Origin of the sequence: Dyadobacter sp. CY356, from assembly GCF_021440195.1 — a bacterium.
Lineage (GTDB): Bacteria > Bacteroidota > Bacteroidia > Cytophagales > Spirosomataceae > Dyadobacter.
In genome coordinates this window covers 1-57,671 of the sequence record NZ_JAJTSZ010000013.1, presented here as the reverse complement: position 1 = coordinate 57,671, position 57,671 = coordinate 1, and the positions used below count along the sequence as shown (strand labels likewise).

At 40.1% G+C, this 57,671-nt stretch carries 52 protein-coding genes (1 of these 52 running past the window's edge); 23 read left to right on the top strand and 29 right to left on the bottom strand.

The annotated features are described in order from the left end of the window. The 10 genes from LXL81_RS28080 to nagA all read left to right on the top strand — a co-directional run. Positions 1 to 278 carry the final stretch of a glycosyltransferase family 4 protein gene (locus LXL81_RS28080; RefSeq protein ID WP_234651265.1) on the top strand. 946 nt of this gene lie to the left of the window's left edge, so 278 of the gene's 1,224 nt are visible here — the last part of the coding sequence; its start codon lies off the left edge, out of view; the stop codon is at positions 276 to 278. Beyond that, entirely contained in the window at positions 275 to 1,258 is a 984-nt protein-coding gene (locus LXL81_RS28075) for a glycosyl transferase (protein WP_234651263.1), read from the top strand. Before LXL81_RS28080 ends, LXL81_RS28075 begins: the two co-directional genes overlap by 4 nt. Further along, the gene (locus LXL81_RS28070) at positions 1,258 to 2,019 is read left to right on the top strand and encodes a DUF5672 family protein (RefSeq protein WP_234651261.1); all 762 of its coding nucleotides are present in this window, start codon (positions 1,258 to 1,260) and stop codon (positions 2,017 to 2,019) included. Before LXL81_RS28075 ends, LXL81_RS28070 begins: the two co-directional genes overlap by 1 nt. A gap of 16 nt (positions 2,020 to 2,035) precedes the next feature. Next, positions 2,036 to 2,986: a hypothetical protein gene (locus LXL81_RS28065; RefSeq protein WP_234651259.1), complete on the top strand. Its 951-nt coding sequence runs from the start codon at positions 2,036 to 2,038 to the stop codon at positions 2,984 to 2,986. A gap of 24 nt (positions 2,987 to 3,010) precedes the next feature. Further along, positions 3,011 to 3,895, top strand: a complete 885-nt coding sequence (locus LXL81_RS28060) for a glycosyltransferase family 2 protein (protein WP_234651257.1) — start codon at positions 3,011 to 3,013, stop codon at positions 3,893 to 3,895. Further along, the gene (locus LXL81_RS28055; protein ID WP_234651245.1) at positions 3,892 to 5,223 is read left to right on the top strand and encodes a hypothetical protein; all 1,332 of its coding nucleotides are present in this window, start codon (positions 3,892 to 3,894) and stop codon (positions 5,221 to 5,223) included. Before LXL81_RS28060 ends, LXL81_RS28055 begins: the two co-directional genes overlap by 4 nt. A 61-nt stretch (positions 5,224 to 5,284) precedes the next feature. Further along, entirely contained in the window at positions 5,285 to 6,337 is a 1,053-nt protein-coding gene (locus LXL81_RS28050; RefSeq protein ID WP_234651242.1) for an acyltransferase, read from the top strand. A gap of 104 nt (positions 6,338 to 6,441) precedes the next feature. Beyond that, a complete protein-coding gene (trxA, locus tag LXL81_RS28045) occupies positions 6,442 to 6,738 on the top strand; it encodes a thioredoxin (protein ID WP_234651240.1) in 297 nt (98 codons plus the stop codon). 21 nt (positions 6,739 to 6,759) lie between these two features. Continuing rightward, on the top strand, positions 6,760 to 7,323 hold the full coding sequence (locus LXL81_RS28040; protein WP_234651238.1) for a pentapeptide repeat-containing protein: 564 nt from the start codon (positions 6,760 to 6,762) through the stop codon (positions 7,321 to 7,323). Positions 7,324 to 7,375: 52 nt separating this feature from the next. Continuing rightward, positions 7,376 to 8,485 carry an N-acetylglucosamine-6-phosphate deacetylase gene (gene nagA, locus LXL81_RS28035; protein ID WP_234651236.1) on the top strand — a complete coding sequence of 370 codons (1,110 nt, stop codon included), beginning with the start codon at positions 7,376 to 7,378 and terminating at the stop codon, positions 8,483 to 8,485. A gap of 88 nt (positions 8,486 to 8,573) precedes the next feature. Here the strand turns inward: nagA and LXL81_RS28030 are convergent, their stop codons facing one another. After that, on the bottom strand, positions 8,574 to 10,772 hold the full coding sequence (locus LXL81_RS28030; RefSeq protein ID WP_234651446.1) for a radical SAM protein: 2,199 nt from the start codon (positions 10,770 to 10,772) through the stop codon (positions 8,574 to 8,576). A gap of 188 nt (positions 10,773 to 10,960) precedes the next feature. On the opposite strand from LXL81_RS28030, the gene LXL81_RS28025 reads away from it, so the two are divergent. Then, a complete protein-coding gene (locus LXL81_RS28025) occupies positions 10,961 to 12,364 on the top strand; it encodes a metallophosphoesterase family protein (protein ID WP_234651234.1) in 1,404 nt (467 codons plus the stop codon). Positions 12,365 to 12,760: 396 nt separating this feature from the next. Here the strand turns inward: LXL81_RS28025 and LXL81_RS28020 are convergent, their stop codons facing one another. Both LXL81_RS28020 and LXL81_RS28015 read right to left on the bottom strand, forming a co-directional pair. After that, a complete protein-coding gene (locus tag LXL81_RS28020) occupies positions 12,761 to 13,219 on the bottom strand; it encodes a DUF1569 domain-containing protein (protein WP_234651232.1) in 459 nt (152 codons plus the stop codon). A gap of 84 nt (positions 13,220 to 13,303) precedes the next feature. Continuing rightward, positions 13,304 to 14,215: a DUF3891 family protein gene (locus LXL81_RS28015; protein ID WP_234651230.1), complete on the bottom strand. Its 912-nt coding sequence runs from the start codon at positions 14,213 to 14,215 to the stop codon at positions 13,304 to 13,306. 27 nt (positions 14,216 to 14,242) lie between these two features. Between LXL81_RS28015 and LXL81_RS28010 the strand changes: the two genes are divergently transcribed. Next, the gene (locus tag LXL81_RS28010; protein ID WP_234651228.1) at positions 14,243 to 15,424 is read left to right on the top strand and encodes a glycosyltransferase; all 1,182 of its coding nucleotides are present in this window, start codon (positions 14,243 to 14,245) and stop codon (positions 15,422 to 15,424) included. A gap of 10 nt (positions 15,425 to 15,434) precedes the next feature. On the opposite strand, the gene LXL81_RS28005 is transcribed toward LXL81_RS28010, so the two are convergent. The 4 genes from LXL81_RS28005 to LXL81_RS27990 are packed head-to-tail and all read right to left on the bottom strand — an operon-like array spanning position 15,435 to position 19,231. Then, positions 15,435 to 16,043, bottom strand: a complete 609-nt coding sequence (locus tag LXL81_RS28005) for a class I SAM-dependent methyltransferase (protein WP_234651227.1) — start codon at positions 16,041 to 16,043, stop codon at positions 15,435 to 15,437. 4 nt (positions 16,044 to 16,047) lie between these two features. Further along, positions 16,048 to 16,794 carry a PIG-L deacetylase family protein gene (locus LXL81_RS28000; RefSeq protein ID WP_234651225.1) on the bottom strand — a complete coding sequence of 249 codons (747 nt, stop codon included), beginning with the start codon at positions 16,792 to 16,794 and terminating at the stop codon, positions 16,048 to 16,050. A gap of 44 nt (positions 16,795 to 16,838) precedes the next feature. Then, positions 16,839 to 18,056 carry an amine oxidase gene (locus LXL81_RS27995; protein WP_234651223.1) on the bottom strand — a complete coding sequence of 406 codons (1,218 nt, stop codon included), beginning with the start codon at positions 18,054 to 18,056 and terminating at the stop codon, positions 16,839 to 16,841. A 32-nt stretch (positions 18,057 to 18,088) separates the two neighbouring features. Next, complete coding sequence (locus LXL81_RS27990) at positions 18,089 to 19,231, bottom strand: glycosyltransferase family 1 protein (RefSeq protein WP_234651221.1); 1,143 nt, start codon at positions 19,229 to 19,231, stop codon at positions 18,089 to 18,091. A 602-nt stretch (positions 19,232 to 19,833) separates the two neighbouring features. Here LXL81_RS27990 and LXL81_RS27985 point away from each other — a divergent pair. From LXL81_RS27985 to LXL81_RS27975, 3 genes are all read left to right on the top strand, one after another. Beyond that, positions 19,834 to 20,469, top strand: a complete 636-nt coding sequence (locus LXL81_RS27985; RefSeq protein WP_234651219.1) for a response regulator transcription factor — start codon at positions 19,834 to 19,836, stop codon at positions 20,467 to 20,469. A gap of 533 nt (positions 20,470 to 21,002) precedes the next feature. Further along, positions 21,003 to 21,407, top strand: a complete 405-nt coding sequence (locus LXL81_RS27980; RefSeq protein WP_234651216.1) for a hypothetical protein — start codon at positions 21,003 to 21,005, stop codon at positions 21,405 to 21,407. A gap of 86 nt (positions 21,408 to 21,493) precedes the next feature. After that, positions 21,494 to 22,117 (top strand): response regulator transcription factor, encoded by a 624-nt coding sequence (locus LXL81_RS27975; RefSeq protein WP_234651214.1) that lies wholly within the window; start codon positions 21,494 to 21,496, stop codon positions 22,115 to 22,117. An 81-nt stretch (positions 22,118 to 22,198) separates the two neighbouring features. Here the strand turns inward: LXL81_RS27975 and LXL81_RS27970 are convergent, their stop codons facing one another. From LXL81_RS27970 to LXL81_RS29365, 4 genes are all read right to left on the bottom strand, one after another. After that, positions 22,199 to 22,816 carry a hypothetical protein gene (locus LXL81_RS27970; protein ID WP_234651212.1) on the bottom strand — a complete coding sequence of 206 codons (618 nt, stop codon included), beginning with the start codon at positions 22,814 to 22,816 and terminating at the stop codon, positions 22,199 to 22,201. Positions 22,817 to 22,855: 39 nt separating this feature from the next. Next, entirely contained in the window at positions 22,856 to 24,079 is a 1,224-nt protein-coding gene (locus LXL81_RS27965; protein ID WP_234651210.1) for an efflux RND transporter periplasmic adaptor subunit, read from the bottom strand. Positions 24,080 to 24,087: 8 nt separating this feature from the next. Then, entirely contained in the window at positions 24,088 to 28,428 is a 4,341-nt protein-coding gene (locus LXL81_RS27960) for a CusA/CzcA family heavy metal efflux RND transporter (RefSeq protein WP_234651208.1), read from the bottom strand. 96 nt (positions 28,429 to 28,524) lie between these two features. After that, a complete protein-coding gene (locus LXL81_RS29365; protein WP_409013983.1) occupies positions 28,525 to 28,845 on the bottom strand; it encodes a DUF6660 family protein in 321 nt (106 codons plus the stop codon). A 135-nt stretch (positions 28,846 to 28,980) separates the two neighbouring features. On the opposite strand from LXL81_RS29365, the gene LXL81_RS27950 reads away from it, so the two are divergent. Both LXL81_RS27950 and LXL81_RS27945 read left to right on the top strand, forming a co-directional pair. After that, positions 28,981 to 29,208, top strand: a complete 228-nt coding sequence (locus LXL81_RS27950; RefSeq protein WP_234651203.1) for a type II toxin-antitoxin system RelE/ParE family toxin — start codon at positions 28,981 to 28,983, stop codon at positions 29,206 to 29,208. Between the two features lie 93 nt (positions 29,209 to 29,301). Next, on the top strand, positions 29,302 to 29,628 hold the full coding sequence (locus LXL81_RS27945) for a helix-turn-helix domain-containing protein (RefSeq protein WP_234651201.1): 327 nt from the start codon (positions 29,302 to 29,304) through the stop codon (positions 29,626 to 29,628). A 16-nt stretch (positions 29,629 to 29,644) separates the two neighbouring features. Here LXL81_RS27945 and LXL81_RS27940 read toward each other — a convergent pair whose 3' ends face one another. The 5 genes from LXL81_RS27940 to LXL81_RS27920 form a co-directional block, all read right to left on the bottom strand. Next, the gene (locus tag LXL81_RS27940; RefSeq protein ID WP_234651200.1) at positions 29,645 to 31,225 is read right to left on the bottom strand and encodes a glycoside hydrolase; all 1,581 of its coding nucleotides are present in this window, start codon (positions 31,223 to 31,225) and stop codon (positions 29,645 to 29,647) included. A 16-nt stretch (positions 31,226 to 31,241) separates the two neighbouring features. After that, positions 31,242 to 32,414: a glutathionylspermidine synthase family protein gene (locus tag LXL81_RS27935; RefSeq protein WP_234651196.1), complete on the bottom strand. Its 1,173-nt coding sequence runs from the start codon at positions 32,412 to 32,414 to the stop codon at positions 31,242 to 31,244. A gap of 42 nt (positions 32,415 to 32,456) precedes the next feature. Continuing rightward, complete coding sequence (locus LXL81_RS27930; RefSeq protein ID WP_234651195.1) at positions 32,457 to 33,068, bottom strand: hypothetical protein; 612 nt, start codon at positions 33,066 to 33,068, stop codon at positions 32,457 to 32,459. A 239-nt stretch (positions 33,069 to 33,307) separates the two neighbouring features. Then, positions 33,308 to 34,594: an aminotransferase class V-fold PLP-dependent enzyme gene (locus LXL81_RS27925; RefSeq protein WP_234651193.1), complete on the bottom strand. Its 1,287-nt coding sequence runs from the start codon at positions 34,592 to 34,594 to the stop codon at positions 33,308 to 33,310. A 103-nt stretch (positions 34,595 to 34,697) separates the two neighbouring features. Further along, entirely contained in the window at positions 34,698 to 35,480 is a 783-nt protein-coding gene (locus tag LXL81_RS27920; RefSeq protein ID WP_234651191.1) for a M23 family metallopeptidase, read from the bottom strand. Positions 35,481 to 35,600: 120 nt separating this feature from the next. Here LXL81_RS27920 and LXL81_RS27915 point away from each other — a divergent pair, with 120 nt between their 5' ends. Further along, positions 35,601 to 36,572: an aldo/keto reductase gene (locus tag LXL81_RS27915; RefSeq protein ID WP_234651188.1), complete on the top strand. Its 972-nt coding sequence runs from the start codon at positions 35,601 to 35,603 to the stop codon at positions 36,570 to 36,572. Between the two features lie 309 nt (positions 36,573 to 36,881). Continuing rightward, positions 36,882 to 37,193: an isoamylase early set domain-containing protein gene (locus LXL81_RS27910; RefSeq protein WP_234651186.1), complete on the top strand. Its 312-nt coding sequence runs from the start codon at positions 36,882 to 36,884 to the stop codon at positions 37,191 to 37,193. Positions 37,194 to 37,330: 137 nt separating this feature from the next. Here the strand turns inward: LXL81_RS27910 and LXL81_RS27905 are convergent, their stop codons facing one another. From LXL81_RS27905 to LXL81_RS27895, 3 genes are all read right to left on the bottom strand, one after another. Then, entirely contained in the window at positions 37,331 to 38,257 is a 927-nt protein-coding gene (locus tag LXL81_RS27905) for a hydroxypyruvate isomerase family protein (RefSeq protein WP_234651185.1), read from the bottom strand. A gap of 169 nt (positions 38,258 to 38,426) precedes the next feature. Next, a complete protein-coding gene (locus tag LXL81_RS27900) occupies positions 38,427 to 41,126 on the bottom strand; it encodes a PVC-type heme-binding CxxCH protein (RefSeq protein WP_234651183.1) in 2,700 nt (899 codons plus the stop codon). A gap of 170 nt (positions 41,127 to 41,296) precedes the next feature. Further along, positions 41,297 to 44,380, bottom strand: a complete 3,084-nt coding sequence (locus LXL81_RS27895) for a PVC-type heme-binding CxxCH protein (protein WP_234651181.1) — start codon at positions 44,378 to 44,380, stop codon at positions 41,297 to 41,299. Between the two features lie 121 nt (positions 44,381 to 44,501). On the opposite strand from LXL81_RS27895, the gene LXL81_RS27890 reads away from it, so the two are divergent. Continuing rightward, positions 44,502 to 45,092 (top strand): hypothetical protein, encoded by a 591-nt coding sequence (locus tag LXL81_RS27890; RefSeq protein WP_234651179.1) that lies wholly within the window; start codon positions 44,502 to 44,504, stop codon positions 45,090 to 45,092. A gap of 19 nt (positions 45,093 to 45,111) precedes the next feature. Here the strand turns inward: LXL81_RS27890 and LXL81_RS27885 are convergent, their stop codons facing one another. Continuing rightward, a complete protein-coding gene (locus LXL81_RS27885; RefSeq protein ID WP_255713978.1) occupies positions 45,112 to 45,402 on the bottom strand; it encodes a putative quinol monooxygenase in 291 nt (96 codons plus the stop codon). Between the two features lie 246 nt (positions 45,403 to 45,648). Between LXL81_RS27885 and LXL81_RS27880 the strand changes: the two genes are divergently transcribed. Then, positions 45,649 to 46,575: an alpha/beta hydrolase gene (locus LXL81_RS27880; RefSeq protein ID WP_234651177.1), complete on the top strand. Its 927-nt coding sequence runs from the start codon at positions 45,649 to 45,651 to the stop codon at positions 46,573 to 46,575. A gap of 46 nt (positions 46,576 to 46,621) precedes the next feature. Here the strand turns inward: LXL81_RS27880 and LXL81_RS27875 are convergent, their stop codons facing one another. The 6 genes from LXL81_RS27875 to glp form a co-directional block, all read right to left on the bottom strand. Continuing rightward, positions 46,622 to 47,029: a hypothetical protein gene (locus LXL81_RS27875; RefSeq protein WP_234651176.1), complete on the bottom strand. Its 408-nt coding sequence runs from the start codon at positions 47,027 to 47,029 to the stop codon at positions 46,622 to 46,624. A gap of 201 nt (positions 47,030 to 47,230) precedes the next feature. Then, entirely contained in the window at positions 47,231 to 48,223 is a 993-nt protein-coding gene (gene moaA / locus LXL81_RS27870) for a GTP 3',8-cyclase MoaA (RefSeq protein WP_234651173.1), read from the bottom strand. Positions 48,224 to 48,234: 11 nt separating this feature from the next. Continuing rightward, positions 48,235 to 49,140: a bifunctional molybdenum cofactor biosynthesis protein MoaC/MoaB gene (gene moaCB, locus LXL81_RS27865; protein WP_234651170.1), complete on the bottom strand. Its 906-nt coding sequence runs from the start codon at positions 49,138 to 49,140 to the stop codon at positions 48,235 to 48,237. A 9-nt stretch (positions 49,141 to 49,149) separates the two neighbouring features. Further along, positions 49,150 to 49,599, bottom strand: coding sequence for a molybdenum cofactor biosynthesis protein MoaE (locus tag LXL81_RS27860; protein WP_234651159.1), 450 nt, complete (start codon positions 49,597 to 49,599; stop codon positions 49,150 to 49,152). A 50-nt stretch (positions 49,600 to 49,649) separates the two neighbouring features. Then, entirely contained in the window at positions 49,650 to 49,889 is a 240-nt protein-coding gene (locus LXL81_RS27855; protein WP_234651157.1) for a MoaD/ThiS family protein, read from the bottom strand. A gap of 18 nt (positions 49,890 to 49,907) precedes the next feature. After that, positions 49,908 to 51,098, bottom strand: a complete 1,191-nt coding sequence (glp, locus tag LXL81_RS27850) for a gephyrin-like molybdotransferase Glp (RefSeq protein ID WP_234651155.1) — start codon at positions 51,096 to 51,098, stop codon at positions 49,908 to 49,910. 458 nt (positions 51,099 to 51,556) lie between these two features. On the opposite strand from glp, the gene LXL81_RS27845 reads away from it, so the two are divergent. Continuing rightward, the gene (locus tag LXL81_RS27845) at positions 51,557 to 52,342 is read left to right on the top strand and encodes a lytic transglycosylase domain-containing protein (protein ID WP_234651153.1); all 786 of its coding nucleotides are present in this window, start codon (positions 51,557 to 51,559) and stop codon (positions 52,340 to 52,342) included. 128 nt (positions 52,343 to 52,470) lie between these two features. Then, positions 52,471 to 52,914, top strand: a complete 444-nt coding sequence (locus tag LXL81_RS27840; protein WP_234651151.1) for a peptidylprolyl isomerase — start codon at positions 52,471 to 52,473, stop codon at positions 52,912 to 52,914. Between the two features lie 73 nt (positions 52,915 to 52,987). Here the strand turns inward: LXL81_RS27840 and LXL81_RS27835 are convergent, their stop codons facing one another. From LXL81_RS27835 to purH, 3 genes are all read right to left on the bottom strand, one after another. Continuing rightward, positions 52,988 to 54,607, bottom strand: a complete 1,620-nt coding sequence (locus LXL81_RS27835) for a sodium:solute symporter family transporter (RefSeq protein ID WP_234651148.1) — start codon at positions 54,605 to 54,607, stop codon at positions 52,988 to 52,990. 168 nt (positions 54,608 to 54,775) lie between these two features. Continuing rightward, positions 54,776 to 55,651, bottom strand: a complete 876-nt coding sequence (locus LXL81_RS27830) for a hypothetical protein (RefSeq protein WP_234651146.1) — start codon at positions 55,649 to 55,651, stop codon at positions 54,776 to 54,778. Positions 55,652 to 55,725: 74 nt separating this feature from the next. Next, on the bottom strand, positions 55,726 to 57,261 hold the full coding sequence (gene purH / locus LXL81_RS27825) for a bifunctional phosphoribosylaminoimidazolecarboxamide formyltransferase/IMP cyclohydrolase (RefSeq protein ID WP_234651144.1): 1,536 nt from the start codon (positions 57,259 to 57,261) through the stop codon (positions 55,726 to 55,728). Positions 57,262 to 57,671 lie beyond the last annotated feature (410 nt).

Sequence of the window (57,671 nt, the reverse complement as noted above, 5' to 3'; positions counted from 1 at the left end):
CATTAAATGAAACACCCGTGGTGTGTTTTGACGGAGCGGGCGGAGCTCCGGAGCTGATAGAATCAGATGCCGGATTTGTGGTTCCCTATATGGATATTTCCGCTGCTTCGGAAGCTATAATCAAGTTAGTCCTGGATCCAAACATGAGGGAAACCATGGGTCGTAAAGGACGTGAAAAAGTATTGGAACGCCATAATACTGACAAGAGCGTTTCAAAAATTGAAACCATAATTCAAAAGTACTTACCTTTGCAGGTCTCTGAAAAACACAATCAATGACCATTGCTTTTACAATTTGTTCAATAAATTACCTTGCACAGGCCCGAACACTCGGAGATTCCCTTGCCAGCACCAATCCTGAAATTCTTTTTGTGATCGGTCTGGTTGACAATCAGGAAGGCGTAGCTTTTGAAGAATCTTATCAGCCAAAATACCCAATGGTTGAAATAGATAAAATAGGCATTGATGGATTAGACGAAATCGCTGCCAGATATAATATTACCGAGCTTAACACAGCCGTTAAACCTTTTTACTTCACATATTTTTTCAAACAATACCCACAGGCTCAAAATGTTATCTATTTTGATCCCGACATTATTGTTTATCAGCCGTTAACCGGCTTACTGACTTCGTTAAAAAATCACGAAGCGGTTTTAACACCACATATCAATTCACCGATTGAAGACAGGCTGACGCCCAACGAATTGCATCACTTAAATACCGGAATTTATAATCTGGGATTTGTTGCCTTCCGAAGGAGTACTGTCAATACTGAATTTATCAGATGGTGGGAAGAAAAGTTGCGTTATGAATGTTTGATTGATCTTTGTAACGGATTATTTGTGGATCAAAACTGGATGAACTTTCTTCCCGTTTTTGTTCCTGATACACATATTGAAAGAAATCCTGGTTATAACGCCGCATACTGGAATCTGCATGAACGTATATTTTCACATAAAGAAAATGTGTTTTATGTCAATGAAACCAATCCATTGATTTTTTTGCATTATAGCGGCTACGACCCTGAAAAACCTGCTGTTTTATCAAAATACCAGGATCGTTTCCAACTTTCCGAGCGTCCGGATGCTGTTCCGCTATTTGAAATTTATAGAGAAAGTCTGATTAAAAACGGGAATGCCTATTATCGCAAATTCCCTTGCTTCTATATTAAACCGCCAAAAGTTTTCAGATATCAACGTGTCAGGAAACTCCTGAAAAGGCCATTTAATTATTTAAAAGATCAGCTTGATACAATGTAATGAAAGAACTTGTATCCATTCTGATCCCGATATTAAATCCTGAACTTACCGTTCTGGAAGAGTTAATTTTAAGACACAGCCTTGAAGCGCTGAAAAAATATCCGGTCATTTTATTTACTTATGAGGGTGCAGATTTATCCAAAATAGAAAAAAATCATGATCGTCTTGAAATTTTAACTTTCAGACCAAAATATTTCGAAAACAGACAGACGCTGGCCAATCTCTTCCTGATGGAAGATTTTTATAACAGATTTACATGGAGCGATTTTGTTTTGATTCACGAATTAAATAGCTGGATAGTCAAGGACGAAATTCACTATTGGTGCAAACAAGGTTATGACTATTTGCATACAAATCCGGTTTTAGATAATTCTGTTTTCAAAAACGGTCAGGTTAATGACTTTTCACGAGTTTTAGGTCTTAATGAAGATCAGAAAAAAGCACTGGGAAAAGGATTTGAAAATGACGGATTAAAACTTTGTCACGTAAGACGGATGATGAGTACTTTATCCGCAAAGAAAAAGGAAGCGCATCTTTACAGAGATCAATATAACTTTGAGAATAAAGATTCATTATTTTGGGAACTGGAAGCCAACCGGCTTTGGCCATATCTGAGAAAACCGACAGCAATTGTACAAACCCGTTTTTCTCAAAATATTGAAAACCGGCCGGCATTATTTCCCGATAACCGTGACGCGTGGCCAACAGGGATTACCGGCGTAACCACCAAAAATATTGATCATCTTCCCTTTTATAAATAGAAGAAAGCACACCACAATGAACATCGTTTTTACCGTTTGCAACAGAACTCAATTACCCAACGCCCTGGCGCTGGGTGTTTCCGTGTTGCGCCATCATCCCGACTATCTTTTTTATATAGGCTGGGCAGATAAATCACCAATTTCAAACCTGCCTAAAAATATAAAAGCGATTTCTGTTGAAAAACTGGGGATTCAGGAATGGGGGGAAATGTGCGCACGGTATTATGACTTTGAACTCGTCGCAGCTTCGCGTCCGTGGTTTGCCAAGGGAATTCTGAAGGCAAATCCTGATTGTAGTTCATTAACATTTTTGTCGCCAACAACCATACTTTATGACGCTATGCAGGAAATTAATGATCCTGCTGCTGATTTATTTTTAACACCCAATATTACAAAACCGCTCGCCGCTTCAAAAAATCTGGATGATAAGAGAATTTTGAATATTGGTATGTTTCATTCCGGAGGCTGGGCTTTAAAACCAAATCCGGTCACGTTAAAAATGCTTGAATGGTGGGCGCATCGTACAATAGACAGGGCGAAATTTGACCTTTGCAATGGAATGTGTATGGATCAGCTTTGGTTAAATTATGCGCCGGTGTGGGTCGAAAAAACGACAAAAATCACGCATCCCGGATGGCATTACGGTTTACAAAGTATATTGAATAAAACGTTGACCGAAAAGAACGGAAGTTTTTCGGTTGAAAATGAAAAACTAATTTCAGCAGATTTTGCAGGAATGACGCATTTTGATCCGGTTTGGTCTAATCATCAAATGCTTGCCCATCAAAGTCCGGCATTCAAAAAGTTATTCAAAGAATATTCAGAAACGGTTAAGACTTTTGATAAGGGATTACCGGACAGAGAGCCAGGTTATGGTAAAATTCCTGAAATAAGTGATCAAAGATTACTTCGGAAAAATTTAACCGGCAAATTAAAAGCTATCACAACATTCATTGATCAGTTTTAGGATCAGGAAACAGAAATAAAAAGTATGAAGCCTTTACAGGAAAGTACAACGGAACTCCGCAATTTTATAAGTGCACTAAAAGTAAAAACTTTCAGTGGTGAGGAAACTGCACGTTTTCCAAAGCTTACCATCATTACGCCATCTTATAACCAGGCAGATTTCCTCGAACGGACTATTTTGAGCGTTTTAAATCAAAATTACCCCAATCTGGAATATATAATTATTGACGGCGGCTCCACTGATAAAAGCGTTGAGGTTATAAAAAAATATGAATCTTATCTGACCTACTGGGTTTCGGAAAAAGACCGGGGACAGGTTCATGCCATTAATAAGGCGCTGGAAATGGCAACGGGTGAATGGATCAGTTTCCAAAATTCCGACGATGTATATTTTGAAGGCACATTTAAGAGTTTTGGTAAAGCAGCTTTGGAACAGCCGGCGGATATTTTATATGGCGATTTGTTTATGATCACGACGGATGACGAAGTGACGGAAATCTTGAAAACCACGTCATACAGTTTGACCTGCCAGATTCTGGAGGGAATGCAGATTCACAATCAGTCATTATTTTTCAAAAGATCACTGGTTCAAAGATTCGGGAAGTTCGATGAATCCTATCGCTTTGCGTTTGATTATGAATTTATCACACGTTATACCATGCATGATTCTACCCTGATCAGGAAAGTGGAAGGACTGGGTGGAGCGCTTCGTGTACATGCAGATGCCAAGTCCTCGACCATTGCATCTGTAGGCTCGGAGGAACATTTGAGGATACAAAAATTGTACAATTCTGCGTTAACATTCCCGGCTCTGAACAAAATCAGGTATCTTTGGTGCAAGGTTAGAAAAATAGCCTATTTTACTTTTCGATTCGATTTCAAATACATACGTTTCAGACTATCAAGATGAATTTGAGTCTAGGCAATTTATTGAAGAACTTTAACTATCTGAGGTATTCCGTGGGTATAGCAATGCTATTCAACGGGTTCCCTCTTATATTCTTTTTCCGTGATACATTAGGAATAGGGCCGGCAAGCAGCACTTTTACGGCTATTTTCTTTGCCCTGGCGCTTTTGTTGATGGTCCCAACGAATCTGTTTCTTAGATTTTACAATCCTAATCCTGTTTTGTTCAATCTGGGAGTGGGGTTTTTGCTTTTGTCAGTATACTATTTCCTGTTTTTTAACAACATGGGAATGGGCGTTACCGATATTGGTAACTATGCCTATATTTTTGCATTTCTGCTGCTGTTAATGAGTATTCCCAGCGATGTAAAAGATACGCTGGTACCTGTTCTTTTCCTTTTTTCCCTGTTTTCAAATCTTACGCTGGTATATTCGCTGATGACCGATCCGAGTTGGACATTAGGTATGCGGGCTGCGGTAAGTTTCTCAAACGAAGGTGCTCAGGCAGGTGGAAATCCCCACATTACAGCCAGAAATGGTATTATTTGCCTTTTAACTGCAATGGTTCTTATTCCGCAGTACAAGAGTATTTTCCCCAGATTGTTCCTTTATTTTTCTGTATTATTTAGTCTTGCGGTTATCGTACTTTCACTTGCAAAATCTAGTTATCTGGGTGTTGGTATGATGTTGGGTTTATATGTTTTTTACAATTTCAAAGTCACCAAAATATTTTCAGCCATTGGAAGCTTTTTCAGCTTCAAAAATATAATGCTTGTCGTGCTCGTCATACTCGGGATCAGTTACTTCCTTAGCAAGTATGGCAGTGTATTAGATAGCCTTCTCAACTACTGGGATATATTTGAAGGCCGTATCATGGATGTAATTTTCACATCTTTCGGGGTTAAATTATCTGATACTGCTGATATTGATGCCTCGGCAATGGGGCGGGTAAGTGGTTTTGGAACATTTCTGGATACGATTTATTCATGGGATGTGTTTTTAGGACGAGGCTACAAAAGCGGTTTCCTCGACGTTCCAATTCTCGAAGCATGGGTTAATCACGGGATTTTGGGATTTCTTTTCTTTAACGGATTCAACTTTTTCCTTTTCATCTACTCCATTCAGGAAATTAGAAGAAACACGACTCCGCTTTCCACTTTTCTTGCCTATTTCTTTATTTCGCTGATAGTGCTTTTGATCTCCGGCGGACGGCCTTACGATATTGCTTACTGGTTTCCTTATGCTGTGATGATCCGCTTTCTGGGTATTGATTATTTTTACAAATTATCCCGTCAACCAGCAAGCGGCAGATTAGCCGCTGCCAGTTCCTAATTATCCATTTGACATAACCCTGATAAATGCAATATCAGGGTTGATGACATTGCATTTATCAATGAGAAACAGAGTAGAACAGCTTGATGGATTGAGAGGGATTTTTTCAATTCTGGTCATTGCCCATCATCATAATGCGTTCAGAGATTCCATTTTTTATAACAATTTCTTCGTAATCAATTCCAGCCTTTTTGTTGATTTCTTTTTTGTATTGAGTGGATTTGTCATCGCGATGAATTACATAGAAAAAATTCACACTGCTGAAGATTTCGTCACTTTTCTTAAAAAACGATTTGTACGCCTTTACCCGTTACTCTTCTACACAGAAGTCGTTTTCATCATTGCCAATCTTATCGGGGACCATAGCGCGTTTAAAAATATGACGGATATGAGGCTGTCATATTATTTAAAATCAGGACTTGACACCCTTACTTTTATGGGTTCAACGCCTATTCTCGGCGACTGGATGGGCATAAATTATCCTGCCTGGTCAATATCTTCCGAAATGATATCTTACGTTATTTTCGGTCTCGTTCTTTTATTTATACCGTCAAAAAAATATTTCATTTTCCTGCTTCTGAGTATTGCCTGTGTAGGATTTATCATTTCAAAAAACGAATATATGCTTGTTTATGATTACGGATTTGTCCGCGGTCTTTTATGCTTTTGCATGGGCATATTTACTTTTTCATTTTTAAAGAATAAATCATTTGAACTGACATTTCTGGAAATTCCTTTTCTTCTCTTGCTTGTGGCAGCGATGTATGCGACCCACCATTACGAATGGAATCTGATACGGCTTATCTTCCCGATTTTATTCTCTATTGGCATAATCATTTTTGCCAGTTCAAGCGGCATCGTTACGAAATTGCTTTCCAGTGCTCCTTTTCAATATCTTGGTAAGATTTCCTACTCTATTTATCTGAACCACGCCATTGTTCTGATCTTTATCAATATCTGTATTTTCAGGGTATTGAAAGCGGAACCGACAGAACCGATGATTGTATTTTCGTTGATCATTTCGATTTCTCTTACAATACTTTATTCACATTTTACATACGAACTGATCGAAAAAAGATTTGGAAAATACCTGAAATCAAAATTTGATTTATAGATCTGTATGTTATTTATTATTCCAAAATTGGGACAAGTTCAGGAATAATATTAAACCAATCACCTCTCAGATTGGTTATCATGATGAACTATCCAATGTAAATCATGTCAGCATTTTCGGATTTAATTAACAGCAATAAACCGGTTCTTGTCGACTTTTCAGCCGAATGGTGTGGACCTTGTAAAATGATGAAACCTATTCTGGAAGAATTAAAAGCAGATTTAGGTGATAAAGCAACGATTGTGAAAGTGGATGTGGACAAAAATCCATCCGCTGCAAAAGCATATAAAATTCAAGGCGTACCTACCCTGATTGTTTTTAAACATGGCAAAGTAATGTGGCGTCAGTCTGGTGTCGTGCAGGCCAATCAGTTGCAAAGTGTGATCAAAAAATATTTATAGTAATCTTATTTTTCAGGTTTAATGTTTAATAAAAGAAACGTCGAGGCAATCAGTAATATCGATTTCACAGTTCAGGATCTTCCGCAGCAAAGTTTTGAACAGTATGAATTTACAAACTGTATCTTTTCCAATATCGCGGGCACTGATTTCACCGACTGTTCTTTTATTGGCTGCAACATGAGTAATGCTGTGATGACAAACTGCAAAATGTTTGATGTTGAATTTGTTGTCTGCAAACTTATCGGTGTCAATTTTTCGGATACGAAGGACTTCGGTTTTTCAGTTCGTTTTGAAAAATGTCTTTTGGATTATACCAACTTCGACAATAAAAAACTGAATAAAAGTGCCTTTGTAAATTGCAAAATTAACGGTGCAGACTTTACTCAGGCCGATCTTTCCAAATCAAAATTTATTAATTGTGATTTAATGGGTTCTGTTTTTTCCTATACCAATCTTAGTGGTGTGGATTTCACAACAAGCCAGAACTTCACGATAGATCCGGCAATAAATAATGTCAAAAAAGCTAAATTCCTTTCTTCCGATTTAGCAGGTCTTTTGACTAAATTTGATATTATAATAAAATGACGTTTATCTGATTCGTCATTATTCCTAAACCTCATAAAAACGTCTTTAACTTATGTCTTCTTATCAGATATTTGCTGAGAAAGTTTATACCGGCAATTCCGTTCTGACCGGCCAACTTATTACTGTCGAAAATGGTATAATATCTTCTTTAACTTCTTCCAGCTTCGTTGAAGGAGCATTGAAAGTTCAAAATATTAGTGCCGGCCTTTTCGATGTGCATATCAACGGAGGAGAGCGTTTTCATTTTACTGAAAAAGCTGATGAAGAAACGATCGATGATATATATCAAGCCAGCAAAGCACTGGGCACTGCTTATGTTTTACCAACGCTGATTACTTCATCGCTTGAAAATATACTGAAAGGCATTGAAGCTACCCGGAATTATATCAGGAATAATCCAAGATCAGGAGTCCTTGGAATGCATCTGGAAGGTCCGTTTCTAAATCCGGTAAAACGTGGTGCACATCTTACTGAATATGTTAGAAAACCTTCGGATACGGAATTGGAAGCAATTATCAGTCATGGGAAAGATGTGATCAAGCTGATTACGATAGCTCCGGAAATGTTTACTTCAGAGCAGATTGATATGCTTTTAGCTTCGGGAATTACGGTTTCGGCCGGGCACTCCAATGCAACATATCAGGAAGCTAGCCAGGCATTTGATCAGGGAATTAAACTAGTAACCCATTTATATAATGCCATGTCAGCATTTGGTCACCGCCAACCCGGATTGGTCGGTGCTACATTTGACAATGATTCAGTTTACGCCCCGATCATTATCGATGGTGTTCATTGTGATTATGCAGCGGCTAGAATTGCTTACAAAGCCAAAAAAGATAAATTGTTTTTGATATCTGATGCGTTATTTGTTGGCGAAAAGGTAACGGAATTTAAGTGGGGCGAGTTTGACGCCTATCTGCAAGACGGTCAATATAATAATTCAGAAGGAAATCTGGCGGGAGCTACTATTTCTTTGGCTGATGCTGTGAGAAATGCTGTTCGTGAAGTCGGGATTCCTTTGCAGGAAGCTATTGAGATGGCTACGATTCGGCCGGCCATGGCGGTTGGGCTTGGGGATAAAATTGGAAGTCTGGCGGTTGGGTATCCTGCTGTGTTTACATCTTTTGATGATTTGTTGGAGAAGTTTGAGGTTTTGAACTAAGTTTTTGAACTGAATTTTTTTAACCGCAATAGACGCCATATGTTTCGCAATGGGCGCAATGCGATAAATGTTTATTGCGGTTAATTGTTTATACTACTAATAGTCCACCACTTTTTAGCTCATCCCAAACCTTTGAACGCATAAAAGTTTCGAATTCACCTAATCCTTGTGATTCAAAATTACTTTTCATTTTATCCAATGGATATGGTTCGTGTTTTCCAATAAGGAGTTCGGGCATTATTTCTGTCAGCCATTCTCCTACGGGAACGCTGGTTTCCAAAGCCCATTCCTGCTTTTTGTTATAAAAAACCAGTTCGGCAATTTCTGTAATATTTTTTCCTCTTTTTTCTTCAAAAACAGAAAGTGTCGGCAAGCTTCCCATCCAGACAACCATCGCATTGGTACGCGGAATGGCATCAGGAAACTGGCTGATGCTTTTTTCTATATATTTTGGCGAAATGGATGGTGAAGGAATTTTAAAATTAAACCATTTTGACAGTGGGAAATCAAAACATACGCCGTGCATATAATTGAATAACGATTTCCGCAAACCATCTCCGAATAAATCATGATTTGCACCCGACGGATCATCATGTTCCAGATCATTATTGGCAAATCCTCCGATCTCCGGACCAATGCGCATCACGTCAAACTCTTCCGGATGAAGTCCAACGGGACTGTGCGCGGTCATCGCAAACCTGTGCCAGAAACCTGACTGGACAATTCCCAAATGAAATAACTGACGCACCATTTCCAGGGAATCAATGGTTTCCTGCGCTGTTTGTGTAGGAAATCCATACATCAAATAAGCATGAACCATAATGCCTGCCTGCGTAAAAGCATCTGCCACTCTGGCAACCTGAGCGACGGTAACGCCTTTTTTCATACGTTCCAAAAGCCGGTCCGATGCAACTTCCAATCCACCGGAAATGGCGATACAGCCGGATGCTTTCAGTAACAGACAAAGGTCATGTGTGAAGTTTTTTTCGAAGCGAATGTTCGTCCACCAAACTACTGTTAATTTACGGCGGATGATTTCCAAAGCAAGATCGCGCAACAATGCCGGTGGTGCTGCTTCGTCAACAAAATGAAAACCGTTTTGCTGGGTTTGTTCTATGATTTCCTCTATCCGGTCACACAAAAGTGCGGCCGTCATTGGTTCATATCTTTTGATATAATCCAGAGAAATATCGCAAAATGAGCATTTCCCCCAATAACAGCCGTGTGCCAAAGTCAGTTTATTCCAGCGTCCATCACTCCATAACCGGTGCATCGGGTTAACTATTTCAATAACCGACAAATAATCATGTAATGGCAAATCACTGTAATCCGGCGTTCCGGTATCCCGCTGTGGTACATCCCGTTCCCTGGCTCCGTTATAATAAATTACTTTGCCATCGGTACGGGCATAAACCCGCTTTAATTTTTCTTTTTCCCTGCCGCCATCCAGATATTCCAGTAAGGATAAAAGCGGTGCTTCGCCATCGTCCAGACAAATAAAATCGATATAATCAAAAACCCGTGGTTCTTTCAATGAACGCAATTCGGTATTGGCGAAACCTCCGCCCATTACGACAGAAATATGTGGGTGATTTTTTTTGATATACTGGCCGCACTTCATCCCGCCATAAAGATTACCAGGAAATGGCACTGTTATACAAACAATATCTGGCTGATAGTTTTGAATTTTTTCTTCAAGTAAATTCACCAACAGGTTTGTCAGAAGCGTATCCGGCATTTCCAAAACCTCACACATTTCATCAAAATGCGAAGCTGAACGGCCAAGTCGCTCGGCGTAACGGCTGAAACCAAAGTGCGGGTCAATGGCTTCCTGGATCAGATCGCCAAGATCTTCCAGATATAAAGTGGCCAAATGCCTTGCTTTATCATGAATCCCCATTGTCCCAAAAGCCCAGTCCATATCTTCCAGTTGCTGAAAACGGTTCGCTTCGGGCAAATAACTTCTGTCACATATACTATGCGCCAAGGTAGGATTTCTATTTTTAAGAAAGCGGATGACAGGATCAATCGTACTGATGTATTCATCCCGGAGCGAATAGATCCTGAAACTATTATCGGTCAGTTCTGTGTCAGATTCTTCAAGCAAATTAAATAATTGACGCAGTCCTTTTGAAGAAAAAAGTGCCAGAATGACGTCAATACCCAAATCTGCCTGATGTGATTCTCTTCCCAACGTATTTAAAAAACCTTTCAGGTATGCAGTGGCTGGATACGGAGTATTCAGCTGGGTAAATGGCGGAGTTATAAATAAAGTTTTCTTTTTCAAAGCACTGCGTATCTCAATTTTCACAGTACAAAGGTACGGGAAGTTTTGTATGGATTTAAGTGAAAAATGTTGCAGTTATTTTTTAACAAAATGATTATTTACATTATCATAACATGGGTTGATAGCCTACTATTAAACATTAAAAGTACTATTGCAGCTTATACTATTTTACTTAATGCAAACTGTCAATGTCGTTTTCTTCAAAAAATAATCCATTTATTTTATTTATAATTTCATTGCTGGCCATTTTGCCGGCTACTGTTTTCGCTCAGGAAAACAAATCCTATCCTCCATCCAAATTTCCTGATCGGATTATCCTGGGTTGGAAAGGCGATGCCGCTCATTCTCAGGCAGTAAACTGGCGGACAGATTCTACCGTTGCAAAAGCTGTGGCGATGATCCACGAGGCAGATCCTTCACCTGATTTTCAATCTAATGCAAAAAGTGTCGAGGCAAAAACACAGGAAATAATTCTTGACGGGAAACAGGTAAAATACCATGAGGTTGATTTCACCGGACTAAAACCAGCGACCCAGTATATGTATCGTGTTGGCGATGGAAAATACTGGAGTGAATGGTTTCATTTTACAACGGCTTCCGATAAAAATGATCCTGTATCTTTCCTTTATTTTGGAGATGCACAAAATGATATCCGGTCGTTATGGTCCCGAGCGATCCGCGGTGCTTATTCAACTTTGCCAAAAGCGGATTTTATGATTCACGCCGGAGATCTTATTAATAGTTCTAATGCTGATTATCAGTGGGGTGAATGGTTTGAGGCAGGTGGCTGGGTGAACGGTATGGTGCCCAGTTTGTCAACTCCCGGAAACCATGAGTATTATATGGATAAGGCAAAAAAACCACACGTTTCCATGCACTGGCGACCGCAATTTGCTTTGCCGGAAAACGGCCCGGAAGGCTTAGCTGAAACTGCTTATTATTTTGATTACCAAGGCATACGATTTATTTCTTTAAATTCTCAGGAAGCAATTCTTGATTCAATGGTTTTGGAAAAACAGGCCGCCTGGTTTGAAAAAGTTGCTGCCGGACATCATATGCGTTGGACGATCGTGATGCACCACCATCCAATTTATTCTACTAAAAACGGGCGTGACAATGATGAATGGAGAGCAAAAATGGAGCCTCTCTACAAAAAACATAAAGTTGATCTGGTATTACAGGGACATGATCACACCTACGGTCGTGGAATTAATATGCCTTTGGGACAAAGCAGGAAAAAACCCGACGGACCGATTTACGTAGTCTCTGTCAGCGGACCAAAAATGTATGATATCGGGCTCCAAAACTGGATGGACCGGGCGGCGTCCAATACACAATTGTATCAGGTTATTACAGTAAATGACGCTTTGCTTTCTTTTAAAGCCTTCACAGTTAGCGGTGATTTGTATGACTCTTTCAATCTTGAAAAAGACAAAAAAGGTCAGAATACCTTGGTAGAATTGTCCACAACACTTAAAATGCAGGAACGCCTGGAATTGCCGGAAAATTTAAAAAAGAGCTTTAAGGCGGAACAATTAGAGGAATATAATAAAAGATTTAAGGAATATAAGGCGAGAAAGAATTTGAAATAGGTTTTTATAATGCGCTTAAAAGGACACTTTGATTTCCCCGAAGTGTCCTTTTTGCATTCTTCCCTAAACTTAAAGAGACATTTTAAGAATTTCCGGTCTTATTGCTTTAACCATAAAAGTGGGCTTTTACAGGATCGATTTGATTGGCAGAAGGTCGTACAGCCATTCTAAGGTTAACACTATTTACAAAAATATCCGGAACCAGGAGGAGCATCGTAAAAAACGAAGTTTTAGTGAGGAGTATCAGGAGTTAGTTATTGACCAAATTTGAGATCGGGCATAACAAGAAATATTGTTTGAATCTTGGGTGTAATTCGACAAATCGATCATGAACCACGAAATAATTCCGTGGGAAAAGAACGATGTGATACCAAATGATAATAAAAATTATATAACCTAAACCCCAAATTGTGTCAAGTGATGATCCAGATGTTTGTAAAACATATTATTCCACTCCTGCCCGGTCAGTTTCCCAAACGAATGCGATTCTTTTCCATCGAAAAAATCAAAACCTAAATCCTGTGTTCTTCTGATATATTCTGTTAATCTCCCTTTTTCTGTTTCAAAACTTCTATCTCCTTTTATAATAAAATCCGGAGCGGTGCCACTATTTCTCTTATACGGCTCTTCCGAAGTGACCTTATTTTTCACAAACATTTTCAAAATAAACTTCATGAATGTGCCGGGAGGTTTGTGATTATTGTCGTACACATACTCGTAGGAAATGCAGCAATGCGCCAGCATTTGCGCAACCGACATCTTTCCCCATAATGGCAAACTTGCGGCCGTGAGCTTATCAATGCGCTCAATTAGTTTTTCTGTAACAGGTTTGGTAAAAATATCAGGAAGGGCCATTTTTATAATGTTAGTGATGTGAGTTATTGATCAAAAGATAGATTAACAGTCTTATGGCACCAAATTAATATAAATCTCTGATATTTAATGTTTAGTCAACTGAAACCGATGGGTGACCGGCATTGTGCTGATCAGCAAGTTCCTGAATTCTTTTTCACTTTTAAATTCAAGTTTTGAAATAGTTTTAGACTCATAATGAATTTCAAAACTGTCCGTCTCAAAAGGCCATGGATCCACCGTAAGTACGTTTGGTTTAGGCGTATACAGCATATAACACAGATTTCCCGTACCTGTACTGATTTCTATTTTCCTGTTCTCAGGCTGAATCAATTGCTGACAAATCAATAATGAAAAGGCATCGCACCATTGCAGAATGGCATAAGCATCTGAGATTTCGTCCGCAGTGCATGCCGCAATTTTAATCCATTTTTTATCCGTTTTTTTTAAATTCTGACAATACTTCCGGGCAGTCTGATCTTCTGAATCGTCATGCAAAAACTGAATGTGGCGGGAAGTCAGCAATGCGATATACGTACTTTTTGAAAGTGCCATCTGAAGCAATTTTTCACACTTCTTTTCCTCAAATTCTCTCATTTTAAAGTTAATCGGTCCACCATTATTATTTAGAAGACTTTCATCGTTTTCATATTCATAAAAAACATCGTCATGTTCAATGGTTGCTACAATGGTTTCCATCCATATTTCCTGACGGAGTTTTGCCTTTAAATTAAAACAAATTTGACCCGCCAATAACCCATGTGCCCGCTGGGAAATGATATTCCAGCCACTTTCTGTATAATTAACAATCATAATAATGAAAATAAATTCCGACACGTAATTCAAAAAGTGTGCCGAAGGAATCCGGCGATAAACCCTTGTTATCCTGCTAATTTCTTTTACCCATACTGAAAATGCCTGGCAAAAGCTATTGGCATAGTTTTTACTAATTAGTGTCGAAATTATTTCCAAATGGTTATAATTTAAGTGAGCAGACATCTCTCAATTTAATTGTTCAAATCATTTATGGTGCAAACTTTTTCTGAGGAAACCGAAGAGGATGAGCCTGTTGTGGCTTCAACTTTATTTTATACCATACCACCTTCTCAACATCTGAAATTGTCGGTGATTTTGCCGGTAAGAAATGAGGAAGACAATCTCTTTAAAACTCTGGAAGCACTTCGTAATCAGAAAGATAATGAAGGGCTCCAACTCTCTTATTCTGAATACGAGGTATTGCTTTTAGCAAACAACTGCACGGATGAGTCCGCAGAATTTGCAAGGTCATATCAAAAAACATATCCGGAATTCAGTCTTCATGTTGAGGAAATTCAACTGACTCCCGATGTTGCCCATATTGGTACCGTTCGCAGACTTTTGATGGATGCGGCCTACAATCGTTTTGCCTCGCTGAATCGGCCGCAGGGAATTATCGCCAGCACCGACAGCGATAGCGAAGTGGATAAATACTGGGTTTTCAATACCATTGAAGAAATAAAAAAAGGAAATGATGTAGTAGGTGGACGGATTCTTACACGCCCTGAAAACAGCATTTCCAGGGTTTATTATCTTCGTGACATTACTTACAAACACTTGGTTTCCAAAGTTGAAGCACTGCTGGATCCGGTTGCTAATGATCCATGGCCACGCCATTTTCAATGTTTTGGTGCCAGCTTTGCTGTTACTTGCAGTATTTATGATCTGTCAGGAAGGTTGCCCGTGGTGCCATTTTTAGAAGATATGGCCTTTCACAGGGCACTTACCAGAATAGACGCCAGAATCAGATTAAGCCCTTTGGTAAAGGTAATTACTTCAACCCGTATACAAGGCAGGGTCGATTTTGGCTTTTCGATTCAATTAAAACAATGGGGTGAAATGAACGAGGCGAGAGATCCGATTTTAGTAGAACATGCAGAGGCTTTATTTATAAAATTAAAGGCCAAAAGGCTGCTTCGTCAATACTGGAATTGTGACAGCGATCATAAGCCGGATAACTTACACCTGCTGAATGTTGTAGCTGAGATTCTCCAATTGGATCTGTCATGGCTGATTTCTCAGGTCGACTCCGAAATTTATTTTGGGGTATTGTGGGAAAGAATAGAGGAAGAACTTGAAAACGGTGAGTGGACGAATGCCTGGCCAAAAATGGACGTTGTGGATGTAATTAATGACCTGAAAATAAAAATTAAAAACTTACAGCTTCAATAAAAAACGGAACTTATAGTTCCGTTTTCTTTCCAAATAAGTCTAATCGATACTGTTCTTCTCTGCTTCCCTGTAAATGTATCAGAGGATCTGATGCATTATCACCTGCGGATTCAATAAACAGATCATGGACCTCATCTCCTGTTAAAGGAAATTCTTCAACAAATGGTGTCCAGTGGACCATTAGTAAATGTCCTTTGGGTGTAAGAGCATGGATCATTTTGTCCTTTGCAGTTTCAAGATCTTCTCTGCTCAGGAAATAGCCCACTTCTGAAAATAATATTAAATCGAACTTCTGATCAGGGAAGTCGTTAGGTATGGTCATCTCACGAACCTCAACGGCCGGATAATCTGCCAAACGTTTCTCAGCATTTTGGATGGCGATTTTGCTTGCGTCAACGGCTAATAGATTTTTACATAACCCTGCAAGTTTTTCACTTAATATGCCATTTGAACATCCAATTTCAAATGCATTTTCATATGAGGTATTAGGAATTGCAGCCAATGTCGCCTCATATTTTTCCCTTTCATATGGACTATTTTCAAAATCCCAGGGATCCTCGTTTCGTTGATACATTTCATTAAAAAACTCAGCATCAAGAGATTTGGTCGGTTTTTCCATAACGTTATGATATAGTGGCTTCAAAAAATAACTCCCGCGGGATATCAAAATGAGCAATCACTTCCGGGCTTAACATAAAACCTTCGGGATCATCATCAATCATATGCGTGACCTGCGAGGTGTGCGCTGCCAAAGCTTTATTTTTCATTTCCATTGTATCCTCAATATTAACCGTAAATTTCTCCATGCGGTCAAGCAATTCCATGTCTTCCGGGTTGCCTAATTCCCACAGCCAGATCGGATATTCAATAAACCTCGGTTTTACTTTTGACTGATTTACCGCCTCTGACATGATTTTCCAGGTTGCCTGATGATCAATATGCGGGTCTTTCTGCCAGGGAACAAAAACAGTTTGCGGTTGTAAATCGTCAATAATTTTAACAACCTTTTCTACCGTTTCCTGAAACTGATTATCATTTTCGTGAGGTACTCTGGTATCTTTCAATCGTAAAAATTCCATATGATCCACTTCTCCACCAAGTGTTAAAACTGCTGCTTTTGCTTCCTTTTCTCTAACCTTCGTCAATTTTTTAGCCGGATATTTTTTTGAATTCGGATGAGACATACTCCCATCACTCACAAACAAAAAATGAACCGGAATTCCGTTTTTTCGTAATAAAGCAACCGTTCCGCCGCAGCCAAGGGTTTCATCGTCGGGATGCGGTGCAACAATAAGGCTGGAACCAAATTCTTCAACTTTGACAGTTTTCATCTGGCCAATCTGGCTGTGTAATGCTGATATCTGATCCATAATGTGTGACTTTAAATTATGTTTTTAATTCTAAAACCTACATTTCAGGCAAGCTCCATCTGACTCTCAGTGATACTAAAATGAAGATGATTATTTGCAGCCTGTAATTCTACCGACACCAGATCCTGTGCTTTCAGCAATGCGGTTGCCGAAGGCTGATGCAAAATCCGGCTCTTGATACTAATCTTTGGATCCATATCCCATATTCCCGAATTATGCCAGTCGTCCAAATGATCCCAGTTGGGCCTGTCAATAATTGGATAAATGCAAACACCCCACAATGGAATATCCATTTGTAATGTTTTGCAAACCTGTGCAGAAATATAGTTGATCCAAAGCGGGCGATCGCTACCCGGATGGCTTGTTTCTGCCAAAACGATCGGACGATTATAGCGTAAATGAGCCTCCTGAAATAAATCTGAAAGCTCGCGCAGATAGGGATGTGGAACAGGATCATTCCAACCTAAAATCTGATGTGGATTAAGAATCCATTGATTATTGTAATAATAATTAAATCCTAGGATATCCAGATATTCGGGCTTTCCTCCCAGTTCAGGGCACATTCTTCCGTTCAGCATATCCAGCGACTGATATTGCAGTTCATGATAATTTTTAGCATCCTGAATTTCCCATGGTGTCGCGTCTGGTCTGGCTACAATATTAACCAGGGGTTCTGTGGTCAGGATCCTAATCATCGGATCTACATCTTTAAGTGCTTTTACACCAGCAATATAAGCCTTCATGTAAGAGTATTTCACCTCCCAACCGTTATGATGACAATATGGAGAAGTACCGGCTACATCTCCTCCAAGCCATGACATGAAACTAACTTCATTGATAGGCGTTACAATAAGAGGCTCAGCATAACCTAATGATTTGTAGAATTTTGCAAACGCCGTACATAACGATGCAAACCTTCCTGTAAAATGAGGATGTACCGGACTTAAATCATCCGGAAATCCGAAGTGACAAATATCCCAGATCTGCTGGATACCATTTTCTTTGCCAGCTTCCAGCATTTTTTTAAAAATAGAGAAATCGTATGTGCCAGGTGATTTTTCAACCTGGCTCCAACGCAAACCTTCTCTTACCGTTTTGATATTAAACAATCCCAGATTTTGATAATCCTCCTGAAGTAGTTCGTAATGAGAGGTTATGTGAAGAAAATCAACACGGTTTCCAAAAGCATTTAATTGATCCGTACATTCAAATCCAGCCATCCAGAACGATTCAAACGGGTTTTCGATCTTTTGATCAGACATGTGTTATCTCTTAAAATTTATAATAAGTCAAATTATTCCCCTGCCAATAAAACCGGGGCTATCTTGCTTTCGAGCGTACTTGCCATAATTCCCATCATAGACTGGAAAGTATTATCCCAGCAGTTGTCAGCCAAAAATTCATCAACTTTGGTGAGCCAGGCTTCGTTTTCCGGTTTCGCCAATAATGCATCAATTGCTATCACAAAATCATCTGCATCTACACCAATGGAAACAAGTTTATTTTTAGCGTAGGGTGTTACAACATCCCTGATCGCAGAAGAAACAACTGGTTTGCCGCCTGCAAGATATTCCGGCGTTTTAGTCGGACTTATAAACCGGGTTGATTCGTTCAGTAAAAACGGCACCAATGCAACATCCCATCCGGATAAGTACAATGGAAGTTCATCGTAATTTCTGGATCCCAGATAATGAATGTTTTTATTTTTAGGCAAACCTGCCGGATCAATCTTAACCACAGGCCCGATAAGCATAATTTGCCAGTCAGGACGCGCATCGGCAATATTTTTAATTAGATCTGTATCAAAGCGCTCATCAATGACACCATAAAAACCCAATTTTGGCCCTGCAATAGCGGCCTGATCGGCAGGTTCTGCATCTTTCGACCTGGCTTTTGCGAAGTGTTTTTTATCAATGCTGCTTTGAAATGGATGGATATTATAATGTTGATGCTTTTTGGCTTCGTACAATGATTGGCCACCTGTAAAAACTACATCCGCTTTATTAAATAACCTTCTTTCCAAATCTTTCAATTCGTCAGGAGCAAATTTAAAAGCCGACAACTCATCCATACAATCATAGACTGTCAGGCCTGGAACGAACTTGTATGAAAATTCAAGAGCCATGGGCGTGTAGTACCAAAACATGAAATCTTTGGTATCACGATTGACAAAAAATATATTTAAAAGGTATTTAAGCTCCTTGTTTATTTCCGCTTTGTCCAATCCGTGTGGTAAGTGAGGTACACAAACCCAAAGATTTGGCTGTCTTTCAGAAAAGCTCATAAATGCATGATCATATGATCCGAATATGGGCTCTTCAAGATAATATACAGCCGAAAATTCAGAAAAACGCGTCATAAGATGTTGTGGACGCTGATAAACGAAATCCCAACGTAAGTGTGAAAAACACAGCAGGTTTTTAGGTAGTTTAATCATAGTTGTCAGGAAATAAATAATCAGTGATCAGTTGTTGAATGAAGTATATATTCTTAAAATTATAGCGTGTGGTATCAGGACGTAAAATGTGTTACATCCATAGGGTTGAAATTTGGTGCAGGTATAGCGGCCGTTATATCTACGCTCCAAAATCAGGCTTAAAAATGTCTGAGAATTCTGGTAAGCTAAACCAGATCTGTATTACCAGGACTATGATATATGATCTGATTTGGGTCATCTCCCATAAATACCAGCATCAATCAAAGTTCGATTGGATCAATTATAACAATTATGCCAGAATGAATGGTTGTAAACCTTCGAAATTCGGCGTTTGTGATAAGTCATTCTGGGGAATTTTTGTGTATAGACTTACTCAGCACAAATGAGTTATTACGTGTTCAGTACGAATTCAAAATCCCGTATACGCAATAACTATGCCATTTCGGATGTAAAAAATGAATTGATGAAATTGTTTACTGATAAATTAGATTATACTTTCGTCTAAAACTGTCACATAGTGTATAACTCTTGTAGATACATTTCGATATTTTTAACAATATTTAATAATTAGATTTGTAGCTAAACAATACCTGCACTATTTTATGAATATCTTGATTATTGAGGATCACCCCTTAATCCGAATGGGTCTTGGACATTTGATTTCAGATACTGACCCCAAAGCAATTGTGACCCCCGCTGATAGTTTCCCCTCAGGACTTGCCATGCTGGAAAAGGAAAAGTTTGATTTATTGATCCTTGATATTGATATTCCGGGAGGTGAGAATATCAGAATGATGGAAATGGTGCGCCAGAGACAGCCTGATATTACAATCCTGATACATTCCGGCTATGACGAACAGGTTTATGCCTTACCGTATATGCAGGCAGGTGCAGACGGATTTCTTTCAAAACAGGCATCTCACGATGAATTTCAGGCTGCCTACAAAGCGCTTATGAACAGGGGAAAATATGTTAGTTATCGTATTCAACAAACCTTGTTAAATAATCTGGGAGATAACAGTTCCAAAAAACTAAAAAATCCCATTATGACCCTTTCTCCAAGAGAGATGCTTGTTATGCAGCTTTTAACGGAAGGTAAGTGGACAAAAGAAATCGCCTCGATTTTAAAAGTTAAAGAAAATACTATCAGCACCTACAAACGCAGGATTTTCGATAAACTTGATGTAACGGACGAAATTGAATTATCTAAAAAGGTTTCTCTTTTGAGAAACTTCTAATCGCTTACCGTTAAATAATTTCTATTCGCGCTTCGCCACGAATAAAATTATTCATACACGCCTGTATCGTGTTTTATTTTATGCGTTTAATTCATAAACAATTGACTATTAAAACAAATAGATACGTTTTAATGCATCTCGTCATGTCTGTTTAGATATATTTAGCGTCAAAAACAATAGAGACGACATAGAGATATTTCTATAAAATGGAAATTGCATCTCGACAAATACATTTAAAAATCTCCCTTAGTTTTGATATTAAGAACAAGCAGTATCATTTACAACTTAACAGACACACATCTATGATTAAAAACAAATTTACGAATCCGGCTGCGCTGCACACACACTAATGCCTGGCAACAAAGCTATTTGGACCCGTAGCCTTAAGGTTCAAATAGCTCCCGGCAAAAAAGCAAACTAAGACTACCCTCATCTAAGAAATTATGATATGCCATAAAGTTTGAACCTGTCAAATTCAGGTTTTCTTTCTGCAAATCATAGTTTCCAAAACCTGAAATAAAACTTTAATCGTTATGAAACGTCTTCTTGCATATGACCTGCAAAGTGATTCACCTGCCAAACTGGTTGATTTGTTACAGGTACATAAAGAAGAAGTTTACATAGAAGAAGCTGTTGGCATCAGCGATGTTTTCAGAAAACTGGCCTTTGGAAAAAAAGTACCTTTGTCAGAAGACAGAAATAATTTGCTGGTTGTCCGCCTGAATGTTCCGGATATGGAAGTTCTTGATTTCCTGGGCTATCTCCATAAAAGTAAACCCGCCCTACGGATCGTTTTGTACACTTCTGAAAGTAGTGAATGGTTAGAAAAACTCAATCTCATAACAGGAAAACCTTTAATTCCGGTAAACATTATTGTTACAACACAAATCAATGAAGTTGTCAGTAATATACTCGAATCAAAGAAATTGAAAGTATAACAAAAGGTCACTATCAATTTAAATTATCCCGATAGAATCCGGGATAATTCATTCATCAATTCCATACACTTTAAATCAGAAACGAGATGACACGGATATTAATTTTAATCAAAAATGACTTTTTCAGATTAGGAATCGCGGCTTCCATTAAAGAATATGCGGGCAATGTTCATATCGAAGAAGCCGACAGTTGGGAAAGTATTCCAGGTATTTTAAGAAAGTCTTATTTTGATGTGCTTATTGTTGATATCCGTTTATCAAACCTGACGAACTTAAACAGTTTTGAGGGAATACGCCGGATACAGCCTTCTGTCAAAATTCTTGTTCTTGGTGAAGAAAACGAAAAAGTGTGGGCTCTTCCATATCTTAAAAAAGGCGTTGACGGGATTTGTCTGAAAACAATGACAAAACATGAATTTCAGTCCGCGTTTAATACCATTATCAAAGGCAGAAAATACATGGACGACGGACTTACCGACTTTTTATTAAAAGGAATGGTGGAGAACGATCTTGTAAACCTGCTTTCTGTCCGCGAATCAGAAATTATGCAGTTGCTTTTGAAAGGATTTCGTACTGCTGAAATCGCAAAAGAATTAAAACTGGCACCATCTACGATCAGTACTGTAAAATTCAAAATTTACCGTAAAATGCAGGTAACGAACGTAGTGGATCTTATGAATAAGGTTGAAACATTTCAGTCGATTGCATAGGTATAATTGAAAATATTAAGCTGTGAAAAATAAAAAATCCAGGTTCCTTTGCTCATACATCGGAACCTGGCTTTTCTTATATCAGTGCAGAAAAAAGGTGATAATCCCAACCAAGATCAGGATTACGCCGGTAATACGTTTTTCATTATGTTCAATAAAATGGGTATCAACAAGATGTATTCCCTTAAAAGCCAGCATAACCAGGCCGACAATACCCGCAATACTTGTAACCGCATACGCGGCGGCAAGGAGCAGAACACCTTTAACACCGAACGCTCCTGCGGAAAGGAACAGACTTTCCACTTCCAGGCAAGGTGATAAAAACATCATCCCTACAAAAATCAAAATCCATCTTGTACGTGACTTTTCATACTGTTTTACATCTTCCTGTGCACCGTGGTGATGATGGGGAAGGTTAACAGAAAAATAGATCAAACCGAAAATAATAAGCAAAACCGGTGCGATGATATCTACAAACTCATTGTATGTCCCGGCAAGTCTTGTTCCTATGATTCCCAGAATAATCCCCAGCGCCACTGTTCCGGCAACATGCGCCAATGCAATAAGAAAAGCAACACTGAGCAGCTCCGGCCGCTCCCATTTTTCAGCTTTCGCTACCGCTACCAACGGTAACCAGTGATTGGGAATGAGTGCGTGCACCAGGCCTAATAATATTGCTGCTGTAATGATACTGTACATAATTTCCTCTTTTATCCTTTACCAACGCATCAGCAAAATTTAATGTTCATGCCCGCCGCCACCGTCACTTTTAAGAAGATGACTTTGAATATAATAAGAGCCTTTTAAAACAATTCTGGCATTTTTCTCCAAAACCTGTAACGGAGTCACCTGGACATAACCCAATTGTGTAGTACCAGATTTCACTTCGATCCGCTGAAAATGATATGAATTCTCCTCAGATTTCTTTTTCTTCTCCTCATCTTCCAAAACAAAAATAAATTCCCGGCCATCTGCTTTGATTACGGCATCAACAGGTAAAGCATCCACTTTATTTTTTCCGATATCAATGAGCGCATTTACATACATACCCGGAATCAATATCTGCTTGTCATTCAATATATCAGCATGAACGGCAACCGATTTGGTTTCATTTTCAAATGCTTTTCCAACACTGAAAATCTTGCCGCGAATTTCTGCGTTATCCTGATTAGTAAGTACAAAACGCACCGTTTGATCCGGTTTTACCTTTTGCAGATCTTTTTCATAAACCAGCAAATCAACATGCATTTTGGTATTATCCACAATACTGAAAAGCACATTTCCCGGCTGGACATTACTTCCTATTTTGATATTAACCTCAGTGATATAACCTGAAATCGGCGCTGTAACAGAAACTGTTGAAACAATATTTCCGGAACCCGATCCATTGATATGCAACATGTTCAATTGTTTTTGAAGAGAGTTATAACGTGCCTTTTCCGTTTCAAAATCCGCTTTTGTTTTTTGAAATGCCTTTTTTGCATTGACATTCTCATCCGACAAGATTTTTTGCCTTTCAAATTCAGCAGCCAGAAATTCAGTATTACTTTTTGAAATAAGAAAAGATTCCTGAAGCCTGGTGAATTCCGGGCTTTCCAAAGTTGCTATGGTCTGCCCGGCCTTGACGAATTCACCTTCTATCACTTTGATTGACCTGACTATACCTGCCATAAAAACGGAAACGTCAGCCTGATTTTGCGGAGGTAATTTAGTGTAACCATTGGCATTGATTACCTCACTCAGATTTTTACTTTCAAAAGTACCCAGCTCAATATCAGAAGCATCGTATTGGGCTTGCGTCAGGGAAACTTCCTTATTTTCTGATTCGTCAATTTTCTTTTCCGTTTGAGGTTTTTCCTGTTCCTCAGTTTTCTCCCCTGAGTTATTTTTACAGGAAAAAGCAAGCTGTACAACTAAAAATGCCAGCAAAATATGAATATATATATTGGTCGTTTTCTTCATGATTTCAATTATTGATTCAATAAATATTGCAGGCTCGCAAAAGCCTGGTTAAAATCTGCAACCGCTTTCAGATAATTCATATCGATATCCAGTGCTGTCTGAATTCCCTGAAGATATTCCACATACGAAATTTCACCGCTCTGGTAACTTTTTGAAGCATTGGCAGAAATCGTCCTTGCGTTGGGAATAGCAGAAGTCTGGTAGTATTCAATCAGCGATTGGTACGTGTAAAGCTGGGTCAGCTGCTGCTGATACTGGTTTTGGAGTTGGGATTGAAGGTAATCCACATTTTTTTGCTGCAATTGAATATTCGTTTCCGCAGCCCGAACTTTTGACCGGTAACTTTTTGAAAAAACCGGAATAGCAATACCAGCCTTGAAACCCTGAAAACGTGGCACACCATTATAATTGATGTTCTGACCGTTAATGTCCTGATTTCCTGTAAGCGATTGAATAAAATATCCGGCGGTAAAATCCGGCATCAGCAATGCCTTTTCCAGATTTTTATTAGCTCTTGCAATTTCTACCTGCTGTAAAGCATGTAGAAAAACGGGATTTTGATTGATGGCTGTTGTATCAAATAAAGTACTAACCGGCAACGCCGTAAACGTGGTATCACTGACATTAAAATCAGTATTGAGATTCAACAGCAATCTGACTTTTGATTTTCCAACTGCCACCAAACTTTCATTTTGCCTGATACGTTGCTGGATTTCCTGCTGTTTGGTAATGGCCGTGGTCTTTTCGAGTAGATTTGTTTCACCGGTTTGAAATCTCAATGAAGCGGCTTTGACAAACTGGCCAAGAATGCTGTCTTGTTTTGTAAGTGAATTATTTAGTTTGGTCAAATACAAAAGTGAAGTCCAGTTTTGCCGGATCGAATAGGTGATTTCCTTCTTCGACTGTTCCAGCCTGATCTGGCTGCTTTTGAGATTATTGTTTAATACTTCCTTCCGGGCACCATATTGGAACGGACTAAAAGTTTGGGAAACCTCATAATTCTGATCAAAAGCTTTGGTATTGTATTGTCCCAGCATACCACCAATATTCGTTTTGGGGATGTCAAACGCTGTTCCGGTAAGTTGCGACTGCATTTTTATTTCCAGTTCTCCTGCTGACAGTAACTGGTTATTTTTTGATCCCAACTCAATAGCCTGTTGTAAACTCAGTTTTGGGATCGGTTGTGCTGTTGTTTCAAATCCGATAAAAAACAAAATGATCAAAGCGGTAATACCTGATTTTTTGATTTTTAAATTACTTTCCAGATACCAGTAAAGAATTGGTAAAACAATCAGCGTCAACAAAGTAGCACTGATCAAGCCGCCAATTACCACAGTTGCCAGCGGTTTCTGCACTTCCGCTCCTGCACTTGTACTAATCGCCATGGGGAGGAAACCAAGCGAGGCAACGGCAGCAGTCATCAGAACAGGTCGCAAACGAACGCTGGTGCCTTCCTTAATTCGTTGCATGATATCGGATAATCCTTCGGCTTTTAACTGATTGAAATAACCGATCAGAACGATACCATTTAAAACCGCCACGCCAAACAATGCTATAAAACCAACACCAGCCGAAATACTGAATGGCATATTCCGGATCCAAAGCGCAAATATGCCGCCAATGGCTGAAAAAGGAATGGCCGAAAAGATCAGCAACGACTGGCTTACAGAACGGAAAGTAAAAAACAGCAGGACAAAAATCAGTAGCAAAGCCACAGGCACTGCCACCGCCAGACGTTCATTGGCCTGAATCAGATTCTGAAATTGTCCGCCGTAAGTCACATAATAACCCGCCGGCAAACTTAATTGCTGATCCAGCTTTTTCTGAATTTCTTCGATTACACTTTTTACATCCCGGTCACGCACGTTAAATCCTACAACAATTCTTCTTTTTCCATCTTCCCTGCTGATCTGCATCGGACCGGGTTCATAAGCTATATCAGCAACCTGTTCCAGAGGAATCTGACTCCCGGACGGAAGTGAAACAAACAGCGTTTTCAGATTTGAAATATCCTGGCGTTTTTCCTGCGCCAGCCTGACAACCATATCAAAACGTTTTTCCCCTTCGTAAACCACACCTGCCACTTCTCCGGCAAAACCAGTCCTGATTACTTTGTTAAGATCTCCCACATTTAATCCATATAAAGCAAGTTTGTCTTTGTTATAACGCACCGTAATTTGCGGTAATCCGGCAACCCTTTCCGTTTTGGCTTCGGTAACGCCTTTTACATTCCGGATAATTTTCAATACTTCATCACCCTTGCTGACCAGCATTTCAAGATCTTCACCAAAAATTTTGACCGCCACATCGCTTCTTACACCTGTCATCAATTCATTAAAACGCATCTGGATCGGTTGCGAAAACTCTGTGGAAGCACCGGGAATGGCCTCTAGTGCCTCTGACATTTTATCCATCAATTCCTCCTTGGTCCTGGCCGAGGTCCAGTCTTTTTTATCTTTCAAAATGATAATCATATCACCCACTTCCATAGGCATGGGATCGGTCGGGATTTCGGAACTTCCAATTTTAGTGACGATCATTTTTACTTCCGGAAATTTGGCTTTTAGTATCTGCTCCGCTTTTGTGGTCGCTTCGATTTCCTGAGACAGTGAGCTTCCCGAAGCGATAACCAGATTTGTAGCGATATCTCCTTCGTCCAAAGTCGGGATAAATTCTCCTCCCAAGGTGTTAAAAATGAATGCGGAAATTATTAAAAGCACTACTGCAATTGACAATACCAACCCTTTTAACTTCAATGACCTGGCCAGAAGCGGCTGATAAATCTGCTGAAAAAAATGAATGATCTTATCACTGATATTGATCTTATGTCCTGTTTGTTTTTTCAAAAACAACGCCGTCATCATAGGGATATAGGTCAGTGAAAGAATGAAAGCACCAAGAATTGCAAACGAAACGGTTTGCGCCATCGGCCCGAACATTTTGCCCTCAATACCAACCAGTGCCAGAATGGGCAGGTATACAATCAGGATTATTATTTCACCGAAGGCGGCACTGCTCCGAATTTTGGCAGAAGCTTCATATACTTCTGCATCCATTTCCTGAGACGTCAATTTGCCTTTAACGCTAAGTTGTAATCTATGAATGATCGCTTCAACAATAATCACAGCACCATCTACGATCAAGCCAAAATCAATAGCACCAAGTGACATCAGATTTCCGGAAACGCCAAATAAATGCATCATACTGACTGCAAACAGCAAAGACAGAGGAATAACGGAAGCCACAATTAATCCCGCTCGAAGATTTCCAATCAGCAGGATCAGCACAAAAACCACAATTAATGCGCCTTCCAAAAGATTTCTTTCAACCGTACCAATGGCGCGGTTTACGAGTTTTGTCCTGTCAACAAATGCTTCGATGGAAACTCCTTTTGGCAGAGATTTCTTGATCTGCTCCATTTTTTCCTTGACACGGGATACTACTTCGGCGCTATTTTCGCCTTTGAGCATCATGACCATCCCGCTTACTTCTTCGCCTTTTCCATCTTTTGTGACAGCTCCATAACGGATACTGCTTCCTATTTGAACAGTAGCGACATCCCTGATTAGAATCGGGATTTCATTTTTTGTTTTGATTACAATTTTGTTTATCGCATCAATTCCGTTGACCATACCAATTCCACGAATGAAATAAGCGTATGGTTTTTTGTCGATATAAGCACCGCCGGTATTTTCATTATTTAATTCCAATGCATCCAGAATCTCAGCGATTGTGGTATTCATCGCTTTCAACTTGTCTGGCTCAATCGCGATTTCGTATTGTTTCAGACTTCCGCCGAGTGTATTCACTTCGGCCACACCGGGCGTCCCGATCAATTGCGGACGAATGATCCAATCCTGGATTGTTCTTAATTCCGTTGCAGAATATTGTTTTTCAAAACCTTTTTGCGGGAAAACCACGTATTGATAAATTTCACCAAGCCCGGTACTGATCGGTGCCAGTTCAGGATTCCCCAGGCCTTTTGGAATTTTACTTTCAGCCTCTTTCAATCGCTCGGAAATTTGCGCCCGGGCCCAGTATATATCCGCATTTTCTTCAAAAACGATGGTAACAACACTTAGTCCAAACCGACTTACTGATCTCAGCTCCACAATTTTGGGAATTGATTTCACCGCCAGTTCAATCGGATAGGTAATAAACTGCTCCACTTCCTGCGTTGCCAGCGTTGGAGAAGTGGTGATGATCTGCACCTGATTATTGGTAATGTCGGGCAGGGCATCAATCGGCAAATTGCTCAGCGAATAACCGCCCACGGCGATCAATGCCAGCATAAAAAGCCCTATAATAAATTTATTATAGATGCTGAAATGAATGATTTTATCTAACATGAAAATTTAAATTGCCAAATAACAAACAGGCAAAGTTTTGACATAAAACCTGAACGGCTCAATACCTCAAAATTTTACCAAAAAAATAAGATGTTATCAGGCAATCTTTGGCGGCTGCCAAATGGAGAAGGAAAATTCCGGGCGGAAACGATCGGCGTACGCAGGAAATTTAACAGCAGCGAAAACGGTTTTGGGGATTTTAACTGCGGCAATTGCATATCGGGCCAAAGTAGACGCGGAACAACAGCTGCAAGTACAGAATGGTGTACAGGATTCAGTCTCGTGAGAATGATCCTTATGTTCCAAAGAAGAACTAATTTTCAGCTCATCTTCCCCATTACAATCCAACCCGTCACCGCACGGAAAGCACGACAAAAGTAAAATGTAAAGGCTTAATATGAGCTTGAATATTTTCATTGGGGCAAAGGTAGGGAATGAGAGGGAAATATTGAATTCAAATTTGGAATATGTCTTTTTCGTTTGACAATAAGTTTCTATATTTAGAAACTTATTGTCTTGGTAAACAAATTGCAATATTTCCACACGCGATTTTTGGAAGAAGCGGATCAGTTTTTGGCTAGCCTTAATAAAAAGGCAGTCAGGAAAATATTTTATAATATTGAACTTGCACAACAGACTAATGATCCAAGACTTTTTAAAAAACTACAAGCTGATATTTGGGAATTCCGGACACGGTTTGAAGGGCAACAAATTAGGTTGTTAGCATTTTGGGATAAAAAAATGAAGCGTCAACATTGGTTTTTGCGACCCACGGCATGATAAAAAAGGTAGATAAAATGCCAGCCGGTGAAATTCAACGAGCTATCAATATCAGGAATAAATACTTTGAAAGTAAACTAAAAAAATAACGTTATGGCAGACAATCAAATAAAGTCATTTTCGCTTGCCGAGATGAAAGACAAATATATCGGGAAAGCAGGGAGTGTGGAAAGAGAAGATTACGAATATGAATTAAGAATGGATGTTTTGGGGCAAATGATCAAAGTCGCCAGAAAGGAGCGCAATTTAACGCAAGAACAGCTGGGAGAACTTATAGGTGTACAAAAAGCTCAAATTTCAAAATTGGAGAGCAGTGTAAATAGTGCCAGCATTGATACCGTCTTAAAAGTATTCAGAGCGTTAAATGCAAATATTTATTTTAATGTAACCTTGGAAAATCAGCACTTAAAACTGGTCTGATCAGATATTAATACTTTCAATCAACCACCATCGTCACAACCGACCGTGGCGGTAGCACCACTGCATCCTTTAACTTTTGAACAGGATAAGATTTAAGATTATCGCCTTCCAAAGCACTGGTAATATACTTTGTTAAAACTGAAGTTTTACCGGCATTTGCGAGATCAAGCTTAATCTGTTTTTCTGACGTTGTATAATTAATGGCAACAATAACAACTTTCCCTTTTCCATCCGTATAAGCCGATAACATCACATTTTGTGCAGCTTTCAGATCAGTTATTTTATCACTTCGATCAACAATTAACCGGTGCATACCAGGACGAACAAAACGGCTGAAATTCCCCAAAGCCCACAAACCTTTGGTTTGGAAATATTCACCATCGGTATGTTTTTCATTAGGTTTTAACGCAATCAGAAAATAACGCGTATCAAATTCCGGGCTGCCAGGCTCATAAGAATTCCATAACTGCCAGGCTGATGCATTACCAACAACCAGATCATTGTGAATAACCTTGGCCAGAAAGAGCGCACAATCAATAGCCGAACGTTTTCCTTTTGTGCCTTCACGGAAGCCATCGGCCAGCATGGAATACTCAGTCTGCCAAAATTTAACGTCATATTTTCTGGCAGTATCTGCCACATTTTTTCTGATTTGCACCAGACTGCTGTCTCCGTTTTCTGTAAAGTAGCTATGCCCGCCAATGAAGTCAGACATGTGTTTCAAATTTCTTAATTTTAACTTACTGTCACTACCAAAAAAATTCTGAATCTGACGATTGGCATTTCCTGCGCCTGCGTATAAATAATTCAGCATTCCGGCCTCAACCAACATAATTTTGGAAGAAAGCTTTTGAGCAGTAAGTGCACTATCCAGCGCGGTTGTTACTTTGTAAATATCCTCATTTCGCCACGGCGTACCCTCCTGACTGGCTTGCCCGGGTTTGTTCGACCAGTCCCATTGTGGCTCATTAACAGGGCTTATGTAGTTGAAATGTAAATTTTCCGCGTCAAAATGGTTGATCACATCTGCCAGAAAACCGGCATAAGCTCCATACTTATCCGGTTTCAGATTGGATTTATAATCTTTTTCAGTTTTAAAACCACGTCCATTTTGCGTGAATTGAACCGGAGGCGTATTCGAAAAAGCGATCAGGTTTTCAACACCATACTGTTTTGCTTTTTTGACAAACCAGACATAGCCGGCTTGTTTTGTCCAGTCGTAACTTCCGTCGGGATTTTGAAAAGATTCAACGCGTTTCCGAAAATCTTTAATACCGCTGCTATCGCCTTGTTCGGCTGTTCCACCGCCGATATTGAACCGCCAGGCAGAAAGTCCGATACCTTTTGGATTTCCCTTTTCATCAAAAGATTTACTAAAAAGCCATTCAGCAATTTGTTCCTTTTTCTGTTCAGGCCAGTATTTGCCAATTCCTTCTGAAAACCAGCAACCTGCCGCACCAAAATTTTCTATAACCTGAGCCCTGTTTTTAGTATCAATTTTGAAAATTATTGGCTGCTCATTTTCCTGAGCGAAAGATTTAATATCAAAAGCAAAGATGAAAGCAAACCCAAAAAAAACAGTAAAAGCAATTTTCATAAAAAGTCAGAACCGGTTATTCAACCATGTGCCCTACAAATTGAGCAGTGTTATCCAGAATTTTCCCGCCACGGCGAAAACCTAATGCACAAGGTTCTCCCGCATAAAATATACCCGCCTGATAAGAAAAACCTTCCTGATCTTTCGGAAATTCTACGTATTCCTGATAAATCCTTTTCTGCTCATCATAGTCACCGTCTACTTTTTCAATTACCTCTCCGCCCTTTTCGATAATTGAAACATTGGCACCTTCCCGCCCAAACAAAACTTTACTAACTGATTTTTTATGTGGTATGACATACCGTTCCGTTTGTAATAAAAGCGGATGATATGGGAACAGATCCCACAAAACTTTGAGAATATATTTTGACTGAAACAGTAAGGTATAAGCCGGATTGAGAATTACAGCAAGCCTGTTCCTGGAAATTTCAGTCAATATAGCGGTAAGTTCGGGTTCATCGCCGCCGATATATTCCCAGGGAACCAGTTTAAACCAAAAGTCAAAACGGACAAAATCTCCTGAGCCTGAATTATCCTGTTTAAAAATTCCCTCCTTTGAAAATTCAACCTCATCTATATAGGCGAAATCAACATCAAAACCAGCCTCTTTGGCCGCTTCTGAAAGGATATTCACATTCGTATCGTCCTCCGGGAAACCTCGCATGGTTGAGAAAAGGATGGACGCTGTCAGGTCATTGTTGACAAGTTTGATGTATTGAAATTGTTTTACAAGCGTTTCATACAAGGTATTGAACTGCTTTGAATCATCCTCATTGTTTGTCCGCAAATGAGCCCATTGCACCACCGCACTTTCCGGCAGACAAGTGGCAGTATCCGCATTAAATTCTATCAGTTTGACAGGCTGTCCGTCAAAACCACCGGCAAGATCAAAACGGCCGTAAAGATGAACATTACGGTCTTCTTCCCATGAAAGTTTTACGAGCTCAACAAGGTTGGGCGCTATGCCCATTTCGTCAAAAAGCTGATTATCAATGGCGTATTGACCAGCCTCAACAAACATATCATAGAGTGTTGCAGCGGCTTCGTAGTATTGTGTAGCTGTGTTTTCATCTACCACAACAACATCTTTTACCAGATAAGGCGTAGTATCAGTACCCAGCATCCAGTTCCAGCCTAATTTTTGAAGTGCGCTTTCCGGACTTTGCGGAAGAGATTTTAGATTTATCATCGTCGTTTCAGGTTAGATTTTCAAATTTTCCAAAAATGAAAATCAGCCTCCACTTCTCCCTGCCGAGCGACCAAAAAATCCGCTTCTGCCTCCTGATGGGCGTGACGTTACTGTTCTTGTTGAACGCGAGGCATTTACAGCACTCACTGCATTCTGTGATTTATTAAAAACACCAGGACTGCTGTAAACACTTCCTCGGGAGTTGTTTTGATCGCGGTAGGTATTCATGTAACCGTTGTTATTATTTCTGCCAAGCATATAACCAATTCCACCGTACAAGAGCATACTGGAAAGTCCGCTGTGATGGCCAACGTAGGTTTGATTATTTTGAATATCCTTGTCGATCAACGCTTTGGCGGCGGTAGTACTCAACGAATCCGTGTGGCCATCCAGATAAGTAACGATGGCCAGCGATTTATCTGCGGCCACATTCTCTTCATCTGTGATTTTGAATTCTCCCGGTTTCACTTCTTTGATATGCGAACGAATCCCCTTTGTATAAGTCGTTTCTTCATAACTGTAATCCGATTCATCGTCGTTGGAAGAACAGCTGCTGATCATGGAAGTACCTGACAAAATCGCCAGGGTTAACGCACTGCTCAATGTTATATCTTTGGCTCTTTTGATAAAAGAACCTTTTCTTAGTTTGGTCATAGTTTTAAATAAATTTCCATGTTGAAGAATAAACCAAATGTAATGGTTTAGAACTCAGCAGTGACAGCAAATTTGTCAAACGGTTGAATAAAAGCTTCAATAAATGTTTTAGGTACTTTTAAGGCCAATTTAATTTGATAAATGGTTAATCGCCAGAACCGATTGAAAAAATAAAATCCCTTGAAATGCAACTAAAATGCCTTCAAAGGATTTGAAAAATTTTATCATTTTCTAAGCGTTCAAGCCTTCTTCGAAATCTTCTCCAAAGCACCAACCAATTTATCCAGATCGCTTATTTTAGTGTAGACATGCGGAGTAACCCTGACACACTGCACACTTTCATAACTGATGCCAACGGTATGGATTTTAAAATCGTTAAGTAGTTTACCGTCCAGTTCTGTCGGTTTTAAGCCGTCCACGCTTACTCCGGCAATGGCGCATGAATATTCCGGTTTCAATGAAGTATGGATTTTCACACCAGGAATTTGTCGTGCTTTTTCCGCCCAGTATTTTTTCAGATAATGGATACGCTCCTGTTTCCGTTTTATACCGATTGCTTCCTGGAAATTAATGGCTTCCCCGATCGCCTGTTCAATACAAAAACTTCTCGTTCCCAGTGTTTCAAATTTGCGGATATCGGCACTCGTCGGTTCATGATTACAAACCAATGGCCAGATTTTAGCGATTTTATCCTTTTTCACCCACATCATACCACTTCCCACCGGCGCGCTCAAAAACTTGTGCAGACTTGTGCCGAAGTAATCACATTCAAGATCTGCAATTTTAAAATCGAGTAATCCAAAGGAATGAGCTCCATCCACAATCACTTCAACACCCTTTTTATGCGCCATCTGACAGATTTTTTTAACCGGCATAATCTGTCCGACCCAATTCACCACGTGCGTAAGATGGATAATTTTCGTGGCAGGCGTAATAGCATCCTCATAAGCTTTGACAATCATGGCATCATTTTCAATCGGAAACTCAAATGACAATTGTTTGTACACAATCCCATCCCGCAGCTGACGCTGACGCCAGGCGTTCATCATGTTGGGATAATCGAATTTCATCCCAATCACTTCGTCACCTTTTTGTAAAGGCAAACCAAAAATGACGGTATTTAAAGCTTCTGTGGCATTTCTGTTGATCGCAACTTCTTCCGGATCACAACCGCCAAGTGCAGCCAGACGCTGGCGTAAAGGCTCGCGTCCTTTATCCATAATCCGCCACATATAATATGAAGGGCCTTGTGCAGCTTGTCTGTTATATTTTTCCAGTGCTTCCTGGACAACCAACGGCGAGGGAGAAACGCCACCATTGTTTAAAATAATGATATCGCTTTTACTAGCTTGATAGGCTTCCTGAATCACCGCCCAGTAATCTTCATTATTTCCAATATCATCTTTCCAGAATCTCTCAGCCGACTGAAAATCAGCAGCATGTAATTCATTAAATAGACTATTGATTCCAAAGGCACCCATACCAAGGGCAGCACTTTTTTTGATAAAAGACCGGCGGTTGTTCATAATTCAGGAAATTAGGAATAGTTAAGGGAGTGATTTATAAAATATACAAATATTTTCTCGTAATTTCAATCAAGCCTTCTTCCCAACCCGCTTATGCACAAGGCTATTGTTTCACTATCGAATTCATCAACCAGTCGTAAGTATCGCCAGGATATGGTAACGCCTCGCTGTTTAATTTTAAAAACATCAGGTGTAAATGTGTCGGAGATCTTCTTTTGAATGCGTTAAAACCGCTTCTTCCCATTTCCGAAATTTTATCGCCGGCATTTACCCATTGTCCGGGTTCTACAAATAAAACGTTGTTATGAGCATAATAAAATAGTCCGTCTAGGCAGGGATCATAAATCCATATCCAGTTTCCGCCACGCAAATCACTGTCATACTTCCAGTTATTTTCAACCGCAACCACTACACCGGAAGTAAATGCTAAAACCTCCACTGGTTTCCAGGTTCTGTCATCCAGATTGTCCTGATTTTTATCGTAAACAAAAAGATCATGCGCCGGATGACTACCTTTAACATCCATGTCAAACAGATCGAAACCATCTGAACGATACCCCATCCCTTTTCCGCCAATTGATTTTTCAGGTGTGTAACCGCGGATCGGGAAAACAAAATAAGTTGAATCGCCCATCCGGCAGGTATCTCCGTTATGAAATGTTTCCCTGATATTTCTCATATTTTCCTGCCAGGCGCGAGCCGCCGAATCAGGAGTAATGGCGCAGTCTCTGATATCTTCCTGTATCTGACGAAAGGCGATGCAATAAGAAAGCATATTATTTTTGGGCAACGTTTGTGTATTCCAACCTGCCATTCCCAAAATTAATAATAAACCAACCAATCGTTTCATGGTACCCTCCAACAATACTCTCCCGCTAAATGACATTTTTTTTAATAACAAACGCAGTATCTTCTAAATGTAATAAATTAAAACAAATGTATTTCAATAGCATTAAAATTGTACTATTAATTCCTTTAAAGAAAAAACAACTAAACTTTTACAAAAATGCAATACCGCCGTTTTGGACGTAGTGACTGGAAAATCAGCGAGATAGGTTATGGCATGTGGGGACTTGCCGGCTGGACTGGCTCTGATATTAAAGAAATCCAGGACTCTCTTGACCTGGCCGTAGCATCAGGATGTAACTTTTTTGATACAGCCTGGGGTTATGCCGAAGGTAAAAGTGAGATGATTCTGGGTGACCTTATCCGCAGAAATCCGGATAAAAAGTTATACGCCGCAACAAAAATCCCGCCTAAAAACCGCCAGTGGCCGTCTAAACCTTCCTTTCTTTTAAAAGACGTTTTTCCTGCCGACTACATTGTTGAATACGCCGAAAAAAGTTTAAAAAACCTGGGTGTTGAGTCCATTGATCTTTTACAATTCCATGTCTGGGAAGATGCCTGGGCGCATGAAGATGAATGGAAAGAAGCCATTCAGAAACTTACCAGGGAGGGTAAAGTTGAACGTTGGGGACTCAGTATCAACCGCTGGGAGCCAAATAATGCATTGAAAACTTTGGAGACAGGTTTGATTGATGCAGTGCAGGTTATCTACAATATTTTTGATCAGGCTCCTGAAGATCAGCTTTTTCCGCTTTGCAAAAAACTGGATATTGGCGTTATTTCGCGTGTTCCTTTGGATGAAGGGACATTATCCGGACATCTGACAAAGGAAACCACCTTCCCGGCAGACGACTGGCGGTCTACATATTTTGTGCCGGAAAACCTGAACAGCAGTGTTGACCACGCCGAAGCATTGCGCCCCGATTTACCAGAAAATATGTCGATGCCGGAAGCTGCTTTAAGATTTATTCTTGAAAACGAGGATGTGCACACGACGATTCCGGGAATGAGAAAACTGGCTCATGTTAAATCAAATGTTGCTACAAGTGACGGAAAAAGATTGTCAGAAAAAGAGCTGGAAAAATTAAAAAAACACCGTTGGGACCGTGAACCTACGGAGTGGTCGCAGTAGACTACTTTATGAATATAATTAAAAGAAATGCTACATGACGTTAATCCGTTTTGTAGCATTTTTTATTGCGGCCAAGCCGGGTTTCTGAGAATAATCCAACCATTAAATACGATTTCATGATCTGAATTATGGAAAAATATTAGATTTGAAATACCGGAAAAATCCGCTAAAAATTGCACTGAGAGCGCTTTTTCAAATAAAATCATATAACTATTCAAAGAAAGAAAAAATTTATTATGCTGATAGTCATTTATTTGTATAATTTTTGATTGTATCTTTGACGCATCAACTTAAAAAACACTACAAATTATGGCAATTACTAAACAGTATTTGAAAAGCAAGCCCGTTGTAAAAGTAACGTTCACCTTGCCTGCCGAAGCCGTTGAAAAATCTGAAAAAGTTGCGCTTGTGGGCGAGTTTAATGGATGGAATCCGGAAGAAGCGGTGGCATTGAAAAAACAAAAAGACGGTTCGTTCAAGGCTAGCCTTGACTTGGTTCCTGGTAAAGAATACCAGTTCCGTTATCTGTTAGATAACGAAATCTGGGCGAATGACTGGGAAGCTGATAAATATGTTCCTGCGGGAGTAAATGCAGAAGAAAATTCAGTTGTAGTTCTTTAATTGCTGTTAGCTGTTAAACAGTAAAAAAATGCCGGATAATTTTCCTTATCCGGCATTTTTATTAAATATTAATGAACATATTTAATGACCAATAACTTTCTATTCGCAGCCTAACCGCTAAAAGCTAATAGCTACCCTTAAATTGCAAAATTATCGCTGTCAACATATGCTTTAATTAACGCAGCTTCTCCTTCTTTTCCTTTTTGAGAATTGCCGTGCTCCATACCCATAATGAAGCTTTTCCCTTCCTTTTTACTCCGGTTATAGATGTATTTAAATATATTTTTATAGTTGATTTCTCCCGTTGTTGGCTCGTTTCTTCCCGGCTCATCTCCTATCTGGAAATAATCAATTTCACTCCACGTGGCTTCGATATTGTGGATCACCCGCCCTTCGTTTTTCTGCATGTGATAAATGTCATACAGGATTTTGCAAGATTTGCTGTTTACACCACGGCAGATTTCATACGTCTGGTCAGAAGTACGTAAAAACAAGTTTGGCGTATCACTCAATGGTTCCAAAACCATTACTAACCCATGCGGTTCCAAAATTTCGGCACCTCTGCGAAGCGCGTCAATTACATTTCCGGTTTGTACACCAATCGGCAGGCTACGGTCGAAATCACCAGGCACAACCGTCATCCATTTTGCGTTTACACGTTTTGCCGTTTCTACTGCTTTTTTACAGCCTGCAAGGAAAATATCGATATGTTCTTTTTTGTTCGTTGCTAATGTATTTGCTCCGTTTCCACCTTTATCCACAACGAAAACACCCATTTCCATACCTAAACGAGTCATTTCCTTGGCGATTTTTTCCTGTTCTTCAACCGGGCGGCCCATCATGCCATTGTCTTCCAAAGCCATAAAACCCTGATCAGCCATAAATTTCAGCTGATCAATCACATCTTTTCCGGCACTGTTCTGGAACATACCGAAGTGAGAAGCGTATTTTAGTTTAAAAGTATTTTTTGCCATGTTTGAAGTTGGAGTTGCAAAGGCCTCATTCGCTGCCATTGCGGCACCAGCTATTCCAAGGGATGATTTAACAAAATTTCTGCGGAGCATGATTTAAGGATATTGTTATGGTTTTAGTAGATAAAGAAAAGTTTTGGCGATTTATACCGATTACGAAGTTCAATTTTAAGATTTCACACGAAGCAAAAAAGAAAAGGGCAAAGAACGCTAAGATTAACTTTGCGTTCTTTGCCCTTTTCTTACCTGCTTGGCGTGAAATTTAGTTTCCTTTTCTCTTTCTTCTTCTCTCCTTTTTACTTTTCGGCTGTTCAGTGTCTTCTGCTACGATAATCGGTTCGACAGGTTTCGGAAAATATGGTGCAAGTTCCTTTTTCACATCATCCCTGAATGCATTTTTCACACCTTCCAGAGCGGCTTCCTTAATTTCTCCGTCAACCTGATTTTGTTTTAACAATTTAACAACCGCGTCTTCTCCCGGCCAGCTTCCGCCAAGATAGCGGGCTGCATCCGCACGAATTGATTCTTTTTGACTTACATCCAGCACAGTTGAGCGCAGAATATAAACAGACTCAGCACTTCCAGCCGTTTGCAGCGAGGCTAACAAAGCTGATTTTTTGGAGTCGTTTAAGGTTGATAACTTATCAGTAATAAAAGAAACACCTGCAATTTCCAAAAGCAAAGCCCCGGCATCACGTCCTAAAACGCTACCTGATTTCTCAATGGCCATTTGAAAAAGTCGTGCATTTTCAGATTCCGGGGTATATCTGGTTACGAGTTCAATATAATCTTCGGTACCATATGTTTCATCGAGCAGCCTATTCAGAGCGGTCAATCCCTGCTGGGAATTGGTTACGAAAGATTTATCCAAATGCAGTAAGGCCAACTTACTGACTTCAATCCGGTCAGAGGATTTTACGTCCATCACGTGCATAAGTGCCTGCGATTTTTCATAGCCTGCATGGAAAAAGTCAAATGCACGGAAATAACGTAATCTGCTTTTAAAAGTAACTGAAGTATCTGATGCCAGATCCGTAAGATAAGGGATCGCTTGTCTTGTTCTGGCTAACCAGATCAGATCTTTACCGGAATCCGTATTGCCTGGATTTTTTCCTGCCTTTGCCAGCCATGCAGGAAAAATCCTTTCCCACTGACCAATCGCACCAATACTTAGCGCCTCCACCGACCAGCGGTCATTTCCTTTATATTGCTGAGCCAATTGCAGCCATACATCCAGCGCTTCGTAAGTATGGTTGTGATTAATCGCCAAAGCACATTCGCGGCGTACCTGCGGATTAGGATCAGATGTTAATCTTTTGATGTATTCCGTTGGATCACTGTTACGCTGGCGAACCGCTCTCAATGTAGTAATACGTAAGTTTGGATTTAATTCTCTAAAACCGATATCCAGATTTCTGTGGTTGAAACCTTCAATTTTATTCAAAACCCAAAGTGCGCGTGCGCGTAGTTTTGGATTTCCGTTATACAACCGGAATAAATTTTCGAGCTCCGGTTCTGCCGCCATGCCCAGTTTAACACAGGCATTCCATGCCAGATAACGCTGAGAAAGATTAGGACTTTGTAAAGCCTTTACCGCTTCAACCGGAGAAGATAAATCATAAACAGGAATTTTGTAAGCCGTTCCCGGAGGCGCAATCCTGAAGATCCTGCCTCTGCTCCTATCCTTCATTTTATGCGAACCCGCCACCGGATCATACCAGTCTGATACAATCAGCGACCCATCAGGTGCCACACAAACATCCGTTGGCCTAAACCATTTATCTCTTTTTCCTTCCAAAAGCGGAAGAATTCCTGTCGATTTAAACCCTGCGCCATCTGGCTCCACCGGAAATGCCCTTACTGTATTTTGCCCGGCATCGGCCAGGATAATCTGGTCCCAGTAACGTCTTGGCAGTAAATCACCTTCATAAACCACCATACCCATGGGCAAACCTGAACCGGTTTCCAGCAAATTCGGAACAACGCCCGGATCATTCTGATGCCAGTGGCGACGCGGGATTTCGTCTTCAAGATTGGTATGATTGATACGCCAGCTGGCTCCGCTCATTTCATCTATATAACCAAAATTTCCATTTTCCATGACATAACTTACACGGTCAGCACCGTTGCCAGGCTCTTCCTGATCCGACTGCCACATGGTACCGTAGCTATCAACGGCAATTTCAAAACCATTATGAAAATTTTCAGCCAGTATCTCCACATTTCTAAATTCCTGATCAACCCTGAAAACAACGCCCTGACGATACTGACGAAAATCAATCGGCCTTTCGTATTTATCCAGAAGCGGCCTGTCTTCTCCGTCAACAAGCTGTTTTCCTGCATTTCCATAGGTAAAATAAAACTTCCCATCCGGTCCAAATACGAAAGCATGGACGCCGGCATCCTGCTGCGTGCCGCCAATTCCTTTGAAAAGAACTTCCTTTTTATCCGCTTTGTCATCACCATCCGTATCTGTGAAAAGCCATACGTAAGGACTTTGGGAAACGATGGCTTTGTTGCCCATCACCCAAATTCCCAAAGGTGAATTCAGTTCGGAACCCTGGTAAAAAATTTTGGTAACATCTGCCTTTCCGTCACCTGTTGTATCTTCCAGAATAACGATCCGGTCACCGACATTCAGTTCGGATTTTCCATTAACGGCCGGACGATAATTATAAGACTCGCAAACCCAGACTCTTCCGCGATGGTCAACATCGATGTTGATTGGATTGGTGATGAGTGGCTCCGACGCAAACAGCGTTGTTTCAAGGCCGTCAGCAGATTCAAGACCAGCAACGGCATTTCTCGAAAACCGCTTTTCAGGTTCAGAAAAGGTCGCGTACAAACTATCAGGATGAACTTTCGCCAGGGTATCCACCACTTGACAGATCCCATTCAAACTAAAAAAAGAAAGATTTGCGGCAACCAGAAGGGCAGACTTAATGTATTTAATTCGTTTCAAAACGTAATTCAATGGAGCAGAAGACTATTGGACAATTTCAAAATTACCAGTTCTTTTTCAGATTAACGAAACAAAGTTTTACTTAAATTGAAAAAATGACGATAAACAAACAGCCCGCTAAAACAAAAGTGTTTCAGCGGGCTGTAATGAATGATTTGTATAAAACGTAATTATTTTTTCTTCAGACTACTTAAATATTCTACCAGATTAACAAGTTCGTCGGTGCTCATAGCATCCTGAAGACCAGCCGGCATCATAGAATCTTTCATCTGTTTCATCGATTTCACCTGCGACATTTTATATTCCTGCGTGGTACCACCCGGAAGTTTCATGATCAGGTCGGTTTCCGTTTTGCTAGAAACAATTCCTGTAACCGATGAACCATCTTTGAATTGCACTTCAAAACCTTCATAACCAAAACCGATTCCTGCGCTTGGTTCAAAGATGGCGGCATATTCTGCTTCTTTCGGAAGTTTGCTGCCAATTTCAGAAAGTTTTGGGCCGAAATCCATTCCCTGCCCGTTTACCTGATGACAAACGGAACAGTACATTGAAAATATCTCTTTTCCCTTTGCAGCATTTCCAGTCATCGAAACCAGCGTTTTCAGATCCGGATGTTTTTTAGCAGCTACGGCATTTCCGTCAAGGTATTTTGCAGCCTCAATCTGGATTAATTTCCGCCATGCGCCGCTTAGTCCCTGAACTGCCGGAGTTTTGAGATCGCCGGCAATTTTCCCTTCTTTTAATAATACCAAAACCAAATCCTCTCCATTCATCGTACCGCCTAATGCGCGGGCTGCCTCAGAGCGAATCTCAATAGGTTCTTTGCTATCCAGTACAACGGCTTTCAGTATATCGAGTGATTGTTTACTTCCCACACCCTTGATAGAAGCCAAAGCAGCGATTGCTTTTTCTGTATCTTTTCCCTTAATCATTGTTAAAAGTAATGGTGCTCCGCCTTGTTTCAGAAGCTGCTGTCCGGCAGAACGGCCAATATTTGAAGTAGATTTAGATAAGGCAAGTTGCAGCAAACGACTATTCTCAGACGGAAGCTCATACCGGGTCACCAGTTCCATATAAGTTGCAGTGCCATACGTTGCACCAAGTAATTTTTTCAAAGATGCCAGTGCTTCCGGTGATTGTTTTACAAAAACCGGGTCGAGGTGACGAAGCGCGAGTTCATTGATCTCATTTTGATTTTCGGCTTTCCCCTTCATGATTTTGACCAAAGCAATCGATTTTTCCCTGGCCGCAGGATTAAAATCAAAGGCACGGAAATATTTTAAACGACTTTTCAGATCAACACCGGGATCACTGGCAAGCGATGCCAATAAATTAACTGATTCCTTACTTCTTGAACGCCAGACAATATTTTTTCCGGCATCCGTAGCAACCGGATTTGCTCCAGCTTTTGACAGCCAGGCCTTGAAAAAAGCATCCCAATTTCCTTCGGCACCAATTCCCAGGGCTTCCAGATACCAGCGGTCTTGCCCATCATACTGCTGCGCAAGTTCTGCCCAAAGATTTGCAGCTTCGGGAGAAACCGTTCCATGAAGCGCCAAAGCACATTCCCGACGAACCTGAACATCAGAATCGTTAACCAGTAATTTGATATATTTCACCAGATCTGCATTTCGTTTTTCACGAACCACACGGATTGCCATAATCCGCATATCCGGATTTGCATCACGCAAGGCAGATTCCAGATTTTCGGTACTGACTATGTCAATGGTTGCTATTGCCCACAAAGCGCGTGCTCGCATACGGGGATTTTCCTTTGTATTTTCAAATAGCTTTTTGAGTTCCGGAAGTGATTTATCTCCCATTTTCATCAAAGCATTCCAGGCAAGATAACGGACCGAAAGGTTAGGATTTTGCAATGCCTGCACCGCTCCCGCAGCTGTTGAGAAATCAGCCGAAGGAATTTTATAAGGTGTGTTTTCCGGCGCAATTCTATACAACCGACCTTTATTCTGATCACCGGCCTGATGTCCGCCAACGCCGGGATCATACCAGTCAGAGACAATAAGTGAGCCATCCGGAGCCACACAAACATCCGAAGGCCTGAACCATTGATCACGTTTTCCTTCCAAAAGATTTACAATTTTTGCAGAATAACCTGCGCCGGATTTGGCAACCGTATAAGAACGAACAACGTTAGGACCTGCATCACAATGGATCATCTGGTCCCAGAATATTTTAGGCAATAGCCGCCCTTCATACACAACCATGCCCGTCGGCGATCCTGCTCCGGTCTGTAAAAGATTCGGGATCACTCCCGGATCATTCAAATGCCAGTGACGGAAAGGAATGGAATCTTCAATATTTGTACGGTTTGCGCGCCAGCCGGCACCGGTAATTTCATCTGTGTAACCATAATTTCCGTATTGCATCACATAATTGATACGAACACCTTTATTTCCATCATCATCATTATCCGACTGCCACATGGTGCCATAACTATCCACCGCTACTTCATAATTGTTCCGGAAATTATTTCCCAAAACTTCGATATTTTTAAAATCAGGATCACAGCGAAATACCATTCCCTGTTTGTTTTTCTTAAAGTCAACAGGTTTTCCATCCTGGCCGACTACCGGATTTCCCTTTCCATCCAGCAGGTGTCCGCCTTCATTTCCAAAATTGAAATACAGTTTTCCATCCGGACCAAAAACAAAAGCATGCATACCATGATCATGCTGCTCTCCGCCTACGCCTTCAAAAATTACTTCTTTTTTATCCGCTTTTCCATCATTATCTGCATCTGTAAAAAGCCATACATATGGACTTTGGGAAACGATTACCTGATTGCCCATTACCCAAATCCCGAGAGGAGAATTTAATTCTTTGCCCTGATAAAAAACGGTTGTTTTGTCTGATTTTCCATCACCGTTGGTATCTTCCAAGATCAAAATCCGGTCACCTTCGCCTTTTGTCGGATTACCATTTATTGCCGGACGATAGTTATACGCTTCACAAACCCAAACCCGACCCAGATGATCTACATCAATATTGGTAGGATTTGTCAAGGTTGGCTCAGAAGCAAAAAGCGTTGCTTCAAGACCATTGGCAACGGTTAGTCCTGCGGTTGCGTACTTTGGAGAATGTTTTTGTTCAGTCGTCAGATTGTCGTACAGACTATCAAGACCTGAACTTTTCACAGTTGTCGGGTTGGTCCGCATGTAAGACGCGGCGAGCATTCCCAGGGCAAGCATACCAGAAATTGATAATGTTACCGGATTTTTAAAGTTCATCGGTGATATGATTAATCAGTTGGGCACAATAAAACTTTACAAAGTCAACCGATTTAGGTTTCTATTCATAAAGATTACTAATTTTAGATTATAAGAAAACAGCCACCTATCATTTACTATCATGAACAGAATTATTTTCAGCTTTGCTCTTTTATGCGCTGCATTTGGGGTAAAAGCACAAACCGTAATTTCGCCTGAAGATATCCAGATCAAAACCGCTATACTGGCCGCACCAAGTGACAAGCAGGCTGCGGCGAAAGTATATGGTTATGCTGCCGATGGGACTTTTAAGGTTTTGAGAAACGGTACAAATGATTTTGTATGTATTGCTGATGATCCAACAAAAGATGGAATTAACGTATCATGCTATCACGCAGACCTGGAACCTTTTATGGAACGTGGACGGGTTTTGACAAAAGAAGGAAAAAACCAGAAGGAGATATTTGATATCCGTGAAAAAGAAGTGAAAAGCAAAAAGTTGCTGATGCCGAATCAACCTGCAACACTTTATTCGTTTTCGGGATCAGCTGAAAATTATGATTCAAAAACCGGTGCTTTAAAAGACGGCTATATGCGTTATGTGGTGTACATACCTTTCGCAACCGCTGAAAGTACCGGACTTCCGTTAAAACCTGACATGCCAGGAATGCCGTGGATAATGGATCCGGGAACGCATCGTGCCCATATTATGATCAATCCTGCTAAAAAATAAGAAGCGATTACGAAGGTTTTCAGGATATTTTTTCAACAGAAAAGGCAAGAGGAGCTTCGGCAAAAAGCACTCTGACTTTTTTCCAGACTACACCAAAAAACTCAGTTCTCCGGTAGTCATCAAGGGTTTCGACGGATTCCCAGTGGCTATGTGTTACAAAAGTATTGGGATCATCAACGTCACGCCAAAGTTCAAGGTGCAAACATCCTGGCATGCTCTGGATATCATTTTTGCATAGTTCAAAAATGCGCTGAAATTCATTGGTTTTTTCAGGAAGGAAGGTCATTCTAACGATGCGGATGATGATCATAAACTTTTGAATGATTATGGTTTTTGTATTAATAAAAAAAGTCAATTCCCCAACGCTTATCAGCCAGCACAATTATTTAACAGGAACTTGTGCGAATAAAGTATATAAAATTCGATTTTAAGCATGTAAAATATTGGTAATCATTCCATATGCAGATAAAAAATATAAATCAGCATATCAAAGATCTGATTCGGATTTGGGGTAGAGATCAGGAAATATCGTCCTTTATCCGAAAGATTTAAATCAATGAAAAAAGTGAAATCAATACTCATGGCCATTGGCCTGACTGCCTTATCATTACAATCAATGGCTCAAAATGAAGTTATTCCGCTTTGGCCGGAAGGAAAAGTACCCAGTTCCATAGCCAATAAAGTTGAGGAAAAATCGGTAACGGACGCAACCGGAATTTTAAGAATAAGCGGAGTTACAGTCCCGACAATCACTGCTTTTATTGTTCCAAAAGAAAAATCGACCGGTGCTGCGGTTATGATATGCCCCGGTGGCGGTTATGGAATTCTGGCGGCTTCCCATGAAGGAAGTGATCTTGCCAAATGGTTTAATGAAAGAGGAATTTCTGCTTTTGTTTTGAAATATCGTCTGCCGGATGCAAAAGCGATGACGCACCAGCACGAAGTTCCATTAATGGATGCCATGCAGGGAATAAAACTGATCCGCCGGTCGGCAAAGAAATGGAATATTGAAACTGATAAAATCGGTGTGATGGGTTTTTCAGCGGGCGGACATTTGGCTGCTACGCTGTCAACACATTATAATATGGGAGCGCAGGCATCAGAAGAGGCAAAACCTAACTTTTCGATTTTGCTATATCCGGTAATATCATTCATGCCTGAAATCGCGCATGGCGGTTCACGTGATGCTTTATTAGGATCAGAAAAATCGGAAGAACTGATCAGGTATTATTCCAATGAATTGCAGGTCAGCGAGAAAACACCAACGGCTTTTTTAGTACATGCGATGGACGACGGGGCTGTGCCGGTGGAAAACAGCATTGCCTATTACCTGGCTTTGAAGAAATTTAAAACCCCGGCAGAAATGCACCTTTATCCAAAAGGCGGACATGGTTTTGGGCTGAGAACAGAAGGAAAAGGATCTTTGGTGAACTGGCCTGCGGCGATGGACGGCTGGCTAAAAGCAAATGGCTGGGGGAAATAAAAACAATCGGGTTACAAATCTTTATGATTGTAACCCGATGTTCAATTTAGTTTAGTGCTACTAATTTCCTTCCTGCCACTTCTGCAATTTCAGTTGTGGCCAAACTAACGTTCTTTGTGATTTTTTCTTCTCCACTCACGATTTCAATTTTATAATCTCCATCACCTATCTCTGAAAAATCAAATTTCTGACCGATTTTTTCGATTCCTCTGCCAACAAATTCCTGATGAAGAATTTTTCCTTTGCTATCAACAAGTCTGATATGGATGCGGGCATTTTTTTCCTTCTCAACTAATACGTTCATCATTAAGGTATTTTTCACACGATACATTCCCACCCGGAAAGGCTCATAATATTTATTTCCTGATGCATTTTGAGTTTGTCCGGCGAAAGCAGATCCGCTTACCAATAAGCCGATCATAGCGGCAACGAAAGTTGTTTTGAAATTTTTCATGATTGAAGATTTATGGCTAAATTTTTACCAATGATGGCCCCAGTCATGTGCATGTTGCATGCAAATCGTTGAACGGTAAAAAATCGGGTTGAACGGTGGAGTGATAAAAAATCGGAGCGATGTTATAAATTTTAAGTGAAATTATAGCACATGTATTAACGCATTAGTCATATTGCAGAAGAATTTTTCAAAACAAACTACCTACCCACCAATAGCAATCATCCTCCTGTTTTGTTCATAATCCGCTTTTGCTTCTTTTTCACTGAAATCAATATGCCCGCCGGTGGCAAAATGTTTTTTATGGAAATGAGAATAAATAAGTGAGCGGATATCTTCTCCACGACGCAATGGCGTTAAAAGATCAATTTCAGTAGTATCAAAAAGACAATTTTTCAGCTTTCCGTCGGCAGTAAGCCTGATCCGGTTGCAGCCTGCACAAAAAGGATGTGTCACAGTACCGATAATCCCGAAGGTTCCTTTCCCCCCACGCACCCTGAAACTATGCGCGGTGTCGTGTAATTCACCTTCCAGTTTTTCAAATTCAAACTGCGAACTGATATCAGCAAGTAAATCATTGTAAGAAACTATTTTTGACATATCCCACTTATTCCCGTTAAATGGCATAAATTCTATAAAACGAACCTGAATATTAGGCTCGTCCATCGTTAATCTTACAAAATCATTAACCTCAGTATCGTTAACACCTTTCATTACCACGACATTAAGTTTGACAAGAAAACCTTCGGCAATCAGAAGTTTGATACTGTCAAGCGTTTTGTGAAAATGATCCCTTTTTGTGATGTTTTTAAAAGTGGATTCGTTCAAAGTGTCCAGGCTTACATTCAGGGAACGCACGCCGGCACTTTTCAAATCATTGATAAACTGATCAACAAATACTGCGTTGGTTGTTAAGGTCAAAGAAGTTGGCAAGGTGCCCAGATTCTGGATGATCTGGCCAACATCTTTTCTTATCAATGGCTCACCGCCGGTCAAACGGATCTTTTCAACACCCATATCAACGAAAATGCCTGCAAGCGTCTGAATTTCCTCAGCCTGCATCAGCCATTTTGAAGGCATAAATTGCATATCTTCCTGTGGCATACAATAGGTACAGCGCAGGTTACACTTATCTGTCAGCGAGATCCGCAGATAAGTATGCTTTCGACCAAAAGTATCCAGAATGGGTTGAGACATTGTTTTTGTAATTAATGCTTATTTCCATCCATAACGCTGAAAACATGCAGAACGTGCGGAAACAGGGCATCCATATAATCGGTTACGCCTCCTGTACTTCCAGGCATTGTTAAAACCAAGGTATTCCCGACTAAACCGGCAACCGATCTGGACAGCATGGAAGTTGGAATTCTCTCCTGTCCATATTGCCTGGCCGTTTCCGCGATTCCGGGAATTTCTCTGTCAATCAATTCACTGACGGCTTCGGGTGTAACATCCCGATCTGACAATCCGGTTCCTCCGGTAATTAAAATCAATTGATATGAAAGGCTGCAAAGACTTCTTATTTTTTCCTGAATAGTATTTTTATCGTCCGGAATTATGCTGTAATCGTTAACCACAATTCCGAGCATATCCAGTTTTTCAATAATTTTTCTCCCGGATTTGTCTTCTCCTAAACCTTTGGAAATACTGTCTGAACAAACGATCACTGCTGTTTTCAAATTTTCAGGAATTGCTTTTCTGTCACTTTTCCCTCCTTTTTTTTCCAGCAATTTAATATTTCTGATCTCCACACCTTTGTCGATCGGTTTTAACATATCATAAAGCGTGAGTGCTACTACCGAAGCCCCGTGCATGGCTTCAACCTCAACACCTGTTTTATAAATTGTTTTGACCGTTAATTCAATAACAATGGTCAGGTCTTCTATTCTATAATTTACGCCGGTATATTCAACAGGAATCGGGTGACAGTCCGGTAATAGATCAGGTGTTTTTTTGACTGCCAATAATCCCGCAGCTTTTGCCATTTCAAAAACATCACCTTTGGGAACAGTCCTGTTTTGAATCGCCAGAATAGTTTCCGGCCTGCTGACCTGAACGATGGCCTGTGCGGTTGCAATCCGGAGGGTATTTGTCTTGTGCGTAATATCTACCATTATATGCGGTTACTTGTTTTCTTTCCAGATATATTCCCCGGCGGGGCCAACCAGCTCTTTTCCAAAAATGGGGACCTTCGTTTTTATTTGTTCAACAATATATTCAGATGCTTCAAAAGCGGCACGGCGATGGGCTGAGGAAACGAAAACAAAAAGACTGATTTCGCCCGTCGGCACTAGTCCGATGCTATGATAAATATGCATACAGATCAGGTCAAATTTTGTAAATGCATCTTCACGAATTTCATGGAAAGTCTGTTCGGCCATTTCCTCGTAAGCCGAATATTCAATTCCTGTTACATGACCTTCTGCTTTTTCATCGGCCCGAATCTGTCCCAGAAAAATGGCATGGGCACCGATATTTGTTTTACTCTGGTGCTTGGCAATTGAATCCGCAACAAACTGAGGACTGATGGCACCCGGCACAAATACCTTTTTAGGTTTATGAATTTTATCCATTACTCCTTAATAATCTTATATATTGATCAAAATCAAATGATTCGTTTTTCTCATCCGCCGGCAAAAGGTGGCAACAATGCAATTTCTGCCGACAAAGGTATTATGGTCTCATCATCTCCTATTTTCTGATTGACTGCGATCTTGAATTTTTTCTCACGCATTTCAGGATATTTTTCAAACAGCTGCCCTTTTAAATCATTAACCGTCATATTTTCTTTTCCAGCCAAATGTTCATTTGCCTGTCCTGAAATTTCCGCCAGCATACCAAAATATAAAATATTGATGCTCATTTTTTATTGGTTATAATTTTACAAAGGCAATAAATGTACCTCCACAAGATCACCCGCATAAACATTTTGCTGGGTTACCGGCAAATATATCAGCGCATTAGCGACCGCAAAAGAACGCAGGGCAAAAGACTCCTGGCCTTCCAGGGAAGTTACCTGTCCATTAGAAACACTGGCTTTCAAAAATTCGTCCCTTTCGCCGTTAAAAGAATAAGCATGAGAAATCGGCAGCTTGAAAGATGGCAAAAAGTTATCTTTCCGGCCTGACATCAACCTCAATGCCGGCAAAACGTATTCATAAAAACATACCAGTGACGAAGCCGGATTTCCGGGTAATGCATAAAAATAATTTCGCTGTGTTTTTGCAAACAGCAATGGCTTACCCGGTTTCTGTCTGATTTTGTAGAAAATTGTTTCTGCACCTATGGCTTCCAACGCCTTACCCACATAATCATAATCTCCAACAGAAACACCGCCGGTAGCTATGATGACATCATTTCTTGTTGCCAGTAATTCAAGGCTGCTGATTGTTGCAGCCAGATCATCTTCGGCATAATATACTTCAACCTGATAAACTCCTTCCTTTTTCAATGCTGCAACCAGCATCGCGGAATTAGACTCATAAACCTGTCCGTCACCTAATGCTTCACCGGTTTTTACAAGTTCATCACCTGTCACCAAAATTCCAATTTTCGGTTTCCGGTATACTTCAACCTCCTGAACATTCAAACCGGTTAAAAAACCAACTGCTCCGGCAGACAGATAGGTTCCGGCCGCCAGGGCAATATCACCTTCCCGAATCTGCTGCCCTACGTTACGGATATTAAGATTTTCCAAAACCGGATATTCCTTTATAATCACATTACCATTTTCAACAGACGTCCGCTCCTGCATGATCACAGCTGTGGCACCAGCCGGCACAGGAGCGCCCGTAAATATGCGGATCGCGGTACCGGATTTTAAAGTAATTTTCGAAGTTCCACCAGCTTTTGATTCTGCAACGACAGGTAAGGAAATATTTTGGTTATTGATATCGGTATGCAAAACCGCATACCCGTCCATAGATGATTGCCGGAAAGACGGGAGAGATAAACCCGCCGTGACATCCGTAGCTAAAACATAACCCAATACCTCTGATACCACTTTTGCCTCCAAAGACAAAGCAACTGTATTTTCCGTAATTCTTCTTTTAGCTTCTGCTACTGTGACCATTTTCAAAATGATGAGTCCAACAATGCAAGATAGTATTTAAAAATTGAACCGAAGGTATAATACCAGGATGACAATCTGTGATTTTTTACAGCTGTTTACAACGGAAAAAGAGCCTCATTTTTAATAAAAATCGGCTAAAAATGAGAGAGCTAAAAATTTATATTTCAATTATTTCCAAATCCTGTATTAGAAAAGTTCAATTTTCAATTAAAAATATTCATTTTGTTACTTTTGGTGATTTCCAACGATTATTCTTCAAATTGAATTTAAACATAATAATTATTTTCGAACCGAATCAGAATCCAAAATTAGATCAACTTGAATTAGTGCTAATTCAAAATCAGTCAATTACCTATAAATCAACTTTTTACCCTAAAATGAAACAATATTAATTCAATAGCGTTATCTTTGTCCCGTGGAATACCACCGAAAATTATGTTGAACGAAATTAAACATGGATGATTAGATTAATATTTGTTGCCTTCTCAATTGCATCAATGGGGATGTTTTCCCTAAGCAACTTGAAGGTAGAAAAGAAGGAGCTGAAGTCTGAACTAACAATCAACTCCAACCTTCTTGCCATCAATTTTTGTGGCGAAAAGGTGCCTCTTACGGAAATGCGCATAGCCGAGCGGTACCAGAACATGATCAGAAATTACGACACCGATTCTTTCCGTAAACTGATGACGAGCGCAGAAAAAAGGATGCGAATTATTGAACCCATCCTGAAAAAGTACGGAGTGCCATCCGACTTTAAATATATTCCCATCATAGAAAGTGCTATGAGCCACGAAGCTACCTCTCACAAAGGTGCAAGCGGATACTGGCAATTAATGCCCGCAACAGCCAAATCTCTTGGCTTAACCGTAAATGGAACGGTTGACGATCGCAAACATCTGGTTAAATCCACCCATGCAGCAGGTAAGTATTTAAAAGGACTTCACCGCCAGCTTGGTTCCTGGACACTTGTAGCCGCTGCCTACAATGCAGGACCAACACATATTCAACACCGAATGAACTCACAAAATAAAGACGACTATTTTAAACTTCGGTTAAACACAGAAACAACTAAGTACATTTATAAATTATTGGCAGTTAAAGAGTGGTTTTCCAATCCTAAAAGAAGCAAGGAATGGGGCAGCGGTGATGTTTTAGATAAAATGGTACAGATCAGAGAAGAGAAAAAACTATCTGATTTAAAACCGGATTCGAAACAATTGGCACGAGTAGCAACTGATTCTTAAATTCTTTGGTTATATAACCATGACAATGCAAAGAAAAACTGCAATATGCTTTTCTTTGCATTTGTTATGATATACAAAACAGTTGTATAAACTTCATTTATTTTTTACCAAATACCAGTCAAACGAATATGACAAAGGCCGAAATGATCACCGATAAGGGTACTATGCTTATCGAGTTTTATGATGCGGAAACACCTATTGCTGTGAAAAACTTTGTAGATCTTTCTAAAAAAGGATTTTATGACGGACTTACTTTCCACCGCGTTATTCCTGATTTCATGATTCAGGGCGGAGATCCTCAGGGAACAGGACGCGGAGGTCCGGGATACACAATTAAATGTGAAGTGAAAGCTGAAAAACAATATCACGACCGTGGTGTTTTATCCATGGCACACGCAGGACGTGATACAGGTGGATCTCAATTCTTCATTTGCCACAGCCGTACTAATACTGCTCATTTGGACGGAAACCATACTTGCTTTGGCAAAGTGGTTGAAGGTGTGGATACAGTAGATCTAATTCGTCAGGGCGATAAGATCCAGAAAATTACTATCATTGAAGAAGAAGCCTAAGCTTTATTTTCTTTGACAAAACAAAACAGGCCCGGAAATTATCCGGGCCTGTTTTGTTTCAATCCAAATTCTTTTACCAGAAATGGTTATATAAAACTACAATCAGTGCGATAACAACCGAAGCACCAATCACAAAGCTACGATGTGGTTTGAACATCGACACGTCAATTTGCAGTCCTTTTTTCTCGTCAGGTAAAACCAGTCCCAGCACAAACATAACGGCTACACAGATCAGGAATACCAATCCCATTCTATCCAGGAAAGGAACCTGAGTCCAGTCAGCAAATGGGAAATAATTGTTGTGCATGGCAAGGGCGATCAGGAAGCCACCTACAATCGCAAATAATGCCCCCGCTGAATTTGTTCTTTTCCAAAAGAAGCCCATAATAAATGAAGCAAAAATTCCCGGTGAAAGCAGCCCGGTCATTTCCTGAATAAATTGGAAACCACCCTTTTTATCGATTCCCATATATGGAGAAACAACAATGGCAAGAATCATGGCAACCACTACAACCCAGCGTCCAACCCAAACCAGCTTCTTTTCGTCTGCGTTTTTACCGATATAATTCCTAAAAATATCCAGCGTAAAAATCGTTGAAATACTATTTGCTTTACCGGCCAACGATGCCACAACCGCTGCTGTCAAGGCAGCAAAAGATAAACCTTTCAAACCACTCGGAAGTAAATTTAAAAGAACAGGATATGCCTTATCCGGATTAATTGCTCCATCTGCACCTAGCATTTCAGCCTGAAAAAGACCTTTGCTATATAAGGCATAAGCAGCGATACCGGGCAAAACAACAATAACCGGCATCAGCAATTTAAGACCGGCTGCAAACAAAATACCATTACGGGCCGTTTTTAAGTCTGCACCCAATGCACGTTGTGTGATGTATTGATTACAACCCCAATAGTTCAAATTAACGATCCACATACCGCCTAACAAAACTGCAAGACCAGGAAGCTGCATGTAAAAAGGACTGCTTTTAGGGAAAATCATATGGAAGTGATCGTCATGATTTTCACGCATCATTTTCATCCCGCTTATCACCCCGTCAATACCGGTTTCTCCTGAAACTAAATTGATAGCCAGATAAGTTGTTGCCAAACCACCAATGATCAGGAAGAAAACCTGAATAACGTCGGTGAAACCGATAACCTTCATCCCACCGATTGTTATGATAATGGCAAAAACTGCCAATGCGATCATACAGAAGGTGAAATCAAGTCCTGAAATACCGGAAACTGCAAGCGCACCTAAGTAAAGAATTGATGTAAGGTTTACCAGAATATACAAAGCCAGCCAGAAAACAGCCATAATCAAACTTACGGTAGGATTATAACGCTGACTTAAAAACTGGGGCATTGTGTAAATCTTGTTTTTCAGATAGATCGGCATAAAGAAAACCGCAACAATAATCAGCGTTGCAGCAGCCATCCATTCATAGGTTGAAATCCCCAGACCCATCGAAAATCCGTTACCAGACATCCCAATAAATTGTTCTGCTGAAATGTTTGACGCGATCAGCGATGCACCAATTGCCCACCAGGTAAGCGATCCTTCTGCCAGGAAAAAGTCTTGTGTAGATTCAGTAGTAGATTTTTTTCGTTGGTAGATCCAGTATCCATAACCTGATACCAGGATAAAATAAAAGAAGAATACTATGTAATCCAGGGTTTGTAACTGTTGCATTTCAAATTTATGATATTAGATGAATGGATAAGCGATTTCTGTTCAATCCGAAAGGTACACTATTTTCGAAAAATAGTGCAAGTAAAAAAATCATGTTCCCTATTATTGTTCGCCTTTATTTTTCATCGAGGATCAAAAATGCATAAACTGTGGCAGTATGGCACTCTTTCACTTATCCATTTTCATAGAATCCGGTAAGCGGAGGGGATTATCAGGGAGTTTCAATGTATTATTTTGCTTCGCACGATTTTCAATATCCAGATAACTTTCCTTAAATGATCTGCCGTTTTTCATCTCCCCCACCAATTTAACAAGCCCAGCCTGTCCGCAAAAAGCCAGCCAGTAAGATACTTCCAGCCCGGAAGTCATATATGCGAGCATAACCTCCTTTGAACCACCGTTAAAAAATCCTTTTACGGAAGTTATGTTTTTAAGTTCAAGAATATTTTGTCCGCCGCCGGTTTGATATAGCCATTCGTCCATATAATCATAATACCGGCCCAGAGAATCGGGATTATTTACAAAACGCCTGTCCAGCATCAAAGCTGTCCCTTCATTAAACCACTGAGGAACATCCAGGGTCGTTTTCAACCAGCCCAAACGGCCCAGTAATTCAACATGAGACATTTCGTGACTGATCACATCCACATTTAAACCCTGCGCATTCAAAATTACATAAGAATCTCCCCAGGGCGTACCCAGACTGCACCCTGCTCCTTCTGTACTCTGGCAATATTTCTGATATTCCTGTGGAGTTCCGCAAACAATTATTTTTGGTTCTGCCTGTTTTCCAAACCAAAAAGAATCAATCCGCAATTCTGCCTTTTTGATCACGCCAAGTATATTTTTGCGCTGATTTTGTTCAAGAGAAGGACTGGAATAAATATAATCATTGACCTTTTCAAAATTTGAAAGACCAATCAGCTGACATTGCAGGACCTGAGGATAAAGGAAAAAATAACCGGGAATAACCAAAACCAACCCGATCAGAAGAAATTTGCCAAGAGCAGCAAGACGGGATTTTGATAGAAAGTTGGTTTTCAATGAGGCAAGCTTTAAGGCAATTAGTTTTAAACACGACGTTTCAAAAGAACGAAACGCCGTGTTTAAAATTAGAATTAATGTTTGAAATGACGAATTCCGGTAGTAACCATCGCCACACCATTGGCATTGCAATAGGCAACAGAATCTTTGTCGCGGATAGAACCTCCCGGCTGAACAACAGCTGTAATTCCTGCCTGTGTTGCAATTTCGACACAATCAGGGAACGGGAAAAACGCATCGGAAGCCATTACCGCACCTTGCAGATCAAAGCCAAAATGTTTTGCTTTTTCAATTGCCTGACGAAGTGCGTCAATTCGGGAAGTTTGTCCTGTTCCGCTTGCGAAAAGCTGGTTTTCTTTGGCAAGAACAATTGTATTTGATTTGGTATGTTTACAAACTTTTAAAGCAAATTCCAGTGCTTTCAATTCATCAGCAGTTGGTGCTTTTTCAGTAACAGTTGTCATCAGTTCCGCTGTTTCAGTAGCGAGATCTTTGTCCTGTACCAATACACCGTTCAATATTGTTTTGAACATAATCCCTGGAAGATCCACAGATTTACGTTTCAATAAATTTCTGTTTTTCTTTGATTTTAACAATTCCAAAGCACCATCTTCAAAATCAGGCGCAATCAGAATTTCCATAAAAAGTTTGTTCAACTCCTCTGCTGTGGCCAGATCGACTTTAACATTAGTGATCACAACACCGCCAAAAGCAGAATCCGGATCACAAGCCAAAGCATTTAAATAAGCCTCTTTTGCAGTTGCGGCGGTTGCAACACCACAGGCATTGGTATGCTTGATAATTGCAAACGTCGGATCAGCGTCAGCAAATTCATCGATCAAACCGATACAGGCATCAACATCTACCAGATTGTTATAGGATAATTCTTTGCCATGAAGCTTGTCAAACATTTTATCCAGATCACCATGGAACGCCGCGCTTTGATGCGGATTTTCACCATAACGAAGTGTCTGTGACGGTAATGTTGTAAAGTTGAACAAGGCATCATCCGCACTTGAATCTTTGGAAAGGAAATAATTATTGATCGCTCCGTCATAGTGAGAAGAAACGCCAAAAGCCTCACCTGCATACCAGCGACGGTCGTCAAGATCCGTACTTGCTGATTTTTCAGTCAACAATGTTACAACACTTTCATATTGTTTACGCGAAGAAACGATCAGCGTATCTTTGTAGTTTTTCGCAGTCGCACGAATCAGAGAAATACCTCCAATGTCTATTTTTTCTATAATATCTTCCTCGCCCGCACCAGATGCAACGGTTTCTTCAAAAGGATATAAATCAACTACAACCATATCAATAGCAGGAATATTATACTGAGCCGCCTGCGCTACATCCCCCTCATCATCACGACGATACAAAATTCCACCCATGATGGCAGGATGCAAAGTTTTTACTCTTCCACCAAAGATAGATGGGTAACCTGTAAGCTCTTCGGCTGCGGTAACAGGAATATTCAGGTTTTCAATGAAAGTTTGCGTGCCGCCTGTGGAATAAAGTTTTACACCGTTTTCATGTAAAACGCGAACAAGCGGTTCAAGGCCGTCCTTATAATAAACAGAGATAAGAGCAGATTGGATTTTTTTAGACATTGGTCAATATTTGACAGTAAATATTACGAGACTTTGGGCAAAGGAAAAGAGAATTTTTACACTCGGCTTCCCAGCTCACGGTGATCAAAAATAAACCGCAAAGATAATTTAAAATTGTTAATGATTAATGGTTAATTGTTAATGATGCTCGTATCGAGTGGCTAATAATCATCTGTTTTTGCTGATCAATGATGATAAAGAAATCGATAGTTTATTAAACAAATCGCCATTAATTCTGAATAATTAATACCATATTTCAACTAAATTAACAATCAGGCATACTTGTGATTGCCTAAAATAGGTTGCCTTCAGTTTAAAATTATGAATAAAGTTTAAAATTGAATTATACATTGATCTGGATTTTGGTTTTTAGACTCTGATGCAGTCCAGATTGATAATTTAGACCTATC

Excerpts from the sequence above, each read along its gene's own strand:
- LXL81_RS28075 (WP_234651263.1), top strand. The coding sequence starts at position 275 with ATGACCATTGCTTTTACAATTTGTTCAATAAATTACCTTGCACAGGCC.
- LXL81_RS28070 (WP_234651261.1), top strand. The coding sequence starts at position 1,258 with ATGAAAGAACTTGTATCCATTCTGATCCCGATATTAAATCCTGAACTT.
- LXL81_RS28065 (WP_234651259.1), top strand. The coding sequence starts at position 2,036 with ATGAACATCGTTTTTACCGTTTGCAACAGAACTCAATTACCCAACGCC.
- LXL81_RS28060 (WP_234651257.1), top strand. The coding sequence starts at position 3,011 with ATGAAGCCTTTACAGGAAAGTACAACGGAACTCCGCAATTTTATAAGT.
- LXL81_RS28055 (WP_234651245.1), top strand. The coding sequence starts at position 3,892 with ATGAATTTGAGTCTAGGCAATTTATTGAAGAACTTTAACTATCTGAGG.
- LXL81_RS28050 (WP_234651242.1), top strand. The coding sequence starts at position 5,285 with ATGAGAAACAGAGTAGAACAGCTTGATGGATTGAGAGGGATTTTTTCA.
- trxA (WP_234651240.1), top strand. The coding sequence starts at position 6,442 with ATGTCAGCATTTTCGGATTTAATTAACAGCAATAAACCGGTTCTTGTC.
- LXL81_RS28040 (WP_234651238.1), top strand. The coding sequence starts at position 6,760 with ATGTTTAATAAAAGAAACGTCGAGGCAATCAGTAATATCGATTTCACA.
- nagA (WP_234651236.1), top strand. The coding sequence starts at position 7,376 with ATGTCTTCTTATCAGATATTTGCTGAGAAAGTTTATACCGGCAATTCC.
- LXL81_RS28025 (WP_234651234.1), top strand. The coding sequence starts at position 10,961 with ATGTCGTTTTCTTCAAAAAATAATCCATTTATTTTATTTATAATTTCA.
- LXL81_RS28020 (WP_234651232.1), bottom strand. The coding sequence starts at position 13,219 with ATGGCCCTTCCTGATATTTTTACCAAACCTGTTACAGAAAAACTAATT.
- LXL81_RS28015 (WP_234651230.1), bottom strand. The coding sequence starts at position 14,215 with ATGTCTGCTCACTTAAATTATAACCATTTGGAAATAATTTCGACACTA.
- LXL81_RS28010 (WP_234651228.1), top strand. The coding sequence starts at position 14,243 with ATGGTGCAAACTTTTTCTGAGGAAACCGAAGAGGATGAGCCTGTTGTG.
- LXL81_RS28005 (WP_234651227.1), bottom strand. The coding sequence starts at position 16,043 with ATGGAAAAACCGACCAAATCTCTTGATGCTGAGTTTTTTAATGAAATG.
- LXL81_RS28000 (WP_234651225.1), bottom strand. The coding sequence starts at position 16,794 with ATGGATCAGATATCAGCATTACACAGCCAGATTGGCCAGATGAAAACT.
- LXL81_RS27995 (WP_234651223.1), bottom strand. The coding sequence starts at position 18,056 with ATGTCTGATCAAAAGATCGAAAACCCGTTTGAATCGTTCTGGATGGCT.
- LXL81_RS27990 (WP_234651221.1), bottom strand. The coding sequence starts at position 19,231 with ATGATTAAACTACCTAAAAACCTGCTGTGTTTTTCACACTTACGTTGG.
- LXL81_RS27985 (WP_234651219.1), top strand. The coding sequence starts at position 19,834 with ATGAATATCTTGATTATTGAGGATCACCCCTTAATCCGAATGGGTCTT.
- LXL81_RS27980 (WP_234651216.1), top strand. The coding sequence starts at position 21,003 with ATGAAACGTCTTCTTGCATATGACCTGCAAAGTGATTCACCTGCCAAA.
- LXL81_RS27975 (WP_234651214.1), top strand. The coding sequence starts at position 21,494 with ATGACACGGATATTAATTTTAATCAAAAATGACTTTTTCAGATTAGGA.
- LXL81_RS27970 (WP_234651212.1), bottom strand. The coding sequence starts at position 22,816 with ATGTACAGTATCATTACAGCAGCAATATTATTAGGCCTGGTGCACGCA.
- LXL81_RS27965 (WP_234651210.1), bottom strand. The coding sequence starts at position 24,079 with ATGAAGAAAACGACCAATATATATATTCATATTTTGCTGGCATTTTTA.
- LXL81_RS27960 (WP_234651208.1), bottom strand. The coding sequence starts at position 28,428 with ATGTTAGATAAAATCATTCATTTCAGCATCTATAATAAATTTATTATA.
- LXL81_RS29365 (WP_409013983.1), bottom strand. The coding sequence starts at position 28,845 with ATGAAAATATTCAAGCTCATATTAAGCCTTTACATTTTACTTTTGTCG.
- LXL81_RS27945 (WP_234651201.1), top strand. The coding sequence starts at position 29,302 with ATGGCAGACAATCAAATAAAGTCATTTTCGCTTGCCGAGATGAAAGAC.
- LXL81_RS27940 (WP_234651200.1), bottom strand. The coding sequence starts at position 31,225 with ATGAAAATTGCTTTTACTGTTTTTTTTGGGTTTGCTTTCATCTTTGCT.
- LXL81_RS27935 (WP_234651196.1), bottom strand. The coding sequence starts at position 32,414 with ATGATAAATCTAAAATCTCTTCCGCAAAGTCCGGAAAGCGCACTTCAA.
- LXL81_RS27930 (WP_234651195.1), bottom strand. The coding sequence starts at position 33,068 with ATGACCAAACTAAGAAAAGGTTCTTTTATCAAAAGAGCCAAAGATATA.
- LXL81_RS27925 (WP_234651193.1), bottom strand. The coding sequence starts at position 34,594 with ATGAACAACCGCCGGTCTTTTATCAAAAAAAGTGCTGCCCTTGGTATG.
- LXL81_RS27920 (WP_234651191.1), bottom strand. The coding sequence starts at position 35,480 with ATGTCATTTAGCGGGAGAGTATTGTTGGAGGGTACCATGAAACGATTG.
- LXL81_RS27915 (WP_234651188.1), top strand. The coding sequence starts at position 35,601 with ATGCAATACCGCCGTTTTGGACGTAGTGACTGGAAAATCAGCGAGATA.
- LXL81_RS27910 (WP_234651186.1), top strand. The coding sequence starts at position 36,882 with ATGGCAATTACTAAACAGTATTTGAAAAGCAAGCCCGTTGTAAAAGTA.
- LXL81_RS27905 (WP_234651185.1), bottom strand. The coding sequence starts at position 38,257 with ATGCTCCGCAGAAATTTTGTTAAATCATCCCTTGGAATAGCTGGTGCC.
- LXL81_RS27895 (WP_234651181.1), bottom strand. The coding sequence starts at position 44,380 with ATGAACTTTAAAAATCCGGTAACATTATCAATTTCTGGTATGCTTGCC.
- LXL81_RS27890 (WP_234651179.1), top strand. The coding sequence starts at position 44,502 with ATGAACAGAATTATTTTCAGCTTTGCTCTTTTATGCGCTGCATTTGGG.
- LXL81_RS27885 (WP_255713978.1), bottom strand. The coding sequence starts at position 45,402 with ATGATCATCATCCGCATCGTTAGAATGACCTTCCTTCCTGAAAAAACC.
- LXL81_RS27880 (WP_234651177.1), top strand. The coding sequence starts at position 45,649 with ATGAAAAAAGTGAAATCAATACTCATGGCCATTGGCCTGACTGCCTTA.
- LXL81_RS27875 (WP_234651176.1), bottom strand. The coding sequence starts at position 47,029 with ATGAAAAATTTCAAAACAACTTTCGTTGCCGCTATGATCGGCTTATTG.
- moaA (WP_234651173.1), bottom strand. The coding sequence starts at position 48,223 with ATGTCTCAACCCATTCTGGATACTTTTGGTCGAAAGCATACTTATCTG.
- moaCB (WP_234651170.1), bottom strand. The coding sequence starts at position 49,140 with ATGGTAGATATTACGCACAAGACAAATACCCTCCGGATTGCAACCGCA.
- LXL81_RS27860 (WP_234651159.1), bottom strand. The coding sequence starts at position 49,599 with ATGGATAAAATTCATAAACCTAAAAAGGTATTTGTGCCGGGTGCCATC.
- LXL81_RS27855 (WP_234651157.1), bottom strand. The coding sequence starts at position 49,889 with ATGAGCATCAATATTTTATATTTTGGTATGCTGGCGGAAATTTCAGGA.
- glp (WP_234651155.1), bottom strand. The coding sequence starts at position 51,098 with ATGGTCACAGTAGCAGAAGCTAAAAGAAGAATTACGGAAAATACAGTT.
- LXL81_RS27845 (WP_234651153.1), top strand. The coding sequence starts at position 51,557 with ATGATTAGATTAATATTTGTTGCCTTCTCAATTGCATCAATGGGGATG.
- LXL81_RS27840 (WP_234651151.1), top strand. The coding sequence starts at position 52,471 with ATGACAAAGGCCGAAATGATCACCGATAAGGGTACTATGCTTATCGAG.
- LXL81_RS27835 (WP_234651148.1), bottom strand. The coding sequence starts at position 54,607 with ATGCAACAGTTACAAACCCTGGATTACATAGTATTCTTCTTTTATTTT.
- purH (WP_234651144.1), bottom strand. The coding sequence starts at position 57,261 with ATGTCTAAAAAAATCCAATCTGCTCTTATCTCTGTTTATTATAAGGAC.